Raw genomic sequence first — 55657 nt, 5'->3', positions numbered from 1 at the left:
AATGGACTCAAGCCTGCTGTTTCCGCGAGGTCATTCAGCGTCGGTAACGTTTCAGACGACTCAATCTGCCGACAGGCTTGCGCCACCGTCTTCGCGTGTTGAGCGTTGACCTCCGTCTGATCTTTACCGGCGCGCTTACTCGGCCGATAACCCGCCGCTTCAGCCTCGGCAGCGCTGTCGAAAAACTCCACATTCTGTGGTTTTGGAAGGCGCGCCAGGCTACTCGGGCGGCAATAGATGCCGGTGGTTTTCACCGCGTAGACAAACTGCCCGTCCGCCCGTGGGTCGCGGGCAACGACGGCAGCCCAGCGTGGATCGGTTTCGATGTCGAGGTGGGGCGAAAGCGTTTTCATGAAGGTTAATCCGTTGGCCTGTTTGATTCAGGTTATCCAGCGCCGGCGAGGACAACACTCCGGGCCTTGCGGTCAAACTCTTAAGCTTATCCGGCTACGCGGAAGGTCAGGTTGATCCGCTGCTCACCGAGTTGTGGATGTCGACCCTGTTTGATCGGTAACACGCCATGAAAGCGCAGCCGATCGACGCCGCCCCAAATCACCATGTCGCCGTGCAGCAACGGAACACGTTGGGTCTTGTCGCTGCGGGCAAAACCGCCGAAAAGGAACATCGCCGGTAAACCCAGTGACAGAGAAACGATCGGCGCGGCGTAGGCATTTTCGTCTTTGTCCTGATGCAAAGACATTTTGGCGCCGGGGATATAGCGATTGATCAGGCAGGAATCTGCCACAAAATCAGGAAAACCGGCTTGGGTGGCGGCTGAATGGGCCAATTCAGCAAAGGCCTCTGGCATTGCTGGCCATGGCGCTCCACTAAGCGGGTCGATGCTGGAGTAACGGTAGCCACTGCGGTCGGTGATCCAGCCCAAAGCGCCACAACTGCTGGTACCGACGGACATACTGAATCCGCCCGGCGTCATCATGCTGCGCAATGGCGCCGCTTCAAGTACGTTTTCCAGTGCCGGTAGAAGTTGATCGACAACAGGCAGCGCGAAACCCCTCAGCACCCACGATTGTTCACCGATCTGGTCTGCGCGAGGCTGTTGTTGCGGTTCGTTGTCAGCGAACAGGTCGAAGTTGCTCGGTTGCATGGTGTTCACAATGCGTCGTGAAAGATGATGCCTAGGGTATGCCGATTTCCACTGTGCAGGCGACTGACGCCGTGACGCATGGTCACCCGATAGTCGCCGCGTACGCCTTTGACCGGTCGTTGGTTCACCGCGAAGATCAAGGCGTCGCCTTTTTTCAGATCCATGACGTGAACGCGTGATTGCATGCGTGGGCGCTGTTCGGTCAAAACAAACTCGCCGCCGGTGAAATCTTCGCCAGGCTCTGACAGAAGAATCGCCACTTGCAGCGGAAATAACCGTTCGCCGTACACGTCCTGATGCAGACAATTGTAGTCCTGCGGGCCATAGCGCAGTAACAGCGGAGTAGGGCGCGTCTGTTCGGCGGCGTGACATTGCTGAATAAATTCAGCGTGCGTCGTCGGAAAACGCTCGGGCAAATTCATGCGCGTATGCCAGCGATTCGCTAGCGGCGCGAGATACGGATACAACGCTGTGCGCAGCCGCTCTACGGCTGTGGGCAATGGATAGCGGAAGTATTTATATTCGCCGCGACCGAAGCCGTGGCGGGCCATGATGACCTGCGAACGGAACGGTTCGGTCTGCGGGTACAAGTCACTCAAACGATCACACGTCTGGCCAAGCAGCAGGGAACGGATGATGACAAAACCATCCTGATCCAGTTGCTGCTCCAGCGCTGACCAGTCGAGCGAATTCAGTCGGGCAGGGGACATTGGCATGCTGATTCCTGGACGCAAAGTCGAGGTGATCAGGCTAGACACATCCCTGCGGCAGAACACTCCGCCGCTTGCGGTCGAATTCGCAGCGGCGCCTTACAACGCTTTGCTGACGCTGATTTCGCTGATCACATCTTCGTTGTCATGCAGGGCATCGAGTGCAGCCTTGGCTTCTTCGGCGGTACCGTTTTCCAACTGCGCGAACTCAAAGCGGCGTTCGCCATTGAGTTTGTACTTGATAACGTATTTGGTCGTTTGGGCCACGTTCATGCTTACCTGTGTGCGTTGGCGGGATCGGCTCAGCTCAGTTTGGTGCTGGAGCGGCGAATGATCTTGATCGAGTGCGTCAGGGTCGGCTTGCGGGTCACGCTGATCGGCCGACGGTTGACGGTGTCGATGGTGATGTTCCAGAAACCGGTGCTCGGTGCGGTGATGCGGGCCGGAAACGTGTCGAAAGCGCCGCCGTGGTAGGTGTGACGACCGCCGTTCTTGAAGCTGCGGAAGTTGGCGTCGTTCATCAGACGGATGTTGCAGGTTTGCGAGCACTGGATGACGACGATGTCGTCTTCGTTGAGGTGCTCGCGCTGGTGAATAAATTTCATGGGCGCCTCCAGAAGGGCTTTTTCTACAAAATCAAAACGATAGCTTGTCGATTGGGCGCAGTTTATCAGCCCGCACGGGTTATTATCTGGCCGTCGGGCGTTGGTTTGACAATTTTGAACAGATATTCGCGATTGGATGCAGGTTAAATGCAGAAGACCTCGGAGAAAAACGGCATTTGTGCTGTCGGACGGTCTTTAAAGGAGGATTTGTATGAAGTGGGGTGTGGTGTGTCTGCCGTTGGTTTTGGCTTTGGGTGGTTGCGCGAATGTTGCCGAAATCAATGAAACGTTGCCGACCATGGTCGTGATCTCTGGCAAGAAGCCCCATGAGTATGCGCAGTGCCTGGCAGAAAAACTGGCTGACAGCCGTGGTGCATTGCAGGTTCAACCGAAGAAGGACGGTGTCGAAGTGATCGTCCCCGGCAAACTTTCCACTGGCGCGGCGGCGGTGTTCGACATCGAAGACCGCTCCGGCGGCAGCAGCATCAAGCTGCACGAGCGCATGTCCAATGTGCCGGTACGCCCTCGCGATGTGCGTAACGCGGCCAACGCTTGCATCTCTGGCTGATAGACTAACCGTCATCAGCATCAATGCCGCCACAGTCATGCTGTGGCGGCATTTTCATTTCTGGAGTCGCGATGAAGCGAGAGCAAGTGCGGGAGCGCCATGCAGAGGGCCTTATCTCTGCCACCCATGTCATCCAGAACCCGGCGAACTCGGGCGAATGGATTGTCTTTTTCAAGAAAAGCGCCGGTCGCAGCTATTTTCTGGTCGACGATAACGACGAAGTCGAATCGTTCAGCAAACTCGATGACTTGATCGAAGTCGTGCGTGGCCTCGGGATCAAGTTCGCCGAAATTCACATGTAGCGATTATTTGCAGACCACCACGACGCTGCGGGTTTTGTAGTTGCCGACGTCAACGCCCAGCGTTTTGTCGCTCTCTTTTGGCTGAGGTGTGCCGTCGGTGCCAACGATGCGGTAGCCGGTGCCTGCGCAGGAGGCGTCAGCCTTTTCATAGCAAGTGGCCCAGGAATTGGCTTCGCCAGAGCAATCGATGGTCAAGCCCTGTTCACCGGTTTTCAGGTACGTCGGCTCAGAGGTGGCGCAGCCGGCCAATGCCAGTACTGCAATCAGTGGCAAAAAATTGTTTATGTTCATAGATGTCGTCTTCAGCGAGTAGGGGGACTAGACGCTCTGACAGCGCCGGCGTGAAAAGGTTATAGCGATTGGCCACTTGTTTGCACGTGGACACAAAAAAGCCCTGCGTATTGGCAGGGCTTATGGCGTAACGCGGTCAATCAGTCTTGATTTTTGCCGCGACGCTTAGGCGCAGGAGGGGTGTAGTCGAGCACCGAGGCGACCTCAATCGCCATTGCTTCGGTAGGTAGCGGCCCGGAAACATCCTCGCCATTGGTGGCAGTAATGTGCCATTGGCCATCTTTGCCCTTGCCGACGGTGTACCCGTTGATGATTTTTGGTTCGGCCATCTATCTGTCTCGTTCGCTGTTTCAAAGTCGCCATGATACCGGCAAATGCTGGCGCTGGGTGATGATGCGCGTATGGTGGTAGATTCTTTGAGCTACGCTGATTTCGCTGCTCGATGATGCCAGCGGAACTATCCGCCAGAATATTTCTCTATGATGGCATCGGTTAGCCAGCGCGGGGCATTGTAAGGTGCACGCCGTCTGATTAGACTGCGCCGAAACTCGTACACACAGCCTTTTCAAGGACTTATATGATCAAGAAATGCTTGTTCCCAGCAGCCGGTTACGGTACTCGCTTCCTGCCAGCGACTAAAGCCATGCCTAAAGAAATGCTGCCGGTGGTAAACAAGCCACTGATCCAGTACGGCGTTGAAGAAGCTCTGGACGCTGGTCTGACGGAAATCTCCATCGTCACCGGTCGTGGCAAACGCGCTCTGGAAGACCACTTCGACATTAGCTACGAGCTGGAAAACCAGATCAAAGGCACCGACAAAGAGAAATACCTGGTCGGTATCCGCAAGCTGCTCGACGAGTGCTCGTTCTCCTACACCCGTCAAACCGAAATGAAAGGTCTGGGCCACGCGATCCTGACTGGCCGTCCGCTGATCGGTGACGAACCGTTCGCCGTGGTACTGGCGGACGACCTGTGCGTCAACCTTGATGGCGACGGCGTCCTGACCCAGATGGTCAAACTGTACAAGCAGTTCCGCTGCTCGATCATCGCCATCCAGGAAGTCGATCCGCAGGAAACCAGCAAATACGGCGTAATCGCTGGCGAGATGATCCGCGATGACATTTACCGCGTTCACAGCATGGTCGAGAAGCCAAAGCCGGAAGACGCTCCGTCGAACCTGGCGATCATTGGTCGTTACATCCTGACCCCGGACATCTTCGACCTGATCGAACAAACCGAGCCAGGCAAAGGCGGCGAGATCCAGATCACCGACGCCCTGATGAAACAAGCCCAGAACGGCTGCGTCATGGCCTACAAGTTCAAAGGCAAGCGTTTCGACTGCGGTGGTGCTGAAGGCTACATCGAAGCGACCAACTTCTGCTTCGAGAACTTCTACAAGACTGGCAAGGCTTACTAAGAGCGCTTGATCCGTTTGTAGCACCTTCGCACGATGTCATTTGTGTGCAGGCCAAAAAACGCCCCGACCGGTTCGGGGCGTTTTTTTTGTGCCGAAAAAAGACACGGTCTCTGACCTTGTCCTTGGGATGCAAACCGAAACAAATGAGCGTTTGTCAGAAGGTGTATTCACTGCTGAACTGACGGGCTCTTGCCAAGAATGAGTGCAGGAGAAGCGTTTCACGGCATTGCCGTGGAACCATTTTTGGCAATAAGGAGAATTGCCCGTGGTGTTGATAGCAAAGCCTGCAAGTAAAACGCGCTGGATGAGTCTTGCCGTTCTGATGCTGCCAGTGTTGCTGGTGACCGTTGACAACACGGTGTTGGGATTCGCACTGCCAAAAATCGCAGAAGCGTTGCACCCAACCGCTAGTCAGCAACTGTGGATGATCGATGCCTACTCGTTGGTGCTGGCAGGTTTGCTGGTGTCGATGGGCAGCTTGGGTGACCGGATCGGGCATCGAAAATTACTGCTCGCGGGATCCTTTGGTTTTGCTGTCGTTTCTGTTTTGACTGCCTATTCCGAAACAGCCATGCAACTGATCATCGGGCGTGCCTGTATGGGTATTTTCGGCGCAATGCTGATGCCCTCGACTTTAGCGTTGATACGCTGGGTGTTTGAAGATTGCGACGAGCGCCGATTGGCCGTGGCGATCTGGGCGACAACGTTGACGGTGGGTTCGGCGTTAGGGCCTTTGGTCGGCGGGGTGCTGCTGGAGTTCTTTGATTGGGGCGCCATTTTTCTATTGGCGGTGCCTGTGCTGATACCGTTATTGGTTTTGGGGCCGCTGTTTCTGCCTGAGTCGGAGCGGGATGCGTCAGGGCCGCTGGATCCAGTGAGCATTGTGCAATCGATGGTCGCGTTGGGAGCTATTGTTTACAGCGTCAAGCGTGGCGCCAGTGACGGTATCGACGAGGTCGTGTTGATCACGTTTCTGATTGGACTGTTAGCAGGCTGGATGTTCGTGCGGCGTCAGTCGCGCCTTGCTGAGCCGTTGATGGACTTGAGCCTGTTTCGCAATGGCGCTTTCAGCAGCTCAATTCTGATCAATCTGATGAGCCTCGCCTTTCTTGTAGGTTTTGTTTTCTTCACCACTCAGTTCTTGCAGATCGTACTGCAGATGTCGCCGCTAAGTGCGAGTCTGGCGCTCGTGCCCGGGCAAATCATGGCGATCATCGTCGGGATGGCTGTCGTGCCGATTGCGAAACGTATGCCCGTGCATGTCCTGCTTCCGATTCTGACTGGATTCGTCGGCGCGGCGTTTCTGCTGGTGGCGAGCATGGGCGGCAGTCTGGCGGTATGGGTGGCAGCGTTCGCCTTGCTAAATATCGGGGTGGGCGCGATTACGACAGTGACCAACGATGTGATTTTGTCTGCCTCGCCGCCGGAGAAGGCGGGCGCAGCCTCTGCAATCAGTGAGACCGCGTATGAAGTGGGCGTGGTGCTGGGCACTACTCTGCTTGGTGGTCTGGTCACGGCCTACTATCGCGGCGCTCTGCAATTGCCGGCCTTCTTGAACGACATTCAGTTTATGTTGGCGAGCGAGACGCTCTCCGGCGCACTTTCTGTCGCCGCCGGGTTATCTGCTGAGCAAGCGCAGACGCTGATGTCGCAAGCGGCGTTGGCGTTTGAGGGTGGTGTGGGGCTGGTGTCATGGGCCGCTTTCGGCCTGGCGCTCGTTGCGATGCTGATCACCTGGCGCACCTTGCGGGTACCTGAAGCTAAGGCAGTGGAGGAGTCTTGGCGTTGCTAATGCACGGCAAATCCGTTGGAGACTTGCTCAATGAGCGTCGGCAGGTATGCTGGTCGCCTGCCGAGGAGATAGAAATGGCCTACGATTTTGACCTTTATGTGATTGGTGCCGGTTCCGGCGGTGTGCGCGCTGCGCGTTTTGCAGCCGGTTTCGGCGCGAAAGTAGCGGTGGCCGAGAGCCGTTATCTGGGCGGTACCTGCGTCAACGTCGGCTGTGTGCCGAAAAAGCTGTTGGTGTACGGCGCGCATTTCGCTGAAGACTTTGAGCAAGCATCCGGTTTTGGCTGGAGCCTTGGCGAAGCGAACTTCGATTGGGCGACGCTGATCGCCAACAAGGATCGCGAGATCAATCGCCTCAATGGCATTTATCGTAACTTGCTGGTCAACAGCGGTGTGACCTTGCATGAGGCGCACGCCAAGATCGTTGGGCCTCATGAAGTCGAGGTCAATGGTGAACGCTTTACCGCGAAAAACATTCTGATCGCCACCGGCGGCTGGCCGCAGATCCCGCAAATTCCGGGGCACGAACACGCGATTGGTTCCAACGAGGCGTTCTTTCTCAAAGAGCTGCCTAAGCGTGTACTAGTGGTGGGTGGTGGTTACATCGCAGTTGAGTTCGCCGGGATTTTCCACGGCCTCGGCGCGAACACCACGCTGCTGTATCGCGGTGATCTGTTCCTGCGCGGTTTCGATGGTTCGGTGCGCAAACATTTGCAGGAAGAACTGACCAAGCGCGGTCTGGATCTGCAATTCAATGCCGACATCGCGCGCATCGATAAACAGGCCGATGGCAGCCTCAAAGCCACTCTCAAGGATGGTCGCGAGCTGGAGGCGGATTGCATTTTCTACGCGACCGGTCGCCGTCCGATGCTCGACAATCTCGGACTGGAAAACACCGATGTGCAGCTCACCGACAAAGGCTTCATCAAGGTCGATGATCAGTACCAGACTACTGAGCTGTCCATTCTGGCGCTGGGCGACGTTATTGGTCGAGTGCAGCTGACGCCAGTGGCATTGGCGGAAGGCATGGCCGTAGCGCGTCGTTTGTTCAAGCCTGAGCAATATCGTCCGGTGGATTACAAGATGATCCCGACGGCGGTGTTCAGCCTGCCGAACATTGGCACGGTCGGGTTGACCGAAGAGGAAGCGCGCGAGGCTGGCCACGATGTTGTGGTGTTCGAGAGCCGCTTCCGCCCGATGAAGCTGACCTTGACTGAATGTCAGGAGAAAACGCTGATGAAGCTGGTGGTGGACGGCAAAACCGACAAAGTTCTCGGCTGCCACATGGTCGGCCCGGACGCTGGCGAAATCGTCCAAGGCCTGGCGATTGCGCTGAAGGCAGGCGCGACCAAGCGCGACTTCGACGACACGATCGGGGTACATCCGACGGCCGCCGAAGAGTTTGTCACCATGCGTACACCGGTCGGCGCTTAAGCGTCCTTCGGTTTGGCCGAGTCTGGCGCTGCCGCAACGGTAGCCGCCAGACGCTGGCTTTCTTCCAGGCTCGCCTGCGTTTTGCTTAATTGCTTTTCCAGTGACTGATTGAGGAGCGCCTGCTCTTCGACGTTCTGTTTGAGTGTCTGACTTTCCAGTGTGGCCACGCGTAAACGTTCCTGGAGGAGGGTGCGTTCGCTGTCCACCCGCGTCGCTTGCTCCAGCAATTGATCCTGACGCTGATTGCTTTGCTTGAGCTGATCCTGCGTCAGGCTCAATTCGCGCTGGGTGCCACGGTTTTCCGTGAGTAAGCGCTCGTTATCGCGATGCAGTTGCGTGATCTCGTCCTGACGCACCAGTGCGCTTTGCTGTGCCTGACGCAGTTCTGCCTGAATCTGCTGCACCTGGCTTTCATGGCGGCTCTGTTCCTGCTCGCGCTGCTCTTTGGTGGCGTTGCGGTAATGCTCAAGTGCGTCGCGAGCATGCAGGTGCTTTTCTTCCAGCGAGCGAATCTGCTCGTCCTTGTCCTGCAGGCGCAATTCAAAGTCGGCCAAGGCCTGATTCAAACCGGCATTACGGGTTTGTTCGGTCTGCAGCATCGAGCGCGTGTTGTTCAGCGCTTCGGATTCGCGCGCGAGCGCTGCGCCTTGGATATCGTGCTCATGCTCGATTTTTTCCAGCGCCTGACGAACCTGCTTCAGCTCCGACTCCAGTGCCTCACGCTGTTCCTCGAACTGCTCGCGAGCTTGTTCGATGGGTTCTTGCGCCTGTTCTTTCAGGCGCTGAGCGAGGCGGGAGACGAGGGCGGTCAGCTCATCGTCGATGGGTTCTGCTGATGCTTCAGTCGGCTGAGCGCCATCATCCAGCTCTTTCAAATAGCGATGGATCGTGGTTTTCGAGCCGGTGTTGCCCATTTCAATGCGTACTGCATCGATGCTCGGGTGTTCTCCGCGAGCCAGAATCGCTGTGCGCGCGATCTGCACCAGTGCTTTGGTAATGCCGCCACGGGCCATGTGAACTCCTACGGTTTCATACTGTGGTACATGCCACCTAAGTACGCAGTGTACCATGCTGAAAATAAAGTTAAATCATTGATATTAAAGACGCGGGATATACTGGTATTACCCAGTGTCAGGCGGCAAAATGAACATCTGCATCCTTGAATCAGTACGCCAGCGAGAAAACAGCCCATGAGCGATCTGGATCGCTATCTCCAAGCCGCCACCCGTGACAACACGCGCCGTAGCTATCGCGCGGCCATTGAACATTTCGAAGTGAAGTGGGGCGGGTTCCTGCCAGCTACGGCTGATAGCGTCGCGCGGTATCTGGTGGCGCATGCTGGGGAGTTATCGATCAATACGCTGAAGCTGCGTCTGTCAGCGTTGGCGCAGTGGCATAACAGTCAGGGCTTTGCTGATCCGACCAAAGCGCCGGTGGTGCGCAAGGTGTTCAAAGGCATTCGCGCCCTGCACCCCGCACAGGAGAAGCAGGCCGAGCCGTTGCAGTTGCAGGATTTGCAGCGCGTCATCGATTGGCTGGAGCACGAAGTGCAAACCGCTAAAGAACAGCAGGATCGCCCGGCGCTGCTCAAGGCTTACCGCGACCGCGCCCTGATTCTTCTGGGATTCTGGCGGGGCTTCCGCAGTGATGAGCTATGCCGCTTGCAGATTGAACATGTGCAAGCGCACGCCGGCAAAGGCATCACCTTGTATCTGCCGCGCAGTAAGGGCGATCGGGAAAACCTCGGGCAGACTTATCAAGCGCCGGCGCTGTTAAAGCTGTGCCCGGTTCAGGCCTACATCGACTGGATCACCGAAGCAGCGCTGGTGCGCGGCCCGGTTTTTCGCAGCATTGACCGCTGGGGCAATCTGAACGAGGAGGGCCTGCATGCCAACAGCATCATCCCTTTACTGCGCCAGGCCTTGCAGCGTGCCGGGATCGCTGCCGAAAACTACACCAGCCATTCCCTGCGGCGCGGCTTCGCCACCTGGGCGCATCAAAGTGGTTGGGATTTGAAATCGTTAATGAGCTACGTCGGTTGGAAGGACATGAAGTCTGCGATGCGTTATGTCGAGGTCAGCCCGTTTCAAGGAATGGCGCGGATTACCGACGTGCCCGCCTAGATATCCATTTCTTCTATTAATACAGTTGCCTAATAGCCAAAACATATCAGCAGCATCAGGTTTGCCAATGAGCCATCCGTCGAGCGAGTGGTTAGGATTCTCCCATCGAATTCACAACCCTGACGGAGAGTCATCAATGCCTATCATCAACAGCCAAGTAAAACCGTTCAAAGCTACCGCGTTCAAAAACGGCGACTTCGTTCAAGTCTCGGACGCTGACCTGAAAGGCAAGTGGTCGGTCGTGTTCTTCTACCCAGCCGACTTCACCTTCGTTTGCCCAACCGAGCTGGAAGACCTGGCGGACAACTACGCTGCCTTCCAGAAACTCGGCGTAGAAATCTACAGCGTTTCCACTGACACCCACTTTGCCCACGCTGCCTGGCACAACACTTCGCCAGCCATCGGCAAAATCGAATACACCATGATCGGCGACCCGACCCACGCCATCTCCCGCAACTTCGACGTGCTGATCGAAGAAGTTGGCCTGGCTGACCGTGGCACCTTCGTGATCAACCCTGAAGGCCAGATCAAAATCGTTGAACTGAACGATGGCGGCGTTGGCCGTGACGCTTCCGAGCTGCTGCGCAAAATCAAGGCTGCTCAGTACGTTGCTGCTCACCCAGGCGAAGTTTGCCCAGCCAAGTGGAAAGAAGGCGAGGCCACTCTGGCTCCGTCCCTGGACCTGGTCGGCAAGATCTAAGTCTGTGACACGCAACTCAGGGCGGTACGCCGCACCCTCTTAAGTACGCTGCACCGCCCCAAAAAATGCCCGGGCGAGATTCGCTCGGGCTTTTTTTCGCCTCAAATAAAGGAAATCGCCCGTATGTTGGACGCCAATCTTAAAGCCCAGTTGAAATCGTACCTGGAACGGGTCACCCAGCCGATCGAGATCGTTGCTTCCCTCGACGACGGTGCGAAATCCCGTGAAATGCTGGAACTGCTGAAAGACGTTGCCAGTCTTTCGAGCCAAATTACTTTGATCGACAGCGGTGACGATGCACGCAAGCCATCGTTCTCGATCAACCGCCCGGGCGCCGACATCAGTCTGCGTTTCGCCGGCATCCCGATGGGCCACGAGTTTACTTCGCTGGTGCTGGCCCTGCTGCAAGTCGGCGGCCATCCATCGAAGGCCAGCGTTGAAGTGATCGAGCAGATTCGCTCGCTTAAAGGCGAGTTCAGCTTCGAGACTTACTTCTCGCTGTCCTGCCAGAACTGCCCGGATGTTGTTCAGGCGTTGAACCTGATGGCCGTGCTCAACCCGAACATCCGCCACGTCGCCATTGACGGCGCGTTGTTCCAGGATGAAGTCAACGATCGCAAGATCATGGCCGTGCCGAGCATCTACTTGAACGGCGAAAACTTCGGCCAGGGCCGCATGGGTCTGGAGGAGATTCTCGCCAAACTCGACACCGGCGCCATTGAGCGTCAGGCCGAAAAAATCAGCGCTAAAGAAGCTTTTGATGTGTTGGTCGTCGGCGGTGGCCCGGCCGGTGCTTCGGCAGCGATTTATGCCGCTCGTAAAGGCATCCGCACCGGCGTCGCCGCTGAGCGCTTCGGCGGTCAGGTGCTCGACACCATGGCCATCGAGAACTTCATTTCCGTACAGGAAACCGAAGGGCCGAAACTGGCCACGGCGCTGGAAGAACACGTCAAACAATACGACGTCGACATCATGAACCTGCAGCGTGCCGACAAGCTGATCCCTGGCAAAAAGGGCGAGCTGCATGAAGTCCACTTCGCCAGCGGCGCGACCCTCAAAGCCAAGAGCGTGATTCTGGCGACCGGTGCGCGGTGGCGTGAAATGAACGTGCCCGGTGAGCAGGATTACCGCAACAAAGGCGTGGCGTACTGCCCGCACTGCGACGGCCCGCTGTTCAAAGGCAAGCGTGTCGCGGTGATTGGCGGCGGTAACTCCGGTGTTGAAGCGGCGATCGACCTGGCCGGTATCGTTGCTCACGTCACGCTGCTGGAGTTCGACGTCCAGTTGCGCGCCGATGCGGTATTGCAGCGCAAATTGCACAGCCTGAAGAACGTCACCGTGATCACCAGTGCGCAAACCACTGAAGTGACGGGCGACGGGCAGAAGGTCAATGGCCTGCGCTACAAGGATCGCAACAGTGATGAACTGCGCACGGTCGAGCTGGAAGGGATCTTTGTGCAGATCGGATTGTTGCCGAACACTGATTGGCTCAAAGGCACCATCGAGTTGTCGCCGCGTGGCGAGATCATTGTCGATAACCGTGGTGAGACTTCGATTCCGGGAATCTTTGCAGCGGGTGACGTGACGACTGTGCCGTACAAGCAGATCGTTATTGCGGTGGGCGAGGGCGCGAAGGCTTCGCTGAGCGCTTTTGATCACCTGATCCGGACTTCGGCGCCGGCGTAATCTTTCAGCGCTGATAATAAAAAACCCGTGAGCGATCACGGGTTTTTTGTGCCTGACACAAATTCAATTGTAGGAGTGAGCCTGCTCGCGATAGCGGTGGTGCATTCAGTATTCTATTGACTGATACATCGCTATCGCGAGCAGGCTCACTCCTACAGAGGTTTTGTGCTGTCAGTTACATCGGCGCAGGCTGAATGATCTCAACCCAGTAGCCATCCGGATCCTTGATAAACGCCAGGCTCTTCATGCGGCCATCGGTCAAACGTTTCTGGAAATCACAACCCAGCTCTTCAAACCGTGCACAAGCAGCGACGATATCCGGCACCGAAATGCAGATGTGGCCAAAGCCACGCGGATCGGTGTTGCCGTTGTGGTAAGCGAAGTCGGCATCGTTTTCAGTGCCATGGTTGTGCGTCAGCTCCAGAATGCCCGGAATCGACTTCATCCACTCGGTGCGAGCAGCTGCGTCGGCCGGGATCTGGGCTTTATCGACCAGTGCGAGGAAGTACAGGCTGAACTCGGCTTCCGGGAAATCGCGCTTTTCAACCAGCGAGAAACCCAGCACGCGGGTGTAAAAGTCCAAAGACTTGGTGATGTCTTTCACACGCAGCATGGTGTGGTTGAAAACGAAATTTTGGGTTGCGCTGTCTGGCGTGGCGGTGACGCCGGGGAAAGTGTTCAGTTCGTGCAGGCTCATGGGCCCTCCAATAACAATGGGCGAGTGAATGGGCGCAATGATACGCATGCCAAACGGCATCGCCAAACCCAAAGCGCGGGCTTGCCCTGTGTGCGGGCGGGCCTCAGACTTTGTGGTTCAACCTTTGAGTGCCTTTGGTAATGATCCGACCGTACAAATCCCTGTTGGTTTTCTTCGGCGTAGCCTTGATCAGCGCTGCAGCATTGGCCGATGCGCCGAGCATCACCTGGCCTGCGGGCTGGGAGGTGCAAACGCTGACGGACGCCGCGCCGCAGGTTTCACGTCAGCGCGCAGTCAAAAATGACGCCGACGGCAATCAGGTGATGGTGATGGAGCTGACCATGACGCCAGTCGAGACCGGTCATCAGGTCAACCTGCAAGGCGTGTTGCTGGAAATGCGCAAGTCGATACAGAAGGACTTTTTTCAGAGCGGCTATCAAAGTGTTTGCAACCGCGTGCATCCAGCGAATCTAGGCTCGTTGAGTGCACTTGAAACGACTTGTACGGTGACTGAAAACGGTCGTCATGTGCTGTCGCAAACTTTGGTCGCTGCGGTCGATGCGGACAAGGCTTATGTTCTTTCTTACGCGGGGCAGGCTGAGGTTTATAAGGCAAGCGCTGAGGAAATAGCGGCGGCTCGAAACAGCCTGAAACTTTAATTCGCCGTTCTGTGGTAGATACCCAAAGGCATTAAGCCGAAAGTTAATTTCGGCAGCGTTCGCAACATTCAGCCAAGAAACAATAGATGCAATTGACTCGTGCGCGTTACACGTCAATCGCAACTTGCTTGGCGACATTCGTTGCATTTGTTAGATATCGTCCAAAAAAAAGCCCTGCTTCTGCAGGGCTTTTGTGTTGGCGTGAGATTAACCGCGCAACCAGGAATCAACGGTGGCTGCACCGTATTGTTCTTTCCAGGCTTTCAGGCCGCGGTGGTTGCCGCCCTTGGTCTCGATCAGTTCGCCGGTGTGCGGGTTCTGATAAACCTTGACCACGCGTGCACGGCGGGTCTTAGGGGCTGCGGATGTTTGCAGGCCGGATTTTGACGGGTTCGGATCGAGAATGGAGATGATGTCCTTCAGGCCTTTGCCGTAGGTTTTCATCAGCCCCTGGAGCTTTTCTTCGAATTCGATTTCTTTCTTGAGCCCGGCATCGTTCTTCAGCGATTCCAGCTGCTTGAGCTGTTCCTGAAGGGCCTTTTCAGCTGCACGAAATTCAGCGAGTCTGGACAATATCTTTACTCCAATAATGTATTTGGCTGATACCAACCGCAAACAAAGCTATAAGCCAAGAGCCTTGTAGCGACTCGGTGATAATGGCTCACCTGCCAATTCTGCACAGGCAACAAAAATTGTAGTTGTTAATGCGTCAAGAGTAAATCCTGTTGTTGTCTTCATGTAACAACAGCGATCTTTTGTATCAATTTGGTGCGCGCGGTCGGCGCACCCGGCTTAAGCCCATTTAGTTAATGATGAGTTAATGCACTAATGAAGTCGGCAGCTGGCATGGGTTTGCCGTACAGATAACCCTGCTGGAAGTTAACGTTATGTGCGGTCAGGTAATCGGCCTGCGCTTGCGTTTCGACGCCTTCGGCAACAATACCCAGATCGAGCTTGGCAGAGAGTTCGATGATGAAATCGAGAATATGCCGCGACAGCGCATCAATACCGATCATGGCGACGAAGCTCTGATCGATCTTCAGGTAGTCGACATTGAATTTGCGCAGATAACCGAGGCTTGAGTGTCCGGTACCGAAGTCATCAATGGCGATCTTTACCCCCAAAGTGTGCAATTGCTCGAACAGCTGACGAGTGATATCGGTGGGCTCGATCAGTTCGCGCTCGGTCAACTCCAGCACGAGCGTGATGCTGCCCGCGCTGAATGCCGAAAGAAACTCGCGGCAATCCTCGACCAGTTCCAGATCCTGGCAATGATTGGCGGTGATGTTGATGCCAATGTGAAATGGCGCGACAAACGTCGACGACAAAGGGCCGAGGAGGGCGGCAGTCTGCTGCATTAGCGCGCGGGTCATCGGCACGATCAGTCCGGAATGCTCGGCGAACGGAATGAACAGATCAGGCCGCACCAGCCCCTCTTTGGGATGGTTCCAGCGCATGAGCACCTCAGTGCCGGTCCATTTTTTACTGTCGCCATACACCACCGGTTGAAAGTACGGAATGAACTCACCGGCCTCCAGCGCACGTAACATTTCGTGGCTCGGCGAGGTCGAGCGCTTCTGCACGATGTGGCCAATCGCGCCAGACACCACGCCGAAAAAGATCAGCAGACTGAACAACGGTGGATATTCATCGCTCATGTACCGCCAGGTTTCACCTTCGGGGAATCCGGCACTGACGCTGAACGCATAATGCGATGAGTCACGCATGCTTTGTGCGACCGGCAATTCCGGCAGTGCGCCCTGATGGGTTTTGCCGTCGGCGGACAGCCAGTTATCGCCGACTTGCAGCAACAACAACGTGTCCCGACCAATGAGGCGCAGCACATTGCTCAAGTGGTAACCATCGAGGGTGGTCAAAGCACCACCGCGCCCCTCACTGAGGCGATAAATCAGCAGGGCGGTGTTGGGCGTCACCGGGTTGCCATTCATCAACCACAATTTGCCCTGCGCATAATCGCCCGCGTTGACGGGTTCACTGAACTCACCGAACAGCGAACTGCAATAAAGATTGTCGTCCCACACCAGATTGGTTGAGCGCACGAAAGGCCGGCGGGTGACTTGCTCGCGCAACGCCAGCGTCACCGACTTGCACGGTTGCCCGGCCAATGGCAGCAGCTGCCGCGCCGCTTGCGCAGTGTTATCAAGCATCAGGTCAAACTGACGCAACGCTTCTTCGGCCGTGTGCGCCGTGCTCTGCTGCAACGTGCGTTCGGCCTGCATGTAAAGAATCACGCTGCCCAGAATCACGGGAAGCAAACCGCTGAGCAGCGTCACAATAAGGCGCGTGCTGCGTTTGCGGCGGGGTCTGACGGTTAACGGCATGGGCGCTTCCTGTCGCGTAAAAGTGGAGCTCTTGAATGTAGGCCGGGCAACCGTGCGCCGCCGAAAAAGAGATCAGGCAGAAGGGATGATAGATGGCGGATTGCGCTTGCGCCGCTCATCGGTGATGCATGAAGACCACGCCAGCGACGAGCAAACGCTTCGGTGAGCATCAAGGGGCAGCAATGATACGGCATCTGCGGCTCTTTTCCGTCGACCCGACACGGCGAATCAACAGGGCCGGCGCTGTTCGGCCCCGGTGCCGCGCAAGGGTTGAGCCTGATCAACCTGTGCAACAAACCCCTTGCGCCGGGCGCAAAAAAGCGGATTTTATAGGGAGGGCAGACAAGCCCATTTACGCTGTGTAGAATCGGGTTACGCATACAATAATAATCGTCTTCTGGCAGCAGAAGCCTCGCCCGCAAGAGCCTTGGGTCGACAATGAAGATATTCGGGTTTCAACTGATCTACGGTGACTTCCTCGCCCGCAGTGTGCGCGGCATCTCCTGTGCGCCACCCACCGACCTCGCATGACTGACAAATAACTCTGGTTAATTGATAAGAAATGATGAGGCGTCACCATGGCAGATTTATACGAAAACCCAATGGGCCTGATGGGCTTTGAATTCATCGAGCTCGCATCGCCGGTGCCGGGCACGCTGGAGCCGATCTTCGAGATCATGGGCTTCACCAAAGTCGCCACCCACCGTTCGAAAAACGTGCACCTGTATCGTCAGGGCGCGATCAACCTGATCCTCAACAACGAACCCAACAGCGTTGCTTCGTACTTCGCGGCCGAGCACGGCCCGTCCGTTTGCGGCATGGCGTTCCGCGTTAAAGACTCGCAAAAAGCCTACAACCGCGCACTGGAACTCGGCGCTCAGCCGATCCACATCGAAACCGGCCCGATGGAGCTGAACCTGCCGGCGATCAAAGGCATTGGCGGCGCGCCGCTGTACCTGATCGATCGTTTTGGCGAAGGCAGCTCGATCTATGACATCGACTTCGTGTTTATCGAAGGCGTTGATCGCAACCCGGTGGGCGCCGGCCTGAAGATCATCGACCACCTGACGCACAACGTGTATCGCGGTCGCATGGCTTACTGGGCGAATTTCTACGAGAAGCTGTTCAACTTCCGTGAGATCCGTTATTTCGACATCAAGGGCGAATACACCGGCCTGACCTCGAAAGCGATGACCGCGCCGGACGGCATGATCCGCATCCCGCTGAACGAAGAATCGTCCAAGGGCGCCGGCCAGATCGAAGAGTTCCTGATGCAGTTCAACGGCGAGGGCATTCAGCACGTGGCGTTCCTCAGCGATAACCTCGTGGAAACCTGGGATCGCCTGAAGAAAATCGGCATGCGTTTCATGACTGCGCCGCCGGAAACCTATTACGAAATGCTCGAAGGCCGCCTGCCGAACCACGGCGAGCCAGTCGATGAACTGCAATCGCGCGGCATCCTGCTGGACGGTTCGTCCGAGTCGGGCGACAAGCGTCTGCTGCTGCAGATCTTCTCGGAAACCCTGATGGGCCCGGTGTTCTTCGAATTCATTCAGCGTAAAGGCGATGATGGTTTCGGCGAAGGTAACTTCAAGGCGCTGTTCGAATCGATCGAGCGTGACCAGGTGCGTCGTGGCGTGCTTGCGACTGAGTAATCCGCTGACGAAATGAAAAATCCCGGCCTGCAGAGATGCAGGGCCGGGATTTTTTTCAGATCAAAAGATCGTCCGATCGCGTCCCGAGCCTTCGGCAGCTCCTACATTTGGAATGCATTTTCCCTGTAGGAGCTGCCGAAGGCTGCGATCTTTTGCTTTTAAGGACGGCGTTGACGCATCAGGTGTTTGAAGCCTTCGAACACCAGCACAATCACCGCCAACCAGATCGGAATGTACGTCAGCCATTCCCCCGACTTGATGCTCTCACCCAGCAACAACGCCACGCCGAGCAACAACACCGGCTCAACGTAACTCAACAATCCAAACAGACTGAACGGCAGCAAACGGCTGGCAATGATGTACACCACCAGCGCCGACGCACTGATCAAACCGAGCAGCGGAATCAGCCACATCAGCCCCGGGTATTGATCGAACACGCCGAAACCTTGCTCGCCACCCTGCACAAACCAGTAGGCAATTGGCAGCATGAGCGTCATGTCGACCCACAAACCACCGAGGTGATCGGTCTTCAGGTATTTGCGCAGCACGAAGTACAGCGGATAGCCGATCACGACCACCAGCGTCGCCCAGGAAAATCCGCCGACCTGATACAACTCGTTCAACACGCCGAGACTGGCGAAGAACACCGCAATCTTTTGCAGGTAAGACAGACTTTCGCCGTAGGCAATTCGCCCGGTCAGCACCATCGCCAGCGGCAGCAGGAAGTAGCCCAGCGAGACATCAAGGCTGTAGCCGTTGAGCGGCGCCCACATGAACAGCCACAGTTGCACGCCGAGCAGGGCGGCCGAGACGATCAGGCCGGCGATCAACTTTGGCTTCGCGGCCATCAGCCGAACCAGCTCCACCACCCGCCGCCATTCACCGGACACCAGCATGAACACGGTCATGCACGGCACAGTGAGCAGCATCCGCCAGCCAAAGATTTCCACGCCACTCAACGGGGTGAGCAGCGAGGTGTAGTAATACATGACGGCAAACAGCACCGAGGCCGAAACCGATAAAGCGATACCTTTAGACAAACTGTCCTCGCGGGTGGGTGATCAAACGGGGCGCGAAGGATACGTGGTTTTTGTGCTGAATATTGGCCGGATGGTCATTATTTTCAACACATAGAGATGAGTAATTGTAGGAGCTGCCGCAGGCTGCGATCTTTTGATTTTGCTTTTTAAAGATCAAAAGATCGCAGCCTGCGGCAGCTCCTACACGGGGACGTCAGGCTGTGTGGGGTTTACGGCCAGACACAAAATGGCTCACATCGTTGAAGCCCGGCGTCGACGCATGTCCCGGTGTCACCAGCGAATCGATAAATGCTTCATCCTCGGCCGTAATCTTCACCGCCTGCGCCTTGGTGTACGCATCCCATTGCTCTTCAGTCCGAGGCCCGACAATCGCCGAGGTCACTGCACTGTTGTTCAACACCCAGGCAATCGCAAACTCAACCATGCCGACACCACGCTGTTCTGTGTACTGCTGAATTTGTTGAGCAATACGCAACGACTCCACGCGCCATTCGGTTTCCAGAATGCGCTTGTCTTGACGTCCAGCGCGGCTGTTGGCGTCTGGCGTTACGTCCGGCGCGTACTTGCCGCTGAGCACGCCACGGGCGAGCGGGCTGTAAGGCACCACGCCGAGGCCGTAAGTTTGCGCGGCAGTGATCTGCTCGGTTTCGGCCTGGCGATTGACGATGTTGTACAGCGGTTGGCTGATCACCGGGCGATCGACGCCGAGTTGGTCAGCGATGCGGATCACCTCGGCAATCCGCCAGCCACGGTAGTTCGACAGGCCCCAGTAGCGAATCTTGCCCTGACGAATCAGATCGCCAATCGCTGACACGGTCACTTCCAGCGGCGTGTTGTGGTCTTCGCGGTGCAGGTAATAGATGTCGAGGTAGTCGGTGCCGAGCCGCGTCAGGCTCGCATCAATTCCATTGAAAATATGTTTGCGGCTCAAACCGCTGCGGTTCGGCACGCCGTCCACCGGGCCGAAACCGACCTTGGTCGCCAGCACCCAGTCATGGCGATGACGGGCAATCGCTTCACCGACGATTTCTTCGGAGCGGCCCTGGGTGTAAACGTCGGCGGTGTCGATGAAGTTGATGCCCTGATCCCAGGCCTTGTCGATGATGCGCAACGAATCTTCGGCGCTGGTTTGTTCGCCAAACATCATCGTGCCGAGGGTGAGGGTGGACACCTTTAACCCCGAGTGACCCAGTGTGCGATAGCTCATGCCGACATCCTTTTATCGGTGGGAAAGCGTTAATCAAATACCAGAAGCGTGGTGCGGGGCAAAGTGAATTGTTGTGCTCGTTAAACGCAAAAAGATCGCAGCCTGCGGCAGCTCCTATAGGAAACGTATTCCAAGGCAGGAGCTGCCGCAGGCTGCGATCTTTTGACCTTTGCTGCTATTTAAGCCCGCAACGTCCGCGTCATGCGCAGCGCCAACAAACTCCCGCCGACAATCACACCCGCCAGCAGATACAGCGCCGCATCGGTCGAACCGGTGCTGTCTTTAACCCAACCCACCAGGTACGGGCTGAGAAAACCAGCCATTTGCCCCATCGAGTTGATCAACGCCAGACCACCGGCAGCAGCACCTGCGCTCAGCATCGCTGTCGGCACCGGCCAGAACATCGGCAAACCGGTCAGCGCGCCCATGGTCGCAATGGTCAGACCAAGAATCGCAATCGCCGGGTTAGCCGCGAAATTCACCGCAATCACCAGACCGATCGCGCCCATCAGCATCGGCACCACCAAGTGCCAGCGACGTTCTTTGCGCAAGTCCGCCGAGCGGCCGATTACCAGCATAAATACCGCTGCCAGCAGATACGGGATCGCGCTCAACCAGCCGATCACTAGGTTATCGCTGAAGCCAAGGTTTTTGATGATCGACGGCAGCCAGAAGTTGATCGCGTATACGCCGCTCTGGATGCAGAAGTAGATCAGGCCAAACGCCCAGATCGCCGGATTCTTGAACACTGCGAGCAACGAGTCGGACGTGGTCTTCGGCTTGTTCGCCAAATCTTCAGCCTGATCCGCCTCAAGTACCGCGCGCTCATGTGGGGTCAGCCACTTGGCGTTGGCGAAGCTGTCGCTCAGCAGGAAATAGGCGAGGGCGCCGAGCACCACGGTTGGAATGCCTTGCAGCAGGAACATCCACTGCCAGCCGGCCAAACCACCTTGGCCGGCGGCGAAATGGTTGAGAATCCAGCCAGAAAACGGGCTGCCGAGCAAACCGGAAACCGGGATCGCCGACATGAACAGCGCCATGATCCGGCCGCGACGGAACGTCGGGAACCACTGCGAGAGATACAGCACGACGCCCGGGAAGAACCCGGCTTCGGCCGCACCGGTAAACAGGCGCAGGGTGTAGAACTCGGTGGGTGTGGTGACGAACAACAGGCAGGTCGAAAGCGTGCCCCAGGTGATCATCATCACCGCAATCCAGCGCCGCGGACCGAACTTGGTCAACGCCAGGTTGCTCGGCACGCCGCACAGCACGTAGCCGATGAAGAAAATACCGGCACCGAGGCCGTATACGGTTTCGCTGAATTTCAGTGCGTCGAGCATCTGCAGTTTGGCAAATCCAACGTTGACCCGGTCGAGGTAGTTGAACAAGTAGCAGATGAAGATGAAGGGGATTAAACGCAGGGTGATGCGTTTATAAACGGCATTTTTATCGTCGTCTTTGGTCTGGGTAGCTGCGGCGCTGTGCGACATAGCGGCTCTCTCTTTATTATGATTTTTTGCGATGCACAGGTTAACGTTGATCGCCCCGAGAGTCTCGGTCACCTGTGGCCGGATTGTCTTTGTGCCTGAGCACAGGGTTTGCCGCCAGACCCTGTGCGGCTGAACAACTGCCAGTGCCAGAAAATAAGGATTGCCGCCGTTATGTTCGAACTCGATCACGACCTTGCCCAGGACATCGTCGACCGGGCCATGGCCATTTTGCCCTACAACGTCAATGTCATGGACAGCCAGGGTCTGATTCTGGGCAGTGGCGAACCGGAGCGCATCAACACTCGTCACGAGGGCGCGCAACTGGTGTTGGCCAATGGTCGCGTGGTCGAAATCGATGCGCAGACGGCGGTGCATCTCAAGGGCGTGCAGCCGGGGATCAACCTGCCGCTGCTGCTCGATCAACGTTTGATCGGCGTGCTCGGCATCACCGGCGAGCCGGAATTGCTGCGCACTTACGCCGAGTTGGTGCGCATGACCGCGGAAATGCTCGTCGGCCAGCGCAATCAGCAGGCCGAGCAGCAATGGCGGCGTCAGCGCTGTGATGATCTGCTGGCGTTGCTGTTGAGTGAGGCGGGGGATTCGCCGCGCCTGGTCGATGAAGCGCAGCAACTGGGGCTCAAACCACAATTGACGCGGATACCGTATCTGTTCGAATTGGGTTTGGAGCATGGGCCGGGGCAGACGATCGAGGCGCTGAGCGCGTGGCTGACCTCGCGCTATCCGGACAGTTGGTGCGTGAGTTCGGCGAAGACTTCGTTGCTGTGGTGTCGGCCGGCGAGCCAGAACGTCGAGCACGATCGTTTGCTGGAGAAACTCGATGGCCTCGGCTGGAAGGTGTTGCGCATTGCGGTCGGCGGGCAGGCGGACGGCCTTGGCGGGTTGCGGCGTTGTTATCGTCGCGTGGCAGATTTGCTGGCTTATGGTCGCGAGGTGTTGCCGCACTCGCGTTTGCTGACGCTCAATCGTTATCGATTGCCCGTGATGCTGTGGCGGCACCGCAACGATGATGCGCTGGATGAGTTGCTCAAACCGCTGCGCAAGGTCATCGCCAAGGACGCTAACGGCCAGTTACTGACGACGCTGCGCAGTTGGTGCGAGCATGACGGGCAGAGTCAGGCGTGTGCAGATGCACTGGGGATTCATCGCAATAGTCTGCGATATCGAATGGAGCGGATTGCCGAGCTCAGTGGGGTTGATCCGCTGCGGCTGGATGGGATGTTGGCGCTTTATCTTGGGGTGCAGCTGCTTCCCCAAACTGACTCAAACCCTCTGTAGGAGCTGCCGCAGGCTGCGATCTTTTAAAAGCAAAATCAAAAGATCGCAGCCTGCGGCAGCTCCTACACGGGCGTATGCAACCTGCTTTTGTGAAAATGAACAATAAACGCCCGCGCCACTTGTGCAGCGGACAGGCGTCAATGCGCATGCCGACTGGCAGCATGAGGGGCATTGGAACTGGAGAATTCGCATGAAGATCGTCATCGCCCCCGATTCGTTCAAGGACAGCCTGAGTGCCCAAGGCGTTGCCGAAGCCATTGCCCTTGGCCTGGCGCAAGTCTGGCCGCAAGCTACTTTGGTCAAATGCCCGATGGCCGACGGTGGCGAAGGCACGGTCGAGTCGATTCTTGCGGCCTGCGAAGGCGAACTTCGCCGCACCCGCGTGCGTGGCCCGCTGGGCGCGCCGGTTGAGGCGGCGTGGGGCTGGTTGCCGCACAACCACACCGCGATTATCGAAATGGCCGAGGCCAGTGGTTTGCAATTGGTGCCGCCGGGGCAGCGCGATGCGTGCATCAGCAGCACGTTCGGCACCGGTGAATTGATTCGTGCCGCGCTGGATGCCGGCGCGCAACGGGTGATTCTGGCGATTGGCGGCAGTGCGACCAATGACGCGGGTGCTGGGGCGATGCAGGCGTTGGGCGTGAAATTGCTCAATTCGCAAGGACAAGCATTGGTGCCGGGCGGTTTGGCTTTGGCGCAACTGGCGCGACTGGATCTGAGTGACCTCGATCCGCGTCTGGCCGCTGTGCGTTTCGACATTGCCGCCGACGTGAACAATCCGCTGTGCGGCCCGCACGGTGCCTCGGCGATTTTCGGCCCGCAGAAAGGTGCTTCGCCGGCGCAGGTTCAGCAACTGGATCTGGCCCTCGGCCATTTCGCCGAATTGTGCTCGCAGGCATTGGGCAAAGACGTTCGTGATGAGCCGGGTAGCGGCGCAGCGGGTGGACTGGGTTTCGCCGCCAAGGCGTTTCTTGGTGCGCAGTTTCAGGCAGGCGTGGAGGTGGTGGCCGAACTGGTTGGTCTCGCCGAAGCAGTGAAAGGTGCTGATCTGGTGATCACCGGGGAAGGGCGTTTCGATGCGCAGACCTTGCGCGGCAAAACCCCGTTTGGCGTGGCGCGGATTGCCAAGCAGCACGACGTGCCGGTGATCGTCATCGCGGGAACCCTGGGCGAGGGCTATCAGGAACTCTACGGTCACGGCATCGATGCCGCATTTGCCGTGACCAGCGGCCCGATGACGCTGGAGCAAGCGTGCGCCGAAGCGCCGCGTTTGCTGCGTGAACGCGCGACCGATATCGCGCGCGTCTGGCAGATGGCTCACCGTAATTTCTAAACCGCAAAGAGAACCCCTGTGGCGAGGGGATTTATCCCCGTTCGGCTGCGCAGCAGTCGCAATACCTGTACGCGCGGTTTACCTGACAGATTGCTGGGGGCCGCTTCGCAGCCCAACGGGGATAAATCCCCTCGCCACAGGGGTTGCGTTGGTGTTTCATTGCTGTAACACCCTGAAAAATAATTGCGCTTTACACACAACCTTCCTAAAGCCTGGCCGATACAGCTATCAGGCGAGCACAAGCATTCTAAAACAGTGACGCCGGACTGAAGCCCACCCCACGGGCCAGTGATCAGGGCATGGACGCTCGTAGTTTCTATCATCCGAGAGTCCAACTATGTCCTTGCGCAACTTGAACATCGCCCCGCGTGCTTTCCTCGGTTTTGCTTTTATCGCTTTGTTGGTGATCGTGCTCGGCGTGTTCGCCGTCAATCGCATGACCACCATCCGCCAGGCCTCCATCGACATGGAAACCAACCAACTGCCCAGCGTCGGTTATCTCGGCGTCGTGACCGAGAACGTCCTGCGCCTGCGCATTCTGTCGTTTCGGGTGTTAGTCAATCGTGAGCCGGCGAGTTTGCAAGAAGCGCAAACGCGAATCGGCGTGCTCGTCGACAAGGTTCGCAGCGCTCAGGCCAGCTATGCCGCATTGCCGGCCGGCGGCGAAGAACTCGCGCAGTACAAGGCGTTCGCCGCGACGCTCGAGAATTACATGCAAGCGCAAAATCAGATGATGGAGCTTTCGCGTCAGGACAAGGTCGATGAGATGCGCACCCTGATCAACACGCGGATCAAGGACGGCACCGACCAGATGGGCGAACAGCTCAACAAGCTGATCGCGATCAACGCCGCCGACGCGAAAACCGCGTCCAGTCAGGCTGGTGAAAATTATGACAGCGCCATCACCGGCATCATTATCGTCGCGGTGGTTGCCTCCCTTGCCACAGTGTTGCTGGCGCTGTTGCTGACCCGCAGCATCGTCACTCCGCTGAATCGCGCCGTGCTTGCCGCGCAAACCATTGCCGACGGTAACCTGAGCAAAACCATCGAAGTCGATGGCAACGACGAACCGGCGCGTCTGCTTCAGGCCTTGGCGTCGATGCAAACCAACCTGCGCAAAACCATCGAACAGATCGCCGGTTCCGCCACGCAACTGGGCGCGGCCGCTGAAGAACTCAGCGCGGTCACCGAAGAAGCCTCCCGTGGCCTGCAGCAGCAAAACAACGAAATCGAACAAGCCGCCACCGCCGTCAACGAGATGACCGCCGCCGTCGAAGAAGTCGCGCGCAACGCCGTCTCGACCTCCGAAGCCTCGAACCAGTCGACGCAAGCCGCCCGCGAAGGTCGCGATCAAGTGGTGAAAACCGTCGACGCGATTCAGACCATGACCCACGACGTGCAGAACACCGCGCACATGATCGAAGGCCTGGCTACGCAAGGTCGCGACATCGGCAAAGTACTCGACGTGATCCGCGCCATCGCCGAACAGACCAACCTGCTCGCGCTCAACGCCGCCATCGAAGCCGCCCGTGCCGGTGAGGCCGGTCGTGGTTTTGCCGTGGTGGCCGATGAAGTCCGCGCTTTGGCCCATCGCACCGCGCAGTCGACCCAGGAAATTGAAAAAATGGTCGCTGGCATCCAGAACGGCACCGGTGAAGCGGTCTCGTCGATGCAGCAAAGCAACCAGCGTACCCAATCCACCCTGGAAATGGCCCGCGCCGCCGGTGTGGCGCTCGAGCAAATCACCCAGTCGATCCACCAGATCAACGAGCGCAATCTGGTCATCGCCAGCGCCTCGGAAGAACAGGCGCAAGTCTCTCGCGAAGTCGATCGCAACCTGGTCAACATCCGCGACCTCGCCACGCAATCGGCAGCCGGGGCCAACCAGACCAGCGCCGCGACGCATGAATTGTCGCGTCTGGCGGTGGATTTGAATGCGATGGTGGCGCGTTTTGTGATTTGAGATAGGGTGAAGGCTGGAATCCGCGCCATCAGGAGACGTACATGCGCTATTCAGCCTTGACCCAACGAATCGCCGGGGAAGGAGCCGCTGCCTGGCAGATTCACGACCGCGCGCTGGAGCTGCGCGCCGAGGGGGTCGATGTTTTGTTGTTGAGTGTGGGGGATCCGGATTTCGATACGCCGTTGCCGATCATTCACGGCGCCATCGACAGTTTGTTGGCCGGCGACACGCATTATTCCGAAGTACGTGGCCGTACGGAGTTGCGCAAGTTGATTGCCGAGCGGCATCGGCGGCGCAGTGGTCAGGCCGTCGATGCTGACAATGTGATCGTCATGCCCGGTGCGCAATGTGCGGTGTATTCGGTGGCGCAATGTCTGCTGGATCCCGGCGACGAGGTGATTATTGCTGAGCCGATGTACGTGACTTACGAAGGGGTGTTTGGTGCTTGCGGGGCGAAAGTCGTGCCGGTGCCGGTGCGGCCGGAGAACGGTTTTCGCGTGGATCCTGCCGATGTCGCTGCGCGCATCACGCCGAAAACCCGCGCTCTGTTGCTCAACAGTCCGAACAATCCCAGCGGCGCGAGCCTGTCATTGCTGATCTGGCAGGAACTGGCGGCGCTGTGTATTCGTCATGATCTGTGGCTGATCAGTGACGAGGTTTACAGCGATCTGCTCTATGAAGGCGAGCACGTCAGCCCGGCGAGCCTGCCGGGCATGGCCGAGCGCACGGCGACGATCAATAGTCTGTCGAAATCCCATGCGATGACCGGGTGGCGCATCGGTTGGACAATCGGGCCTAAGTCGTTGGCCGAGCATTTGGTCAATTTGTCGTTGAGCATGTTGTTCGGGCTGCCGGACTTTGTGCAGAAAGCCGCAGAAGTGGCGTTGGCGACGGATCTGCCGGAGGTGACGCAGATGCGCGAGGAATATCGTTTGCGCCGGGATCTGGTCTGCGATCGCTTGCGCGGATGCCCGGGTTTGCACCCGATCCGGCCGGATGGCGGGATGTTTGTGATGGTCGATGTGCGCCAGACCGGATTGGGTGCGCAGGCGTTTGCTTCGCAGTTGCTAGAAGGTTATGGGGTTTCGGTGTTGGCCGGTGAAGCGTTCGGGCCGAGTGCGGCGGGGCATATTCGCATTGGGTTGGTGGTCGATCGGGTGAAACTGGCGGATGCGTGCGCGCGGATTGCGCTGTGTGCGGCGCAGCTTTTACAGGTACGCAGTGCCTGATGGATTTGTGTTGCTTTCACCGGCCTCTTCGCGAGCAAGCTTTGCTCCTACAGGTGCAATGCTGATCTGCTTTTGTAGGAGCAGAGCTTGCTCGCGAAGGCGGCCTTGAAAACGCTACAAAACCTCAGCCCTGCCAGGCAGTTGGATTCACCAGATTCGCCGGTTTCTGCCCAGCCAATGCCGCGAGCAGATTCTCCACCGCACACCGCGCCATCGCTTCGCGCGTTTCATGCGTGGCCGAACCCATGTGCGGCGTCGCCACCACGTTGCTGAGCTGCAACAACGGCGAATCATGATTGAGCGGCTCTCGCTCAAACACATCCAGTCCCGCCGCACGAATACGGTTGTTACGCAGCGCATCAATCATCGCCGTCTCATCAACCACCTTGCCCCGCGAGATGTTGATGAAAATGCTCTCTGGCCGCATCAATGCAAATTGCTCAGCACCGATCAAACCTTCGGTCTGCGCCGTCAGCGGCAAGGTCAGGCAAATGAAATCGGCCTGCTGCAACAAGTCTTCAAGGCTTCGATACTGCGCAGCAAATCGCGCCTCAACCGCCGGTTTACGCGAATTGCTGTGATAGATCACCGGCATGCCAAAACCAAAATGCCCGCGCTGCGCCAACGCTTCACCGATGCGGCCCATGCCGATAATCCCCAGCGTCTTGCCGTGCACATCGGTGCCGAAATGCGCCGGGCCGATGTTGCGGCTCCATTGACCGCTGCGGACCATGTTCGCCAGTTCCACCACACGGCGAGCAGCGGCGAGGATCAGGGCGAAACCGGTGTCGGCGGTGGTTTCGGTGAGGACATCCGGGGTGTTGGTCAGCAGGATCTTTCGTTGGCTCAGGTAGTCGATGTCGTAGTTGTCGACGCCCACCGAAACACTGGCGATGGCCTCCAGTTGCGGCGCCAGATCAAGCAGCGCCGCATCCAGTTTCAGACTGGCGCCGAGCAAACCCTGGGCACGGGGCAGGGCGTCACGCAATTGCATGAGGCCGTCGGCATCGAGGCTGTCGATCAGCGTCACTTCGCACTGCTCATGCAGGCGCGCCATCAGCGCGGGCGACAGTTTTTTGTACAACACGACGTGTTTTTTCATGGCAGAAATCTCTTCAGGAGTGAGCCGGCACGGCGCGCGTGGCCACGGCTTTGGCGACGACGCGATCACTGGCGCCGGGCTTGAGGAAAATCGTCAGCACCACCGACAGCAGCAACGCGCCGCTCATCAACAAATACGAGGCGCCGGGCGAACCGGTGGAGCTGTTCAGGTAACCGACCAGGTACGAACCGCCGAACGAGCCGAGCGCGCCCATGCTGTTAATCAACGCCATCGCACCGCCCGCAACGTTGGCCGGCAGAATCTCCGGAACAATCGCAAAGAACGGCCCGTAAGGCGCGTACATGCAGGCGCCGGCGATCACCAGCAACGTGTACGACCACCAGAAATGTTCCGCGCCCAGCGCGTAGGAGCCGTAGAACGCAATGGAGGCAATCAGCAGCGGCGGCCAGACGAAGCGTTTGCGCTTTTGCAATTTGTCCGAGCCCCACGACACCACCAGCATGCCGATCACCGCGGCCAGATATGGCAGCGCCGACAGCCAGCCGGCCTCGATCATGTCCATTTCTGCGCCAGCCTTGAGGATCGACGGCAGCCACAACACAAAACCGTAGACGCCAATGCTCCAGCAGAAAAACTGCAGCGCGAGAATGATGACTTTTGGCGAACGGAACGCTTCGGCGTAGTTTTTCACCGCTTTGATGCCGACCTGTTCGGCGGCGAGGGCGCTTTCCAGATCGTGCTTTTCCTCGTCGCTGAGCCACTTGGCCTGGGACGGACGATCATCGGCCAGACGCCACCAGATAAACGCCCAAATTACCGCCGGCAGACCTTCAATGATGAACATCCAACGCCAGCTGAAATGCTGCACCAGATAGCCCGACACCACCGACATCCACAGCATGGTCACCGGGTTGCCGAGGATCAGAAAGGTGTTGGCGCGCGAGCGTTCGGCGCGGGTGAACCAGTGGCACAGGTAGACCAGCATCGCCGGCATGACGGCGGCTTCGACCACGCCGAGCATGAAGCGGATGACGATCAGCCAATAAGCGTTGGAGACCACACCGGTCAACGTGGCGAGGCCGCCCCAGAGGATCAGGCTGACGAAAATCAGCTTCTTCACGCTGTGTTTTTGCGCGTAGATCGCGCCCGGCACCTGGAAGAAAAAGTAGCCGAGGAAGAACAGTGCACCGAGCAGGGAGGACAGGCCCGGGGTGATCATCAAGTCAGCGGCCATGCCCGAAGCAGCGGCGAAACCGTAGTTGGCGCGATCGAGGTACGCCAGGCTGTAGGTGATGAACACGATGGGCATGATGTACCACCAGCGGCGGGCGGCGAGGGTTGCGGTTTTCATGGCGTTGCTCCTGAGCTTGTTGTTTTTGTCGCAGCAGGTAACGGATCAAAATGTGTGGTGAGTCAACCGACGCCTTCGCGAGCAAGCTCTGCTCCTACAAAGGCGAACGCACGCCTTACCCTTGTAGGAGCAAAGCTTGCTCGCGATTAGCGGTTTCAAATTCAACGGATAATTCAAGGCGAGTCGGCAAACCCTCCATATCCCCGCGACTCTGCACCGCTCGACTGCCAATCCAGTTCGCCCGCTGCACCGCCTCGGCAAAACTCTGATGCTCGAGCAAAGCGCTGATCATCCCGACCGCAAAACCGTCACCGGCGCCGACCGTATCGACCACCTGCGCCACCGGCACACCGTCGACAAAACCCTGAGTCTGCTGCGTGCGGTAATAGGCACCCTGCGGGCCGAGTTTGATCGCCACGGCTTCTGCACCCTGATCGAGATAGAACGCAGCAATGTCCGCCGGATCATCAAACCCGGTGAGCAAACGGCCTTCGCTCAACCCCGGCAGCACCCAGTGGGCGAGGGCGGCGAGGCGGTTGATCTCGCTGATCATCTCGCGCTCGCTGGCCCACAGGCTTGGGCGCAAATTGGGATCGAACGACACGCTGCGCCCGGCATTGCGCATGCGCGTCATCAGTTCGAAGGACATTTCCCGTGCCGTGGCGGACAGCGCTGGCGGAATGCCGGTGGCGTGCAGATGGCGGGCACTGAGCAGCGTTTCGTTGATCGAACGCGGCGATAAGTGACTGGCCGCCGAACCGCGACGGAAGTACTCGACCTGCGGATCGCTGCCATCGTCACTGCGCGACTTGAACTGAAACCCGGTCGGGTGGTGCGGATCGACCGCGACATGGCTGCAATCCAGACCCTCACTGGCCAGCGTCTGCACCACGAAGCGACCGAGCGAATCACTGCCGACACGGCTCAGCCACGCGACGTTGAAACCCAGCCGCGACAGGCCGATAGCGACGTTACTGTCGGCGCCGGCAATGCGCTTGTGAAACTGTTCGACGGTGGCCAGATCACCGCTCTGTTCAGCGACCAGCATCGCCATGGTTTCGCCGAACGAGAGAATATCGATCTCAGACATGAGCAGGCTCCAGACGGGATTGGCCGAGGCGGGCGAGGGCGGCGACGTGTTCAGTGGTCAGTTGCACCAGGTCTTCGCCTTGCAGCGGGTATTCAGCGGCGCGCATAACGCCTTGGGCCATGTGCCGCAGCAGTTGTTCCCACACGTGCAGGTCGGTGGCGGCGGGCGGCACGGCGACCAGCTTGCCGTCGGCGCGGCGGGCCACGGCTTTGCAATGCACGTAACCGACATGACGCCCGAGCAGCCGCGCGGCGCTGGCGGCGGACTGGTCTTGCCACTGCCAGTTGCCGATGTCGAAGGTCATCTTGATCGGCAGGTTGTGCTGTTCGACGGCGGTGAAAAAACGTTGAAACGGCTCGATGCGACCGCCGTGCAGGGTTTGATCGTTCTCGACCAGCAGTTGCACCGGACTCTGTTGCAGACGCTGGGCCAAGGCTTGCAGGTCGTTGGTGTCGGTGAAGTAGCCGAGGGAGACCTTCAGCCATTTCGAACCGAACGCTTCGGCGTGTTGCAGCGCGCTGATCAGCTCCGGGTTGGGCTGCGCGTGGCCGGCGAGCCACAGTTCGGTCGGCGAGGAATAGATGCTTTGCAGGCCTAGAACCTGAGTGGCTTCGGCGAGTTGCGCGGGGACTTCGCGGGTGAGCAATTCCTCGCGCCATTCGATGCGATCGGCACCGGCGGCGGCCAGAACGTCGATGAAAAAGTCTTGTCCGCGCTGGCGCACGAGTTCGGCACCGTAGCTGGACAGGCTGATGGAAACGGCGGGTTTATTCATTGTTATTGACCTCTGAAACCGGTTTCATTTTTGTTCAAAAAAAAATCAGGTGGTTTTGTGGTGTTTTATAGGGCCTCTTCGCGAGCAAGCTTTGTTCCTACGGGGGATACAGCCCGCTTTTGTAGGAGCCTAACTTGCTCGCGAAGGCGTCAGATCAAACAACACCGTTCCCACGGGTCGACCCACGCTCAACCAGCACCGGCGCAAAATCCAGCACCCGCGCCGCCGCATCATCCCCACGCAAGCGCTTGAGCAAACACTCAAACGCCCGCGCGCCAATCTCTTCAGTGGGCTGGGCCAGCGCAGTAATTCCGCTGCCCACCAATGGATACCAATCCAGATCATCCAGCGCGATCAGCCCGACATCCTCAAACAAGCGGCAGCCGATTTCCTTCAACGCGCGGGTGCTGGCCAACGCCGCCACGCCATTGGCGCAGAACAGCGCTTTAGGGCCGGCAGATGAAGTTTTCAAAAAGGTTTGCAGTTCGGCGGCAAGGTCATCGGAGGTTTCCAATACCGCGCCAGTCAGCTTCGAGCGCTGGGCAATCAGTTGCTGAAAACTGCTGACTCGTTCAATCCGCGAACTGGTGCCGTCGTAGGGCTCAGTCACCAGCAGCACCTCTTGATAGCCGCGTTGCTCAAGGTGGGTGAGGGCCATTTCCACGGCGTGCGGGTTGTTCAACCCGACCATGTCGCTGTCGAGCCCGTCGACTTTGCGATCCACCAGTACCATCGGCATTTCACGGTGCAGTTCGTGCAATTCGTCGCGATGATGACCCAGGGTGTTCACGATCAAGCCTTCGATGTTGTAAGAGCGCAGCAGCGCCAGGTGCTGGCGTTCCTGCTCGTCATCGCGGTCGGTGTTGCACACCACCAGGCTGTAGCCGTGGGCACGGCAGGCGGTTTCCACCCCGTGCATCACGGCAATTGAATAAGGGTTGCGGATATCGGCGACGAGCATGCCGATCAGGCGCGTGCGTCCACGTTTCAGGCCGCGTGCCATTTGATTCGGGCGATAGCCGAGTTCGGCGATTGCCTGTTCGATGCGCAGGGCAATGGCATCGGAGAGCAGGGCGCGATCTTCGCCAATGAAGCGCGAGACACTGGCCTTGGAAACGCCAGCGCGTTCGGCAACGTCAAGCATGGTCACGCGGCTGCGCTGGGCGGCGGAAAAGTCGTTCACGGTCTGAAACCTTGTTATTGGATTTATAGGTTCAGTCGCTGTGAGAGGCGCTGAAACCGGTTTCAGGAAACACCAGAATCAAATCGTCCGTCAAGTAAATGATCGCCGCGCGGTGTATGAGCACCGACGAGCGGCGCTTAAATCAACACGCTCAGCCATGCCGAGCAGAGCAGCAGAACCGCCATCAAACGGTTGAATCGTTGCAATGCGCGCGGTGAGCGCAACCATCGCGCAGAGCCAGCGCCGAGCAGCGCCCAGATGCCCAAACAAGGAAGTGAGATCAGGAAAAACACCAGTGACAGGATCACCACATGCGCCATTCGGGCTTCACCGTTGTCGGCAAAAACGCTGACCACGGCCAACGCCATCATCCAGGTCTTCGGATTGATCAATTGCAAACTGGCCGCTCCCGTCAGCCCTAATCGAGCCCCTGTTTTTTGTGTATTCAATTCGACGGCGGGCGCACGGAAAATCTGCCAGGCCAGGTAACTCAGCCAGGCCACGCCGATCCACTGCATGGCTTTCTGTACGCCGGGTAATTCAGTCAACGCCGAGCCGGCGCCACTGCCGACCACCAACACCAGCAACGCCGCCGCTGCACAGGCGCCGAAAATAATTGGCAATGCGGCAACGAGACCGTAACGGGCGCTGTTGCTCAGCACCAGAATATTGGTCGGGCCGGGGGTAATCGAGGCGACAAACGCGAACAGCAGAAACGGCAGTAACGTCGGGAAAGTAGAGAGCATCGCAGGCAAACTCCGTTGAAGATCGATAAGCCGATCTTCAGTGCTTGCCCGCTGCCATGTCTGGAAGATTTGAGCAGCGATTGCGATACATCGCCGGGGTCAGGCCGTAAGCGCGCACGAACCAGCGACCGAGATGGCTTTGATCAGAAAAACCCAGTTCCACCGCCACCGCAGCCGGTTGTTCGCCGCTGGCTAGCAGGCGCCGCGCCTTGGCCAGACGCAATTGCACCAGATAGGCGTGGGGCGCCAGTCCATACGCAGCCTTGAAGGCGCGGGTCAGGCGAAAGCGGTCAACGCCGGTCGCGGCGGCAACTTGCTCCAGGCCAATGTCCTGATGCGCGTGGGCATGCAGATAATCGCGAGCCTTTTGCGCCACCAGCGGCAAGCGCGGGTCAGCGCCGTAACGCGTGCGCCAGTGCAAATGGCGGGTGAGTTGGCCGAGCAGATTGTCCAGCGCAGTCTGGCGGACAATTTTCAGTTCGCCACCGTGCAGCGTCTGAAAGGCCATTTGCGTGGCCTGCATCAGCTGCGGATCGGTGATCAGGGTGTTGGCGAAACTCAGTTGGCTATTGAGCGGAGCATCTTCGAACAGGGCGCCAAGTTCGCGTTCGATCCACACCGGATCGAGATACAGCATGCGATAGGTGAAGCCGCCCTCGGTAGGCGCGTCGCCGTCATGGATATCGCCCGGCTCCAGCAGAAACACCTTGCCCGGCGTGCTCTGGTGCTTCGTGCGCCGACAGTTGAATTGCTGTACGCCTTGTTCGGTGATGCCGACCAGATAGCTGTCGTGCCAATGCGGATCGTAGGCATGGCCCTTGAAATGCGCGCGCAGGGTCTCGATGCCGGTGTCGGCATCCTGGGCCAGATCGATCCAGTTTTGAGAGTCCATGCCGCACCTGTCGGGCAAAGTTTCGGGCAATTTAGCCCTGCTGTTGGCGAGGCGCCTAGAAGATTTGTGCAGCGCTCAACCGAACAGGCCGGCAGCAATGTTGATCGAGAAACCCAGAATCGCTGTGTTGAACACGAAACCGAGTAACGATTGCAACAGCACGATCTTGCGCAGTTGCCGGGTCGCCACGCCCACGTCAGAGGTTTGCACTGCGACGCCGATGGTGAAGGAAAAGTACAAAAAATCCCAATAATTGGGCGTGGTCAGCCCTTCGGCGAAGCGCAGCGCCGGCTCCTTGTCTTTGCAGGTGTAATACAGGCGCGCGTAATGCACACAGAAAATCACCCCGATCAGCAGCCACGAACCGATCACCGTTAGCGCGGTGAAGGCGTAGTGAATCAATTTACGATTGGTTTCCAGATCCTTGCTGCCTGCCAGTTCGAAGGTGATGGTGGCAAGGCTGGCCATGGCGGCGATGCAGACAACGAACAACACCAGTGCGGCGTTCTCGTCTTCGACTTCGGCGATGCGCTGGACGTCAGGCGCTTTCGCACGGATTGTCAGCCAAAGCATCAGAACCAGATACGTCCAGACGCCGGCGTTCCAACCGATAAGGATTTTACTGACGATGGAATCGGCGGGGGCCAGAAGTCCGGTAGCGAGACCGACCAGTGCGGCGGCGGACAGGCGAGGGTGGGTGCGGGCAAGAAAGCGCATGAGGACTCACGTTAGCGAACTGTCCCAGCACCATAGCGCACGCCAGAGGGCTTTTGTAGGAGCTGCCGCAGGCTGCGAACTTTTGACTTTGGTTCTAAAGATCAAAATATCGCAGCCTGCGGCAGCTCCTGCATTAATCACGCGCCAATCGATACATCGCCTTTGTCGACGGTGGCTTTCTTACCTTCGGGATTAACACCCTCGAATTCGAAAACTGCTTTCAAAGTGCTCGCGGTTGGATCCTCCTTGATATCGATCTCGCCACTGACGGCTTTATAAGGGCCCAAGCTATTTTCAGACGACGTTGCGAAAGACATGTAAATGCCTGATTTGCCATTCAGCAGATACTTACCGGCTTTGGTCGTCTCGGGGAACGAAATATTGACCTGGACAAGATCGCTCGGATCCCAGAAGAAGTGAAAGGCCTGGTAGTAATACGTGCCTCCACTCTGATTGGTGGTGACATCTTGGGAGTTGAATGCGTATGACCGGCTTGAGGTCTTGATTTCAGCCTTAAGTTTCCCCGTCACTTTTTTATCGTTTTTCCCGTTGCTCATGGCAGCTTCCCTTTGCAGAACACTGAATGGTTGGTCGAATCCTCTTCAGATTCTCCCGCCAGAGCAGGCAAATCTACTGTCAGACTTGACAGTAGATTTGCCTTTGAATCGGTTATAACCTCGCGGGCGGAAACTTATTTTTTGCTGGCGTGAGGTCGTTTGACCAACTTCATTACCACAACAAAAAACACCGGCACGAAAATCACCGCCAACGTCGCGGTGATCATCCCGCCAATCACACCCGTACCAATCGCCTGCTGACTCGCCGAACTCGCGCCGGTCGCTATCGCCAACGGCACAACACCAAGAATGAACGCCAGTGAAGTCATTACAATCGGCCGCAGACGCAGTCGTGCCGCTTGCAACGTCGCGTCGATCAGGTCATGCCCCTCGTCATACAGGCTCTTGGCGAACTCGATGATCAGGATCGCGTTCTTCGCCGACAGACCAATAATGGTGATCAGCCCGACCTTGAAGAACACATCGTTGGGCATGCCCCGTAAGGTCACCGCCAGTACCGCGCCGAGTACACCAAGCGGCACGACGAGCAGCACCGAGGTCGGAATCGACCAGCTCTCGTAAAGCGCCGCCAGACACAGGAACACAATCAGCAGCGACAACCCGAGCAGTATCGGCGCCTGACTGCCAGACAAGCGTTCCTGCAACGACAGCCCCGTCCACTCCTGCCCCAAGCCTTTCGGGCCTTGCGCGACCAAGCGCTCAATCTCAGCCATGGCCTCACCGGTGCTGTGCCCCGGTGTCGGCTCACCGGAAATCGCAATCGCCGGATAACCGTTGTAACGCGTCAACTGCGCCGGGCCCTGAATCCATTTGGCCTGGACGAATGCCGACAACGGCACCATTTTTCCGGCGTTGTTGCGCACGTGCATTTTCAGCAAATCATCGACCTGACTGCGTTGATCACCTTCGGCCTGTACCACCACACGCTGCATACGACCCTGGTTGGGGAAATCGTTGATGTACGAGGAACCGACAGCCGTGGACAGCACGTTGCCGATATCCGCGAACGACACACCCAAGGCATTCGCCTGTTTACGGTCGACTTCAAGCTGTACTTGCGGCGCTTCAGCCAATGCGCTTTCGCGTACGTTCATCAACACCGGGCTTTTTTCCGCTGCGGCGAGCAACTCTGTGCGCGCCTGCATCAGTGTCGCGTGGCCGAGGCCGCCGCGATCCTGCAGGCGGAATTCGAAACCGCTGGAGGTGCCCAGGCCATCGATTGGCGGCGGCAACACGGCAAACGCCATCGCATCCTTGATCTGGCTAAGGGCGGCGTTGGCACGGTCGGCAATCGAACTGGCCGAGTCATCGCTGCCACGTTCAGACCAGTCCTTCAGCGTGCTGAACGCCAACGCGGCGTTCTGCCCGCTGCCGGAGAAGCTGAAACCGAGAATCACCACGCTGTCACTGATCCCGGGCTCGCCGGCGTTGTGCGCCTCGAACTGCTCGGCCACTTGCACCGTACGGTTCTTGGTAGCACCGGGCGGCAATTGGATGTCAGTAATGGTGTAACCCTGATCCTCAACCGGCAGGAACGAGGAGGGCAGGCGCATAAAGCACAGGCCCAGACCGACCAGCAGCACCACGTAAATCAGCAGATAACGCCCGGTACGCTTGAGCGCATAGCCGACCCAGCCCTGATAACGCTCGGTCAGTTGCTCGAAGCGGCGGTTGAACCAGCCGAAGAATCCGCTTTTCTCGTGATGCTCGCCCTTGGCAATCGGCTTGAGCAAGGTCGCGCACAGCGCCGGGGTCAGGGTCAGGGCAAGAAACGCCGAGAACAGAATCGAGGTCGCCATCGACAGCGAGAACTGCTGGTAAATCACCCCGACCGAGCCCTGCATAAAGGCCATCGGAATAAACACAGCGACCAGCACCAGCGTAATGCCGATGATCGCGCCGGTGATCTGCGTCATCGCTTTGCGTGTGGCTTCCTTGGGCGATAAACCCTCGGTGGCCATGATCCGCTCGACGTTCTCCACCACCACAATGGCGTCGTCGACCAGAATGCCGATGGCCAGCACCATGCCGAACATGGTCAGTACGTTGATCGAAAAGCCTAGCGCCAACATGGTCGCGAAGGTGCCCATCAGAGCGACCGGCACCACCAGCGTCGGGATCAGCGTGTAGCGGATGTTTTGCAGAAACAGGAACATCACCGCAAACACCAGCAGCATCGCCTCGCCCAAGGTGTAAACCACTTTGGTGATCGAGACTTTCACGAATGGCGACGTGTCGTACGGGATCTTGTATTCGACGCCGGCCGGGAAGTATCGCGACAGCTCATCCATTTTCGCCCGCACCAGTGTCGCAGTGGCGAGTGCATTGGCGCCCGGCGACAACTGCACGCCGACAGCGGTGGACGGTTTGCCATTGAGGCGCGTGCCGAACTGGTATTCCTGACTGCCGATCTCGACCCGCGCCACATCGCCGATACGCACGGTCGAACCGTCCGGATTAGCCTTGAGCACGATGTCGGCGAATTCTTCCGGGGTCGACAACTGGCCTTTGACCAGAATCGTCGCGGTGATTTCCTGGCTCGACGGGTTCGGCAAATCACCAATGCTGCCAGCGGAGACCTGAGCGTTTTGCGCGGTGATCGCGGCGTTGACGTCCGCCGGGGTCAGGTTGAAGCCGATCAGTTTCTGCGGATCGACCCAGATGCGCATCGCGCGTTCGGCGCCATACAACTGCGCCTTGCCGACGCCGTCGAGACGCTTGATCTCGTTCATCACGTTGCGCGCGAGGTAATCGCTGAGCGCTACGTCATCGAGCTTGCCGTCGCTGGACGTCAGGGTGATCAACAGCAGGAAGCCTGAGGAAACCTTCTCCACCTGCAAGCCTTGCTGATTCACCGCTTGCGGCAAGCGCGACTCAACCACTTTCAGACGGTTTTGCACATCAACCTGTGCCAGCTCGGGATTAGTCCCCGGCTGGAACGTGGCTTTGATCGTCGCGCTGCCGAGGCTGCTTTGCGATTCGAAGTACAACAGGTGATCGGCACCGTTGAGTTCTTCTTCGATCAGGCTGACCACGCTTTCATCGACGGTCTGCGCCGAGGCGCCGGGGTACACGGCATAGATTTCGATCTGTGGCGGTGCGACGTCGGGGTACTGCGCCACCGGTAATTGCGGGATGGCCAGCGCGCCGGCCAAGAGGATGAACAACGCGACCACCCAGGCAAACACCGGGCGGTCGATAAAGAACTGCGGCATATAAAAGCGTCCTGCTTACTGACCAGAGGTCTGGGCAAGTGGAAGAGGGGTGTCGTCGATCTGCACTTTCTCGCCGGGACGGGCGTGTTGCAGGCCTTCGATGACAATGCGGTCGCCGGGCTTGAGGCCGCCGGTGACGATCCAGCGATCGTTCTGCACTGCGCCCAGTTGTACCGGTTGCAGGGCGACGCGCATTTGCTCATCGACCGTCAGCACCTGAGCGATACCGGCGCTGTCACGTTGCACGGCGCGTTGCGGCACGGTCAGGCCATTGGCAATGGTTGCCTGCTCCAGACGCACGCGGACAAAACTGCCCGGCAGCAAATCGAGATCCGGGTTAGGGAATTCGCTGCGCAGGATGATCTGGCCAGTGCCCGGGTCGACGGTGATGTCGGCAAACAGCAATTTGCCCGGCAGCGGATAAAGACTGCCGTCGTCCTGAATCAGCGTGGCTTTGACCTGATCCTGACCGACCTGCTGCAATTGCCCGGAGCGAAACGCACGGCGCAGTTCATTGAGTTCACGGGTCGACTGAGTGACGTCGGCGTGAATCGGGTTGAGCTGCTGAATCAGCGCCAATGGCGTGGTTTCGTTCTGCCCGACCAGTGCGCCTTCCGTCACCAGCGCCCGGCCAATACGACCGGAGATCGGCGCAGTGACGGTGGCGTAACCCAGACTCAGCTTCGCTCGTTCCACGGCAGCCTTGTTGGCCGCGACGTCCGCGGCGGTTTGGCGAGCGGTGGCGCGGGCGTTGTCGTAATCCTGAGCACTGATGGCCTTGTCGCCGATCAGCTGCGCATAACGCTGTTCCTGCAACTTGGCCTGAAACGCATTGGCCTCGGCCTTGCGCAGCGCGGCTTCGGCGCTGTCGAGGTCAGCCTTGAACGGCGCCGGGTCGATGCGGAACAGCACCTGACCTTTTTTCACGTCGCTGCCTTCGCGGAAGGTGCGCTCCAGCACCACTCCAGCCACCCGTGCACGCACCTCGGCGATACGCGGCGCGGCGATGCGGCCACTGAGTTCGCTGCTCAGCGTCAACGGGCGGGCTTCAAGGGTTTCGATGCGCACCGTGGCCGGCGGCGCCTGTTCTTCGGCGTTCGAAGATGAATCACACGCGCTCAGCGTCAGCGCCAATGCGATCAGGCCGAGCCCGGCCAGCAGTTTGTTCGACATGTACTACCCCCAATATTGATGCCCGCATCCTACGGACAGTCGCCGAGAGTAGCGGTGAAGCTTTGTAGGCGCTGTGTGAAATTGTGTAAGGGTTTTACTCAGGGACGGGCGAGGGCGTATATCCTTTAGCCCTTGAAATTTATTGCGACAGATGAACCGCCATCGCGAGCAGGCTCACTCCTACACTGTTCTGTGTTGACCACAAATCACTTGTAGGAGTGAGCCTGCTCGCGATTGGGATTTATCAGTCGCCACAGCACTTTTCTGGAACACCCATGCCCAACATCCTCCTGGTCGAAGACGACACCGCCCTCGCCGAACTGATTTCCAGCTACCTCGAACGCAATGGCTATAGCGTCAGCGTCATTGGCCGTGGCGATCACGTGCGTGAACGGGCGCGGATCAATCCGCCGGATCTGGTGATTCTCGACCTGATGCTGCCGGGGCTTGATGGCTTACAGGTCTGTCGCCTGCTGCGCGCCGACTCGGCAACGCTGCCGATCCTGATGCTCACCGCGCGCGATGACAGTCACGATCAAGTGCTCGGCCTGGAAATGGGCGCCGACGATTACGTCACCAAACCCTGCGAGCCGCGCGTCTTGCTCGCCCGCGTCCGTACGTTGTTACGGCGCAGCAGCCTCGGCGAACCGGTGACCGCCAACGACCGTATCTTGATGGGCAATCTATGCATCGATCTGTCCGAGCGCACCGTGACCTGGCGCGATCAACCGGTGGAGCTGTCCAGCGGCGAATACAACCTGTTGGTGGTGTTGGCCCGGCATGCCGGCGAAGTGCTCAGCCGTGATCAGATCCTGCAACGCCTGCGCGGCATCGAATTCAACGGCACCGATCGCTCGGTGGACGTGGCGATTTCCAAGTTGCGTCGCAAGTTCGATGACCACGCCGGCGAGGCGCGCAAGATCAAAACCGTGTGGGGCAAGGGTTACCTGTTCAGCCGTTCGGAATGGGAATGTTGAGCTGATGTTTCGCATCCTGTTTCGCCTGTATCTGGTGACGATCATCTCGTACAGCGCGGCGATTTATCTGGTGCCGGATCTGGTGGTGATGGCGTTCCGAGAACGCTTTGTCACCTACAACCTCGATTATTCCCGTGGCCTGCAATCGCTGATCACCAAGCAGTTCCGCGCCGTACCGCAAGATCAGTGGCCGGCGCTGGCGCAGTCGATGGACAAAGACTTTCAGCCGCTGCACATCGTCCTCGCCCGTATTGATAGCGCCGACTTCACCGCCATCGAGCAGGAGCGCCTGCGCCGTGGCGAAAACGTCGTGCGCATCGGTGATTGGGGCTGGCGCACGCTGGCGGTGGCGCCGCTCAATGACGACGTTGCGGTGCAGATGGTGGTGCCGCCGGATCCGATGGACGTCAACTTGTTGTACTGGAGCATCAACGTGCTGATCGGTGCGTCGTTGCTCGCGTGTCTGTTGCTGTGGTTGCGCCCGCACTGGCGCGATCTCGAGCGCCTCAAAGGCACCGCCGAACGTTTCGGCAAGGGCCACTTGAGCGAGCGCACGAAGATCGCCCGCAGCTCGAACATCGGCAGTCTGGCCAATGTTTTCGACACCATGGCTGGCGACATAGAGAACCTGCTCAATCAGCAACGCGATCTGCTCAATGCGGTGTCCCACGAACTGCGCACACCGTTGACGCGTCTGGATTTCGGCCTTGCGTTGGCCTTGTCCGATGATCTGCCGGCCGCCAGCCGCGAACGTCTGCAAGGGCTGGTCGCGCACATTCGTGAACTCGATGAACTGGTGCTGGAGTTGCTCTCCTACAGCCGCTTGCAGAACCCGGCGCAGTTGCCGGAACAGGTCGAAGTCTCGCTGGATGAGTTTATCGACAGTATTTTGGGCAGTGTCGATGAGGAACTGGAATCGCCGGAAATCGTCATCGACGTGTTGTTGCACGGGCAGCTTGAGCGTTTTTCGCTGGATCCGCGCCTGACTGCCAGGGCGATCCAGAACCTGCTGCGCAACGCCATGCGTTATTGCGAGAAACGCATTCAGATTGGCGTACAGGTCAAGGATGAAGGTTGCGAAATCTGGGTCGACGATGACGGTATCGGGATTCCGGATGACGAGCGTGAGCGGATTTTCGAGCCGTTCTATCGCCTTGACCGCAGTCGTGATCGCGCTACGGGCGGATTTGGTCTCGGACTGGCAATCAGTCGCCGGGCACTGGAAGCGCAGGGCGGTTCTCTGACGGTAGAGGCTTCGCCGTTAGGTGGCGCTCGCTTTCGACTTTGGTTGCCGTCGCTGACGTGATTTTTTCCGGCGGTTGACCGCTGGGTTTTTAAACACCCCTGTCAGATCTGACAGTTGCGGCCTTTGGTGTTAGGGGATTTGATGAAAGGGACAGGTTACTGCCCTGATCAATCCCGTCTCCTCGCAAAGGACTGAAGCCGATGGCCGCGCCCACTCTCGACAAGCCTAGTGTTCCCGGTATGAAAGAACCGGTGACTGCACCGCAACCGGTCGATGGCGCGGTGCAACTGGCGCTGACTCAGCTCAATCCCGAAGGCGTGAAGGTATTCATTCAACCATCGTTGAGCACGGCGGCGGATGACTCGCTGCTGTTGCGCCTGAACGGCGCGGTGGCTGATAAAAAAATCATTACGGCAGGCGAGGAGAGTCAGCAGGCGACCCTGTTTGTGCCGGCAAAGCTCTGGAAGGACGGGGTCAATACGCTTGAATACGCCTTTGAGCGGGCCGGTGTGGAGCACGAAACTTCGCATCCATTGCTGCTTTGGTTTCACAGCAAGCGTCCAGGCGGTGTGGATTTCGATCCGGGTAACGAGGGGCACTCGGAGCTGACGCTGGAGATCGCGCAGTCCATCCGCGATGAAGGGGTGAACGCCGACCGAGCGCGCGATGGCGTCAACGTAAATGTTTTTTATCCGCTGATGAGGCCGTTCGATACGATCCTGCTCGATTGCAACGGGGTGGTTTTGAAACACGCAGTGAATCAGGCGGAGGCCGACAGCGGCCTGCCAGTGGCAATGACCATCGATGAAGCAACGTTCATTGCAGCGGGCGATCATCGGGATTTTCCGCTGAGTTACACCGTGTACGACTGTGCCGGGAACGGCCCGGACACCAACAATCCCGATTCAGCGGTGCAACATATCTATGTGAATCTCACGGGCAATTGGTACGACCCACCAATTGTCAGTGAAGATCCGAACGATGCCGAGGATGATCCGGACACAATTGATTTGAGCAAACTTGACGGCAATCCGGCCACTGCGCAGGTTTATGTGCCGCGCAGTTGGTTGAAGGACGATGCAATCCATCTGCGCTGCATCTTCCGTACCGCCGGTGGTGGCGAAGAAGCATTGACCCTGATCGAGACAATCAAAAACACGCCGTTCATGTATTCAATCCCGGTACCTCATGCGCATTTCGCCGCTGCTGCAGGCGGCAAAGCGATTTTTCACTACACACGGATGAGCGGCGGTGTCTCGCTGGACCGTTCAGAAGCGCTGACGGTCAGCATCACCGGCTCAGCGGCCTCCGACCTGAATCCGCCGACGCTGGTCGGCGCCGGCAGCGAAGTGGAACCGCTGGCATTCCCGAACGGGCTTACTGTGCGAGTGGACTACCCGGATGCACACGAAGGCGATCAGGCACGCTTGGTGGTCGAAGGTGTTTCCGGGCTGGGTTCGCCAGTGTTTGCGCCAATCAACTTCAACAAAGACAAGCAGGCAACCTTCTTGCTCAAGCCGGAGGGGATTGCTGCCAATCACGGTAAAACCATCAAGCTTTATTGGGAGTTGTTGCGTGCTGGAGGCCTTCAACCTTCAGGTGCCGTTGACGTCATCGTGCAGCCAATTGCACACGGCGACTGGCAGCTGCCAGTACCTCGTATCACCCAAGCGTTGGGTGACACGCTGGACATGGGGGCGTTTATCGGCCCGGCTGAGGCAACCTGTAAATCGTGGCCGGCGATGGCGGTCGGCCAATTGCGCTGGTTTCGCCTGATCGGGACGGATCACAGCGATAGGCCGCACGAGATTCTGATCGCCAACGGGGCCCCGGTGACGCCGGTTGAAGTGATTAGTGGTCTGGAGAATACGTTGCCCCGCGCTGAACTCGAAAAATTCAAACCGGGCAGTGCGGTCACGCTGGAGTTGAAGGTGTCTTTCGACGGAAGCAAGGACGAGAGTGCGGCCGTGACGTACAAGACGATCGACTACAAAGTCTTCGACTCTCCCGCCACGCTGCTGGAGGATTTCACCAGCGCCAGCCCGCAAGCGGTGAAAGAGGGAGGCGTCATGGAAACGTCCAACCTCAAATTCACTTTCCAGTCAGGCGACGGCGAATGCGCAATCATGCAGCGTTGCGACATCGGCGAATCATTCCTCGGCCAGATCGAAGGCCAAGTGCTGAGCATTGGTCGCGATGCGTTTGGTCCGAAACCGGTCGTCGTAGAACTGGAATTGAAAAAGGCCTGTTCAAAAATCGGCTTCTATCATGTGAGTGTCAACTTCGGTGACAGCTTTGCGGAATATTTCGCCGCTGACGGAGCGTTGCTCGGCAGCCAATTCCTCGGGGCTTCATACAGCACTCCGGTAGGGGTTGCGTTAGCCGCAGCGGGAATCAAGTTCATCAAGATTACCTGTCCGACCGGAGACTGGTTCAGCCTCGACAACATTAGAGTCGAGTATTGATCAGTGACTTGGCCATGCCCGCCAGTTCGGAGGACGGGTTGTAACCGATGAGCATCCAGGCGTGTTCGCGTTCGGTCCAATAAACGACGTTCATGTTGTGCCGGTGTTCCTGCGCGATTGGCCGACTGCCGCTGTTCGATCGCGTCACACACAGCGCCAGCGGCCCGTATTTGGCGTCAAGATAGACGATCTGCGCGATCGGCACGCCGTCGTATTCGAGCACTTGCGCACGCCTGAATTCGGCGCCGGGCAGCTTCAGTTTTGCCGTTGAAAGATTCAGCCCCAAGCGCTTGTCTACGGTCTGCAGTTGCGCCCGTTGCGCAGCGTCGTCGGTGGGCAGGTGCGCGAGCGTTTGCGGCACGTACAGCGCCATGTAGTCACTGACCAGTTCACGCCAGTTGTGCGATTGTTTCGCTTGCCAACCGAGCACCAGGCGGTCAGCCAGTACGCCTGCGCCGACAAGCGCTGCCGCCGCCGCGCCGATGAACCAGCGTCGACTTATTCCCGGACGTTCTGGCGACGCGATCGCATCAAGCCGCGCCTGCAAACGCTCCATCGGTGCTTGTTGTGCGAGTTCGTCGTAGGCGTTTTTGTACGGCAGGTTGCTGCGGGCGAGCCATTGCACGCGCAGATTTAGCAGCGAGTCTTCAGCAACGGCATCGTCGAGTTCACGCCGATAGTCCGCGTCGAGTTCATCGTCCAGATAGGCGACGAGTTGCTCATCCGAAGGCGTGTTCATGGGCGATCTCCTTCGGTGGCTTTCGGTACGGCTTGCAGCGGCGGATATTCGGCGAGTTTCAGCCGCGCGGTGGCGAGGCGGCTCATCACCGTGCCAATCGGCACTTGCAGGATCTCGGCGACTTCGCGGTAAGACAATCCTTCGACGTAGGCCAGATACACGGTTTCGCGCTGGGTTTCGGGCAACGCATCTACGCGGCGAATCACTTGCGCAGCCATCACATGCGTCTGCGCCGAGTACTCGCCATCAAACGCCAGTTGCCCGTCGGCATCGACCTGGCCGGCGCCGTTGCGCACCCGACGCGCGCGCACTTCATTGAGCCAGATCGAATGCAGAATGCTCAACAGCCAGCGATCCATGCGCGTGCCCGCCGCGTATTGAGCAGAACGCTCCAGTGCCCGCACACACGTCGCCTGCACCAGATCCTCGGCGACATGCCGATTGCGCGACAGCAGCAAACCGTAGCGCCACAATCGCGCCAGATGCTGTCCGAGTTCCGCTCTGAATGCCTGATCGCTGACGATGATGGCCTCCGCTGTGATAGGTCAGGTTTTTGATGAGTCGTTGATGGCTTGCGCCAGATCCTGATATTCCTCGCAGGACGTGCCGCAAATCGATTTGATCTGCTGCAACTGTTCTTGCGCCAGGTCGACGCGGCCTTTGATCACATAGGCTTCGCCGAGGTATTCGCGCACTTGCGCGTACTGCGGATCGAGTTTCACCGATTGCAGGTAATAGCCGATGCCTTCGTCGGTGCGCCCCAATTTGCGCGTGGCGTAACCGCGATAGTTGAGGGCTTTGGCGGTGTTCGGTTGTTGCAGTGTGTCGAGCAGTGCCAGCGCCTCTTCGTAGCGCCCGTCCTTGGCCAGTCGATAGGCGTAGTCGGTGCGATCGGCGTCCGGCAACAGGCTGCTGGTTTGCAGCACGCATTTTTGCGACTTGCTGTCCCAGACCTGGCCTTTCGGGCATTCGGGCTTCTTCACCGGCTCGTCTTCATCACCGTTGGCGAAGGCCAAATGGCTGGACATCGCGGCGACCAGCAGCAACGGGGCGGCGAACATAACGGAACGGATAGTCATGGGCAAGGCTCCACAGGAGGTTATGTTTCACTTTGAACACCACAGCGTGAAATTTTATTCATTGCTTTGTCAGTGACTGTTCAAGTGAGGCACAAATTCCGGCGCTATGCTCGTGAGCGTCTGCCGTTGATCCGAAGCTTTGCCATATAGGGGACTGCCATGAACGATCAGCTCCATCACGCCACTGGCGGCTACAAAACCGCTGCCGATACCTACGTCAAAGGACGCCCGGATTACCCGCCTCAAGTCAGCGACTGGCTGAGCGCAACGCTGGGGCTGGATAATCACCAAACCGTGATCGATCTGGGCGCCGGTACCGGCAAGTTCACTGGCCGGTTGCTAGCGACGGGCGCGCAGGTGATTGCCGTTGAACCGGTGGCGCAGATGCTGGAAAAACTCGCCGATGCCTGGCCGCAGGTGCTGGCTGTACACGGCACGGCGACGGACTTGCCCTTGCCGGATGCCTCGGTGGATGTGGTGGTCTGTGCGCAGGCGTTTCATTGGTTTGCCAGTGCAGAGGCGCTGACGGAAATCGCTCGGGTACTTAAGCCCGGCGGCAGGCTCGGGTTGATCTGGAACCTGCGTGATACGCGAGTCAGTTGGGTGCCGAAGCTGGACGCGATCGTCAATGCGCTGGAGGGCGATACGCCGCGTTACTACACCGGTGAATGGCGCAAGGCGTTTCCGCATCCGGCGTTTGGGCCGTTGCAGGTGCAACAGTTTCACAATGGGCATACCGGGTCGGCGGAGGATGTCTTGTTTAACCGCGTGCGTTCGACCAGTTTCATTGCCGCGTTGCCGCAGGCACAGCGTGCCAGGGTGGATGAGCAGATTCGCGCGTTGATCCAGTCTGAGCCGGAGCTGCGGGGCCGGGATGTGGTGACGGTTCCCTACGAAACCGCAGCCTTCGTGACGCGCAAGTCCCCGTAGGAGCTGCCGCAGGCTGCGATCTTTTGATTTTGTATTTTCATAAACAACAGCAAAAGATCGCAGCCTGCGGCAGCTCCTACGGGGTGGAGGGTTGCAGTACATCTCTTCAAGTCAGTCCCGCATTTGTCCGAACCGCCACCGTGATGCCTTGTTATAGTTCGGGCCTCATTTTCTGCCCGGTAAAGGATCACTGCCATGACTCAATACTCCGCCTTCAGCGTCGAACTGGCCGACAACATCGCCCATGTGCAGATCAATCGCCCGGAAAAGATCAATTCGATGAACGCGGCGTTCTGGAGCGAGATCGTCGAGATCTTCCAATGGATCGACGACACCGACGAAGTGCGCGTGGTGGTGCTCAGCGGCAACGGTAAACATTTCTCCTCGGGCATCGATTTGATGATGCTCGCCGGCGTCGCCAATGAACTGGGCAAGGACGTCGGCCGCAACGCGCGCCTGCTGCGCCGCAAAATCCTCACCCTGCAAGCCTCGTTCAACGCCGTCGACAACTGCCGAAAACCGGTGCTCGCGGCGATTCAGGGTTACTGCCTGGGTGGCGCGATCGACCTGATCGCTGCCTGCGACATGCGTTACGCCGCCGAAGACGCGCAATTCTCGATCAAGGAAATCGATATCGGCATGGCCGCCGATGTTGGCACTTTGCAACGGTTGCCACGGATCATCGGTGACGGCATGCTGCGTGAGCTGGCCTACACCGGTCGCACCTTCGGCGCTGACGAGGCGCGCAGCATTGGCCTGGTCAATCGCGTTTACAGCGATAAAGACGCGCTGCTCGAAGGCGTGCTCGACATCGCTCGCGAAATCGCCTCGAAGTCGCCGATTGCGGTCACCGGCACCAAGGAAATGATCAGCTACATGCGCGACCATCGCATCGACGACGGCCTCGAATACGTTGCCACCTGGAATGCCGCCATGCTGCAATCCACCGACTTGCGCGTGGCCATGGCCGCCCATATGAGCAAACAGAAACCCGAATTCCTGGACTGAGAAACCATGACAGCTCGCTGGACCACTGCAGTACTCGACACCGATCAACCGGGCGGCTGGGCCGTGGCGCGCAGCCCGGAAGGCTTTCTGTTCGATGACAACGGCGCGCTGTTCCCCCGGGAATGGCTCAAGCGTCAGGACTTGTCAGTCCTCACCGAGCACGGCATTGGCCATCTCGACGGCGAGCCGGTGTATCTGTTGGAGTTGCGCAGCGCCAGCGAGGTGCCGGGGTGCATCTGGAAAGGTCTGCGGGCGTTCATGCTTGAGGGCGATCACACGATCTACAAAGTGCTCGGTTACGCCGCGCAGATTGGCACTTGGGCGCGCGAGCATCGATTCTGCGGAAACTGCGGACAGGCGATGACGCAAGTGCCGCGCGAGCGGGCGATGTATTGCCAGCCATGCGATCTGCGCAGCTATCCGCGCATTTCGCCGAGCATGATCGTGCTGATCACTCGCGGCGACGAGATTCTGCTGGCGCGCTCACCGCGTTTCGTCACCGGGGTCTACAGCACGCTGGCCGGGTTTGCCGAGCCGGGCGAGTCGGCGGAAGAATGCCTGATTCGGGAAGTGCGCGAAGAAGTGCAGATCGAGGTGAAGAACATCGAGTATCTGGGCAGCCAGTGCTGGCCGTTCCCGCATTCGATGATGCTCGGCTTCCATGCCGAATACGCGGGGGGCGAGATTGTCTGTCAGGAAGACGAGATCGAGGACGCCCAATGGTTCAACGTGCACGACCTGCCGCCGTTGCCGGCGTCCAAGTCGATTGCCCGTTACCTGATCGACGTCTACGTGGCGCGGCGCTTAGGCCACGCTGAACCAGTGCTGCCAGGCTAGGCGCACGGTCAGACCCAGCACCACGGTGATGAACACCGGGCGAATGAATTTGGCGCCGCCGCTGATCGCGGTGCGCGCACCAAAGAACGCGCCGACCATCACCGACAGGCCCATGCTCAGGCCGATGATCCAGTCCACCTGCCCGGAAAACACGAACACCGACAGCGCCGCAATGTTGCTGACGAAGTTCATGCTGCGCGCCACGCCGCTGGCCTTGACCAGATCGATCGGGTACAGCAGCAGGCTGCTCACCGTCCAGAACGCGCCGGTACCGGGGCCGGCGACACCGTCGTAGAAACCGAGGCTGAAGCCTTGGGTCGATTGCCATTTCTTTTTGATCGGCGCGTCGCTGTCCAGCGGTGCTTTTGGCGTGCCGCCGAACAACAGGTACAGGCCGCAAGCGAAGACGATCACCGGGAGCATCTTGTTCAGCCATTCAGCCGGCAGGTAATGGGCGACGACGGCACCGGTCAATGCGCCGACCAGTGTGCCGACAATGGCGTGAACCCATTGCCGTGGATGGAACAACTTGCGGCGGTAGAAGGTGAAACTGGCGGTCGCCGAGCCGAATGTTGAACTGAGTTTGTTGGTGCCCAGCACCAAGTGTGGCGGCAGGCCAGCGGTCAGCAGCGCGGGTGTGGTCAACAGACCGCCACCGCCGGCGATGGCGTCGATGAAACCGGCAACGAAAGCGACAAGGGCGAGAATCGCCAGGGTGGTGAGGTCAACGCTGAGTTCGAAGGGCATGGAATCGGCTTATTCGGCAGGGCGCAGAACGGGAGCTGCGGGGAGGGCGGTTATGTTACCTGTATCCAACTGTTGCGGCGACCCATCGGACGCCTTCGCGAGCAGGCTCGCTCCCACAGTTTCTGGGTTGTTCGCAATATCGATATTCACTACAAATCCCCTGTGGGAGCGAGACTGCTCGCGAAGGCGGCTTTCCAGCCACTGCAAAATCTACTGTTGCCCACTCAACAGCCAGCCAACAAATTCCCCCTCTACAAAACATCTACTCCACGCTAAACATCAATAAAACCAGGCATTCCAACCCTGGCACACTTGCTGCTCTACCTCTCCCATCTCCCAAAACATCCCGAGGACACGCCAATGAGCCAGCAACCCGTCAAATTTGCCTACTGGGTGCCAAACGTCAGCGGTGGGCTGGTGGTCAGCAAGATCGAACAGCGCACCGATTGGGGCATCGACTACAACCGCAAACTGGCACAAATCGCCGAAGCCGCCGGGTTTGAATACGCGCTGACGCAAATCCGCTTCACCGCCGGTTACGGCGCCGAGTTCCAGCATGAGTCGGTTGCGTTCAGTCATGCACTGCTGGCCGCGACGACCAAGCTCAAAGTCATCGCCGCGCTCCTGCCCGGCCCGTGGCAACCGGCGCTCGCGGCGAAACAACTGGCGACCATCGATCAACTCACCAACGGCCGCATCGCGGTGAACATCGTCAGCGGCTGGTTCAAAGGCGAGTTTCAGGCGATTGGCGAGCACTGGCTGGAGCACGACGAACGTTATCGCCGTTCCGAAGAATTCATTCGCTGCCTGCGCGGTGTGTGGAGTCAGGACAACTTCACCTTTCGCGGCGACTTCTACCGTTTCGACCATTACAGCCTGAAACCGAAACCGCTGGGGCGGCCGGAAATCTTTCAGGGCGGCAGTTCCCGCGCCGCGCGAGACATGGCCGCGCGGGTGTCGGACTGGTATTTCACCAACGGCAACAGCGTCGAAGGAATCAAGGCGCAGGTTGACGATATTCGTGCCAAATCAGCGGCGAATAATCATTCGGTGAAGATTGGCGTCAATGCGTTCGTGATTGCCCGCGACACCGAAGAAGAAGCGCGAGCGGTGTTGGCGCAGATCATCGATCAGGCCGATCCGCAAGCGGTGAACGCGTTTGGCGATGCGGCGAAACAGGCGGGCAGAGCGTCGCCGGAGGGTGAAGGCAACTGGGCGAAATCAACGTTCGAGGATCTGGTGCAGTACAACGATGGCTTCAAGACCAATTTGATTGGTACGCCGTTACAGATCGCCGAGCGGATCGTAGCGTTGAAAGCGGTGGGTGTGGATCTGGTGCTGGCGGGGTTTCTGCACTTTCAGGAAGAAGTGGAATATTTCGGTGAGCGGGTGTTGCCGCTAGTGCGCGAACTCGAATCCGAAAAAACCGCCGCCGTTGCCTGAACACTGAAAAGCCAGTGTGGGAGCGAGCCTGCTCGCGAATACGGTGTGTCAGCAACAACTGTACTGACTGACTCGACGCCTTCGCGAGCAGGCTCGCTCCCACACTTTGATCTGCGTTCTGGCTTAGAGGCCCAGGTCGGACAGGCTTGGGTGATCATCCGGGCGGCGGCCCAGTGGCCAGCGGAATTTGCGTTCGCTCTCTTTAATCGGCAGGTCATTGATGCACGCATAGCGCTGGAACATCAGGCCTTGCTCATCAAACTCCCAGTTCTCGTTGCCGTAAGAACGGAACCAGTTGCCCGAATCGTCGTGCCATTCATAGGCGTAACGCACCGCGATGCGCGTGTCGGAGTAGGCCCAGAGTTCTTTGATCAAGCGGTAATCCAGCTCTTTCGCCCACTTGCGCGTCAGGAAGGCTTTGGCTGCTTCGCGGTTGTCGGCGAACTCGGCGCGGTTGCGCCATTTGGTGTCGAGGGTGTAGGCCAGCGAGACCTTTTCCGGATCGCGGGAATTCCAGCCATCTTCGGCCAGACGCACTTTCTCGATCGCCGACTCGCGGTTGAAGGGTGGCAATGGCGGACGTACTTGCGCTGCAGTAGACATATCAGACTCCCGATAGGGTTTGCGGTTTAACAACAAGTCCGGCTTATAAAGGCATTACAGATCCAACAACTTTCGCGCCATGTTTTGCGCGTTATCGGCGGCGCTGTGATCGCCCATCACCCGCGCTACGGTAATGGCGCCATCAATCAGGATCAGCAGCTGTCTCGCCAGTTGCTGCGGATCCGCGACACCCTGTTCGGTACATAGCTCAACCACGTAGTCGAGCAGCTTCTGTTTGTGTTCCTTGGCGATCAGACGCACCGGATTCTGTGGATCACCGGTTTCGCCGCTGGTGTTGATGAAGGCGCAACCACGGAAACCTTCCGAGGCGAACCACTCCTTGAGCACGGTAAACAGGTTGAGTAGGCGATCGGCCGGGGTTTCGGCTTGATCAACGGCGTTTCGGTACCAGTGCATCCAGCGAATGTCGCGGCGTTGCAGAGCGGCGGCGACCAGTTGGTCTTTGTCCGCAAAATAACGGTAGATGCTTTTTCTCGAGACGCCGGCGGTTTTCACCAGGAGATCCATGCTGGTGGCAGCGATGCCACTTTTGTAGATCAGTTTTTCGGTGACGTCGAGGATAATGTCGCGGGTTTCGGTATTGATTGGTTCGTTCATGTGGCTGACAGTAGAACGGGCGTTCTCCTTTTGCAATTGTTTTTTAAGTCAAAAGATCGCAGCCTTCGGCAGCTCCTACACGGGCCAATGTAGGAGCTGCCGAAGGCTGCGATCTTTTGATCTGTTTGAGGGCTCTAACAAGACCCGAAGGATGCGATGGTGTAAGCTCTCGGGTTCTTCGGATTCGACCCATTGCGAGCCCTATGCCGTTGCTTTTCAAACGTTCCTTGCTGCCCAAACTGCGCAGCTTTCCGCTGACCGCCGAGGCCGTGACCATTCTGTCCGGCGCCGCCGAGTTCCGTCGTTGCCTGCTGGAAAAAATCGCCACGGCGACCCAGCGCATCTACATCGTTGCGCTGTATCTGCAGCAAGACGAAGCCGGTCAGGAAATTCTCGATGCTCTCCACGCCGCCAAGCTCAAACGTCCTGAGCTGGAAATCGCCGTGGTCGTCGACTGGCTGCGCGCTCAGCGCGGGCTGATCGGTGCCGGCAAGCAGCCGGGCAACTCCGCGTGGTACCAGGAAATGACCCGCACGCACCAGAGCGAAGTGCCGGTGTACGGCGTGCCGGTGCAGACCCGCGAACTGTTCGGCGTCCTGCATTTGAAGGGCTTCGTGATCGACGATTGCGTGGTCTACAGCGGTGCGAGCCTGAACAACGTTTACCTGCACAAGTTCGACAAGTATCGTTTCGACCGTTACCACGTGCTGCAAAGCCATGAACTGGCTGACTCGATGCATCACTTGGTCAAACACGGTTTGATCGAATCAAAAGCTGTGCATCGCCTCGACCTGCCGAACCTGCCGACTACGCGCAGTTTGCGCAATGACATCGGAGATCTGCGCAGCCGCCTCAAATATGCAACGTACGACACGGCCACTGGCAGCACCGCCAGAGACGGTCTGTCGGTGACACCGTTGCTCGGCGTCGGCAAGAACAACCCGCTGAACCGGGCGATTCTCGAACTGATCGCCAGCGCGCAACAACAGCTGACCATCTGCACGCCATACTTCAACTTGCCGCTGGGCGTGATCCGCGAGATCAACCGCGCATTGGCGCGGGGCGTGAAGATCGACATCGTGGTCGGCGACAAGACCGCCAACGACTTCTACATCCCGCCGAGCGAGCCGTTCAAGGTGATTGCGGCGCTGCCGTATCTGTACGAGATCAGCCTGCGCCGCTTTGCCAAACGGCATCAGCGCAATATCGACAGCGGCCAATTGAACTTGCACTTGTGGCGTGATGGCGACAACACCTATCACCTCAAGGGTATGTGGGTTGATCAGCGTTATACGTTGTTGACCGGCAACAACCTTAATCCACGGGCGTTCCGTCTGGATCTGGAAAACGCGCTGCTGATTGAAGACCCGAAAGGCGAGTGGCTGGAACCACGGGCGAAGGAGCTGGAAGAGATTTTCCGCCATACCACGCGGATCGACAGCTTTCAGAATCTTGAGACGTTGCCGGAGTATCCGGGCGCGGTGGCGAAGTTTCTCAAGCGCGTGAGTCGGGTGCGGATTGAGCGGTTGCTGTACCGGATTTTGTAAGGTTTTACATTTGTCGTGGTCATGCAGCCGCTATCGCGAGCAGGCTCACTCCTACAGGGGAACGCATTCCAAATGTAGGAGTGAGCCTGCTCGCGATGGGGCCTTGCTAGCCGCTACAAAAAATCAATTCAGACCGAGCTTCCCACGCAACGTGGACAGGTCTTCAGCCAACGTATTCACCGGCCCGACCAGCGCTTTACGATCGTTATCCTTCACCTTGTCATACGTCTCGAACCCACCATCCTTGGTCTTGTACTTGGCCAGAATCTTGTCGACCGTGGCGAAGTTTTTGTCGACCTTCGCGATGAACGCCTTGTCCTGCTTCTCGATCTGCGGACGGAACAAATCGACGATTTTCTTCGCGCCGTCGATGTTGCCCTGGAAGTCATACAGATCAGTGTGGCTGTAGCGATCTTCCTCGCCGGAAATCTTGGTTGCAGCGACTTCTTCCAGCAACGCAGCAGCGCCACCCACGACTTTCTCAGGCGGGAAGGTCAGGCCGGCGACGCGGGTTTGCAGGTCTTTGACGTCGCTGTTGAGCTTGTCTGCCAGCTCGTTCAGGCCCTGGGTGCTTTTCTCCGAGAACAGCGTGTACTCGATGCGGTGAAAACCGGTGAAGTCATCAGCCTTCACGCCTTTCTCGTGGTCGTCGACGCGCGAATCGATGGACGCATCGAGGTCACTGAACAGCTCGGCAATCGGCTCGATCGACTCGTAGTAAACGCGGGTCGGGGCGTAGAGCTTTTGCGCGGTGGCCAGGTCGCCTTTCTTCACCGCATCGGTGAATTGTTGGGTGTGGCTGCCCAGCTCATCGAGTTGCTCGGTGACGTAAATCTTGTAGTCCGACACCGGCCCGACCAGATCCAGCGGCGCTGTCGCGGCGAACGCCGACAGCGGGGTGTTGAGCAAACCAAGGGTCAGCAATAACGCGAGTGGCGTCTTCTTCATGGGGGCGGCTCCAGTGTTGAATGTTGTTTTTAGGCAGCGGTTTT

General features: G+C 58.3%; 55 protein-coding genes (2 of these 55 only partly in view). 22 read left to right on the top strand and 33 right to left on the bottom strand.

Annotated features, from left to right (window positions below):
* The 5 genes from ada to ACIOMO_RS03560 form a co-directional block, all read right to left on the bottom strand.
* Nucleotides 1-353: the 5' portion of a bifunctional DNA-binding transcriptional regulator/O6-methylguanine-DNA methyltransferase Ada gene (gene ada / locus ACIOMO_RS03580; protein ID WP_401238151.1), read on the bottom strand. The gene continues 715 nt to the left of window position 1, outside the view; the window shows 353 of its 1068 coding nt (coding positions 1-353); it begins with the start codon at nucleotides 351-353; its stop codon lies off the left edge, out of view.
* Nucleotides 354-439: 86 nt separating this feature from the next.
* Nucleotides 440-1105 (bottom strand): DNA oxidative demethylase AlkB, encoded by a 666-nt coding sequence (alkB, locus tag ACIOMO_RS03575; RefSeq protein WP_212550775.1) that lies wholly within the window; start codon nucleotides 1103-1105, stop codon nucleotides 440-442.
* A gap of 5 nt (nucleotides 1106-1110) precedes the next feature.
* Nucleotides 1111-1821 (bottom strand): 2OG-Fe(II) oxygenase, encoded by a 711-nt coding sequence (locus tag ACIOMO_RS03570; RefSeq protein ID WP_212550765.1) that lies wholly within the window; start codon nucleotides 1819-1821, stop codon nucleotides 1111-1113.
* 93 nt (nucleotides 1822-1914) lie between these two features.
* A complete protein-coding gene (locus tag ACIOMO_RS03565) occupies nucleotides 1915-2088 on the bottom strand; it encodes a hypothetical protein (protein WP_282353989.1) in 174 nt (57 codons plus the stop codon).
* A gap of 29 nt (nucleotides 2089-2117) precedes the next feature.
* Entirely contained in the window at nucleotides 2118-2420 is a 303-nt protein-coding gene (locus ACIOMO_RS03560; RefSeq protein ID WP_007946189.1) for a DUF1883 domain-containing protein, read from the bottom strand.
* A gap of 211 nt (nucleotides 2421-2631) precedes the next feature.
* On the opposite strand from ACIOMO_RS03560, the gene ACIOMO_RS03555 reads away from it, so the two are divergent.
* Both ACIOMO_RS03555 and ACIOMO_RS03550 read left to right on the top strand, forming a co-directional pair.
* Nucleotides 2632-2988, top strand: a complete 357-nt coding sequence (locus tag ACIOMO_RS03555) for a hypothetical protein (protein WP_159812356.1) — start codon at nucleotides 2632-2634, stop codon at nucleotides 2986-2988.
* Between the two features lie 71 nt (nucleotides 2989-3059).
* A complete protein-coding gene (locus ACIOMO_RS03550) occupies nucleotides 3060-3290 on the top strand; it encodes a hypothetical protein (protein ID WP_053120375.1) in 231 nt (76 codons plus the stop codon).
* Between the two features lie 3 nt (nucleotides 3291-3293).
* On the opposite strand, the gene ACIOMO_RS03545 is transcribed toward ACIOMO_RS03550, so the two are convergent.
* Entirely contained in the window at nucleotides 3294-3581 is a 288-nt protein-coding gene (locus tag ACIOMO_RS03545; protein WP_053120373.1) for a hypothetical protein, read from the bottom strand.
* A 140-nt stretch (nucleotides 3582-3721) separates the two neighbouring features.
* Nucleotides 3722-3910: a hypothetical protein gene (locus tag ACIOMO_RS03540; protein WP_053120372.1), complete on the bottom strand. Its 189-nt coding sequence runs from the start codon at nucleotides 3908-3910 to the stop codon at nucleotides 3722-3724.
* A gap of 248 nt (nucleotides 3911-4158) precedes the next feature.
* Here ACIOMO_RS03540 and galU point away from each other — a divergent pair, with 248 nt between their 5' ends.
* The 3 genes from galU to gorA all read left to right on the top strand — a co-directional run bounded on the left by galU (nucleotide 4159) and on the right by gorA (nucleotide 8223).
* The gene (galU, locus tag ACIOMO_RS03535) at nucleotides 4159-4998 is read left to right on the top strand and encodes a UTP--glucose-1-phosphate uridylyltransferase GalU (RefSeq protein WP_053120371.1); all 840 of its coding nucleotides are present in this window, start codon (nucleotides 4159-4161) and stop codon (nucleotides 4996-4998) included.
* A gap of 265 nt (nucleotides 4999-5263) precedes the next feature.
* Nucleotides 5264-6790 (top strand): MFS transporter, encoded by a 1527-nt coding sequence (locus ACIOMO_RS03530; RefSeq protein WP_401238145.1) that lies wholly within the window; start codon nucleotides 5264-5266, stop codon nucleotides 6788-6790.
* Between the two features lie 74 nt (nucleotides 6791-6864).
* Nucleotides 6865-8223: a glutathione-disulfide reductase gene (gene gorA / locus ACIOMO_RS03525; protein WP_401238142.1), complete on the top strand. Its 1359-nt coding sequence runs from the start codon at nucleotides 6865-6867 to the stop codon at nucleotides 8221-8223.
* Here the strand turns inward: gorA and ACIOMO_RS03520 are convergent.
* Complete coding sequence (locus ACIOMO_RS03520) at nucleotides 8220-9236, bottom strand: DNA-binding protein (protein ID WP_053120366.1); 1017 nt, start codon at nucleotides 9234-9236, stop codon at nucleotides 8220-8222. The two genes, gorA and ACIOMO_RS03520, sit on opposite strands and share 4 nt — an antisense overlap.
* Nucleotides 9237-9413: 177 nt before the next feature.
* On the opposite strand from ACIOMO_RS03520, the gene ACIOMO_RS03515 reads away from it, so the two are divergent.
* The 3 genes from ACIOMO_RS03515 to ahpF all read left to right on the top strand — a co-directional run bounded on the left by ACIOMO_RS03515 (nucleotide 9414) and on the right by ahpF (nucleotide 12732).
* On the top strand, nucleotides 9414-10346 hold the full coding sequence (locus tag ACIOMO_RS03515) for a site-specific integrase (protein WP_401238139.1): 933 nt from the start codon (nucleotides 9414-9416) through the stop codon (nucleotides 10344-10346).
* Between the two features lie 136 nt (nucleotides 10347-10482).
* Complete coding sequence (gene ahpC / locus ACIOMO_RS03510; protein WP_007912224.1) at nucleotides 10483-11046, top strand: alkyl hydroperoxide reductase subunit C; 564 nt, start codon at nucleotides 10483-10485, stop codon at nucleotides 11044-11046.
* A 123-nt stretch (nucleotides 11047-11169) separates the two neighbouring features.
* On the top strand, nucleotides 11170-12732 hold the full coding sequence (ahpF, locus tag ACIOMO_RS03505; RefSeq protein WP_401238136.1) for an alkyl hydroperoxide reductase subunit F: 1563 nt from the start codon (nucleotides 11170-11172) through the stop codon (nucleotides 12730-12732).
* Nucleotides 12733-12907: 175 nt separating this feature from the next.
* Here the strand turns inward: ahpF and gloA are convergent, their stop codons facing one another.
* Nucleotides 12908-13429: a lactoylglutathione lyase gene (gene gloA, locus ACIOMO_RS03500; RefSeq protein ID WP_401238134.1), complete on the bottom strand. Its 522-nt coding sequence runs from the start codon at nucleotides 13427-13429 to the stop codon at nucleotides 12908-12910.
* 140 nt (nucleotides 13430-13569) lie between these two features.
* On the opposite strand from gloA, the gene ACIOMO_RS03495 reads away from it, so the two are divergent.
* Complete coding sequence (locus ACIOMO_RS03495) at nucleotides 13570-14088, top strand: DUF4946 domain-containing protein (protein WP_401238131.1); 519 nt, start codon at nucleotides 13570-13572, stop codon at nucleotides 14086-14088.
* A 207-nt stretch (nucleotides 14089-14295) separates the two neighbouring features.
* Here ACIOMO_RS03495 and ACIOMO_RS03490 read toward each other — a convergent pair whose 3' ends face one another.
* The gene (locus tag ACIOMO_RS03490; RefSeq protein ID WP_053120358.1) at nucleotides 14296-14661 is read right to left on the bottom strand and encodes a histone-like nucleoid-structuring protein, MvaT/MvaU family; all 366 of its coding nucleotides are present in this window, start codon (nucleotides 14659-14661) and stop codon (nucleotides 14296-14298) included.
* 233 nt (nucleotides 14662-14894) lie between these two features.
* On the bottom strand, nucleotides 14895-16430 hold the full coding sequence (locus ACIOMO_RS03485; protein ID WP_401238127.1) for an EAL domain-containing protein: 1536 nt from the start codon (nucleotides 16428-16430) through the stop codon (nucleotides 14895-14897).
* Between the two features lie 578 nt (nucleotides 16431-17008).
* Between ACIOMO_RS03485 and hppD the strand changes: the two genes are divergently transcribed.
* Nucleotides 17009-18085: a 4-hydroxyphenylpyruvate dioxygenase gene (hppD, locus tag ACIOMO_RS03480; RefSeq protein ID WP_401238124.1), complete on the top strand. Its 1077-nt coding sequence runs from the start codon at nucleotides 17009-17011 to the stop codon at nucleotides 18083-18085.
* Between the two features lie 158 nt (nucleotides 18086-18243).
* On the opposite strand, the gene rarD is transcribed toward hppD, so the two are convergent.
* From rarD to ACIOMO_RS03465, 3 genes are all read right to left on the bottom strand, one after another.
* A complete protein-coding gene (rarD, locus tag ACIOMO_RS03475) occupies nucleotides 18244-19125 on the bottom strand; it encodes an EamA family transporter RarD (RefSeq protein ID WP_400751490.1) in 882 nt (293 codons plus the stop codon).
* Nucleotides 19126-19318: 193 nt separating this feature from the next.
* Nucleotides 19319-20332 (bottom strand): aldo/keto reductase, encoded by a 1014-nt coding sequence (locus ACIOMO_RS03470; RefSeq protein ID WP_053120339.1) that lies wholly within the window; start codon nucleotides 20330-20332, stop codon nucleotides 19319-19321.
* Nucleotides 20333-20511: 179 nt separating this feature from the next.
* Nucleotides 20512-21822, bottom strand: coding sequence for an MFS transporter (locus tag ACIOMO_RS03465; protein ID WP_401238120.1), 1311 nt, complete (start codon nucleotides 21820-21822; stop codon nucleotides 20512-20514).
* A gap of 171 nt (nucleotides 21823-21993) precedes the next feature.
* On the opposite strand from ACIOMO_RS03465, the gene ACIOMO_RS03460 reads away from it, so the two are divergent.
* From ACIOMO_RS03460 to ACIOMO_RS03445, 4 genes are all read left to right on the top strand, one after another.
* Entirely contained in the window at nucleotides 21994-23118 is a 1125-nt protein-coding gene (locus ACIOMO_RS03460) for a sugar diacid recognition domain-containing protein (RefSeq protein ID WP_401238117.1), read from the top strand.
* 190 nt (nucleotides 23119-23308) lie between these two features.
* A complete protein-coding gene (locus ACIOMO_RS03455) occupies nucleotides 23309-24451 on the top strand; it encodes a glycerate kinase (RefSeq protein WP_401238114.1) in 1143 nt (380 codons plus the stop codon).
* A gap of 337 nt (nucleotides 24452-24788) precedes the next feature.
* The gene (locus ACIOMO_RS03450) at nucleotides 24789-26414 is read left to right on the top strand and encodes a methyl-accepting chemotaxis protein (RefSeq protein WP_401238111.1); all 1626 of its coding nucleotides are present in this window, start codon (nucleotides 24789-24791) and stop codon (nucleotides 26412-26414) included.
* 41 nt (nucleotides 26415-26455) lie between these two features.
* Nucleotides 26456-27643 (top strand): pyridoxal phosphate-dependent aminotransferase, encoded by a 1188-nt coding sequence (locus ACIOMO_RS03445; protein WP_401238108.1) that lies wholly within the window; start codon nucleotides 26456-26458, stop codon nucleotides 27641-27643.
* 124 nt (nucleotides 27644-27767) lie between these two features.
* On the opposite strand, the gene ACIOMO_RS03440 is transcribed toward ACIOMO_RS03445, so the two are convergent.
* The 11 genes from ACIOMO_RS03440 to ACIOMO_RS03390 all read right to left on the bottom strand — a co-directional run bounded on the left by ACIOMO_RS03440 (nucleotide 27768) and on the right by ACIOMO_RS03390 (nucleotide 40426).
* The gene (locus ACIOMO_RS03440) at nucleotides 27768-28745 is read right to left on the bottom strand and encodes a 2-hydroxyacid dehydrogenase (protein ID WP_401238105.1); all 978 of its coding nucleotides are present in this window, start codon (nucleotides 28743-28745) and stop codon (nucleotides 27768-27770) included.
* Between the two features lie 13 nt (nucleotides 28746-28758).
* Nucleotides 28759-30057 carry an MFS transporter gene (locus tag ACIOMO_RS03435; protein ID WP_401238102.1) on the bottom strand — a complete coding sequence of 433 codons (1299 nt, stop codon included), beginning with the start codon at nucleotides 30055-30057 and terminating at the stop codon, nucleotides 28759-28761.
* Nucleotides 30058-30172: 115 nt separating this feature from the next.
* Nucleotides 30173-31147, bottom strand: a complete 975-nt coding sequence (locus tag ACIOMO_RS03430; RefSeq protein ID WP_401238099.1) for a sugar kinase — start codon at nucleotides 31145-31147, stop codon at nucleotides 30173-30175.
* A complete protein-coding gene (locus tag ACIOMO_RS03425) occupies nucleotides 31140-31922 on the bottom strand; it encodes a sugar phosphate isomerase/epimerase family protein (protein WP_401238096.1) in 783 nt (260 codons plus the stop codon). Before ACIOMO_RS03425 ends, ACIOMO_RS03430 begins: the two co-directional genes overlap by 8 nt.
* A gap of 154 nt (nucleotides 31923-32076) precedes the next feature.
* On the bottom strand, nucleotides 32077-33105 hold the full coding sequence (locus ACIOMO_RS03420) for a LacI family DNA-binding transcriptional regulator (protein ID WP_401238093.1): 1029 nt from the start codon (nucleotides 33103-33105) through the stop codon (nucleotides 32077-32079).
* Nucleotides 33106-33242: 137 nt separating this feature from the next.
* Nucleotides 33243-33851: a LysE family translocator gene (locus ACIOMO_RS03415; RefSeq protein WP_401238090.1), complete on the bottom strand. Its 609-nt coding sequence runs from the start codon at nucleotides 33849-33851 to the stop codon at nucleotides 33243-33245.
* Nucleotides 33852-33888: 37 nt separating this feature from the next.
* Complete coding sequence (locus ACIOMO_RS03410) at nucleotides 33889-34743, bottom strand: AraC family transcriptional regulator (RefSeq protein ID WP_053120315.1); 855 nt, start codon at nucleotides 34741-34743, stop codon at nucleotides 33889-33891.
* Between the two features lie 75 nt (nucleotides 34744-34818).
* On the bottom strand, nucleotides 34819-35460 hold the full coding sequence (locus tag ACIOMO_RS03405) for a DUF1345 domain-containing protein (protein WP_053120314.1): 642 nt from the start codon (nucleotides 35458-35460) through the stop codon (nucleotides 34819-34821).
* 137 nt (nucleotides 35461-35597) lie between these two features.
* The gene (locus ACIOMO_RS03400) at nucleotides 35598-36017 is read right to left on the bottom strand and encodes a hypothetical protein (protein WP_401238086.1); all 420 of its coding nucleotides are present in this window, start codon (nucleotides 36015-36017) and stop codon (nucleotides 35598-35600) included.
* 134 nt (nucleotides 36018-36151) lie between these two features.
* Nucleotides 36152-39253 carry a multidrug efflux RND transporter permease subunit gene (locus ACIOMO_RS03395; RefSeq protein WP_401238082.1) on the bottom strand — a complete coding sequence of 1034 codons (3102 nt, stop codon included), beginning with the start codon at nucleotides 39251-39253 and terminating at the stop codon, nucleotides 36152-36154.
* 15 nt (nucleotides 39254-39268) lie between these two features.
* Nucleotides 39269-40426 carry an efflux RND transporter periplasmic adaptor subunit gene (locus ACIOMO_RS03390; RefSeq protein ID WP_282358404.1) on the bottom strand — a complete coding sequence of 386 codons (1158 nt, stop codon included), beginning with the start codon at nucleotides 40424-40426 and terminating at the stop codon, nucleotides 39269-39271.
* 275 nt (nucleotides 40427-40701) lie between these two features.
* Between ACIOMO_RS03390 and ACIOMO_RS03385 the strand changes: the two genes are divergently transcribed.
* From ACIOMO_RS03385 to ACIOMO_RS03375, 3 genes are all read left to right on the top strand, one after another.
* On the top strand, nucleotides 40702-41403 hold the full coding sequence (locus tag ACIOMO_RS03385; protein WP_053120306.1) for a response regulator transcription factor: 702 nt from the start codon (nucleotides 40702-40704) through the stop codon (nucleotides 41401-41403).
* Between the two features lie 4 nt (nucleotides 41404-41407).
* Nucleotides 41408-42709: an ATP-binding protein gene (locus ACIOMO_RS03380; protein ID WP_400644980.1), complete on the top strand. Its 1302-nt coding sequence runs from the start codon at nucleotides 41408-41410 to the stop codon at nucleotides 42707-42709.
* A gap of 140 nt (nucleotides 42710-42849) precedes the next feature.
* A complete protein-coding gene (locus ACIOMO_RS03375; RefSeq protein WP_401238077.1) occupies nucleotides 42850-45114 on the top strand; it encodes a hypothetical protein in 2265 nt (754 codons plus the stop codon).
* On the opposite strand, the gene ACIOMO_RS03370 is transcribed toward ACIOMO_RS03375, so the two are convergent.
* The 3 genes from ACIOMO_RS03370 to ACIOMO_RS03360 all read right to left on the bottom strand — a co-directional run bounded on the left by ACIOMO_RS03370 (nucleotide 45098) and on the right by ACIOMO_RS03360 (nucleotide 46932).
* Nucleotides 45098-45853 (bottom strand): transcriptional regulator, encoded by a 756-nt coding sequence (locus tag ACIOMO_RS03370; protein WP_401238075.1) that lies wholly within the window; start codon nucleotides 45851-45853, stop codon nucleotides 45098-45100. The genes ACIOMO_RS03375 and ACIOMO_RS03370 overlap by 17 nt on opposite strands.
* Nucleotides 45850-46335, bottom strand: coding sequence for an RNA polymerase sigma factor (locus ACIOMO_RS03365; protein WP_401239417.1), 486 nt, complete (start codon nucleotides 46333-46335; stop codon nucleotides 45850-45852). The genes ACIOMO_RS03370 and ACIOMO_RS03365 overlap by 4 nt, the downstream gene beginning before the upstream one ends.
* 63 nt (nucleotides 46336-46398) lie before the next feature.
* Nucleotides 46399-46932, bottom strand: a complete 534-nt coding sequence (locus tag ACIOMO_RS03360; protein ID WP_159815816.1) for a tetratricopeptide repeat protein — start codon at nucleotides 46930-46932, stop codon at nucleotides 46399-46401.
* A gap of 159 nt (nucleotides 46933-47091) precedes the next feature.
* On the opposite strand from ACIOMO_RS03360, the gene ACIOMO_RS03355 reads away from it, so the two are divergent.
* The 3 genes from ACIOMO_RS03355 (at nucleotide 47092) to nudC (ending at nucleotide 49707) form a co-directional block, all read left to right on the top strand.
* A complete protein-coding gene (locus ACIOMO_RS03355) occupies nucleotides 47092-47862 on the top strand; it encodes a class I SAM-dependent methyltransferase (RefSeq protein ID WP_401238072.1) in 771 nt (256 codons plus the stop codon).
* Nucleotides 47863-48057: 195 nt separating this feature from the next.
* Nucleotides 48058-48870 carry a crotonase/enoyl-CoA hydratase family protein gene (locus ACIOMO_RS03350; protein WP_077572777.1) on the top strand — a complete coding sequence of 271 codons (813 nt, stop codon included), beginning with the start codon at nucleotides 48058-48060 and terminating at the stop codon, nucleotides 48868-48870.
* A gap of 6 nt (nucleotides 48871-48876) precedes the next feature.
* Nucleotides 48877-49707 (top strand): NAD(+) diphosphatase, encoded by an 831-nt coding sequence (gene nudC, locus ACIOMO_RS03345; RefSeq protein WP_159815813.1) that lies wholly within the window; start codon nucleotides 48877-48879, stop codon nucleotides 49705-49707.
* Here the strand turns inward: nudC and ACIOMO_RS03340 are convergent.
* A complete protein-coding gene (locus ACIOMO_RS03340) occupies nucleotides 49675-50454 on the bottom strand; it encodes a TSUP family transporter (RefSeq protein WP_053120291.1) in 780 nt (259 codons plus the stop codon). The genes nudC and ACIOMO_RS03340 overlap by 33 nt on opposite strands.
* A 360-nt stretch (nucleotides 50455-50814) precedes the next feature.
* On the opposite strand from ACIOMO_RS03340, the gene sfnG reads away from it, so the two are divergent.
* Nucleotides 50815-51897 (top strand): dimethylsulfone monooxygenase SfnG, encoded by a 1083-nt coding sequence (sfnG, locus tag ACIOMO_RS03335; RefSeq protein ID WP_282359333.1) that lies wholly within the window; start codon nucleotides 50815-50817, stop codon nucleotides 51895-51897.
* A gap of 123 nt (nucleotides 51898-52020) precedes the next feature.
* Here the strand turns inward: sfnG and ACIOMO_RS03330 are convergent, their stop codons facing one another.
* Together ACIOMO_RS03330 and ACIOMO_RS03325 are read right to left on the bottom strand one after the other, a co-directional pair.
* Nucleotides 52021-52500: a DUF1348 family protein gene (locus tag ACIOMO_RS03330; protein WP_401238068.1), complete on the bottom strand. Its 480-nt coding sequence runs from the start codon at nucleotides 52498-52500 to the stop codon at nucleotides 52021-52023.
* 54 nt (nucleotides 52501-52554) lie between these two features.
* Nucleotides 52555-53118 (bottom strand): TetR/AcrR family transcriptional regulator, encoded by a 564-nt coding sequence (locus tag ACIOMO_RS03325; protein WP_053120283.1) that lies wholly within the window; start codon nucleotides 53116-53118, stop codon nucleotides 52555-52557.
* Nucleotides 53119-53321: 203 nt separating this feature from the next.
* Between ACIOMO_RS03325 and pssA the strand changes: the two genes are divergently transcribed.
* The gene (gene pssA / locus ACIOMO_RS03320; protein ID WP_401238065.1) at nucleotides 53322-54665 is read left to right on the top strand and encodes a CDP-diacylglycerol--serine O-phosphatidyltransferase; all 1344 of its coding nucleotides are present in this window, start codon (nucleotides 53322-53324) and stop codon (nucleotides 54663-54665) included.
* Nucleotides 54666-54788: 123 nt separating this feature from the next.
* Here the strand turns inward: pssA and efeO are convergent, their stop codons facing one another.
* Both efeO and efeB read right to left on the bottom strand, forming a co-directional pair.
* The gene (gene efeO, locus ACIOMO_RS03315) at nucleotides 54789-55613 is read right to left on the bottom strand and encodes an iron uptake system protein EfeO (protein WP_053120279.1); all 825 of its coding nucleotides are present in this window, start codon (nucleotides 55611-55613) and stop codon (nucleotides 54789-54791) included.
* 29 nt (nucleotides 55614-55642) lie between these two features.
* Nucleotides 55643-55657, bottom strand: the 3' end of a protein-coding gene (gene efeB, locus ACIOMO_RS03310; RefSeq protein WP_401238061.1) for an iron uptake transporter deferrochelatase/peroxidase subunit. It continues 1284 nt past the right edge of the window; the window shows 15 of its 1299 coding nt (coding positions 1285-1299); the start codon falls outside the window, past its right edge; the stop codon is at nucleotides 55643-55645.

Origin of the sequence: Pseudomonas sp. NPDC087804 (assembly GCF_044742965.1) — a bacterium.
In the GTDB taxonomy this organism is placed as follows: domain Bacteria; phylum Pseudomonadota; class Gammaproteobacteria; order Pseudomonadales; family Pseudomonadaceae; genus Aquipseudomonas; species Aquipseudomonas rustica.
Note: the sequence above shows the minus strand (reverse complement) of the source record. Positions and strands in the feature narration are given on the sequence as shown.

Coding starts and splice junctions, on each gene's coding strand:
- alkB (WP_212550775.1), bottom strand. CDS start 1,105: ATGCAACCGAGCAACTTCGACCTGTTCGCTGACAACGAACCGCAACAA.
- ACIOMO_RS03570 (WP_212550765.1), bottom strand. CDS start 1,821: ATGCCAATGTCCCCTGCCCGACTGAATTCGCTCGACTGGTCAGCGCTG.
- ACIOMO_RS03565 (WP_282353989.1), bottom strand. CDS start 2,088: ATGAACGTGGCCCAAACGACCAAATACGTTATCAAGTACAAACTCAAT.
- ACIOMO_RS03560 (WP_007946189.1), bottom strand. CDS start 2,420: ATGAAATTTATTCACCAGCGCGAGCACCTCAACGAAGACGACATCGTC.
- ACIOMO_RS03555 (WP_159812356.1), top strand. CDS start 2,632: ATGAAGTGGGGTGTGGTGTGTCTGCCGTTGGTTTTGGCTTTGGGTGGT.
- ACIOMO_RS03550 (WP_053120375.1), top strand. CDS start 3,060: ATGAAGCGAGAGCAAGTGCGGGAGCGCCATGCAGAGGGCCTTATCTCT.
- ACIOMO_RS03545 (WP_053120373.1), bottom strand. CDS start 3,581: ATGAACATAAACAATTTTTTGCCACTGATTGCAGTACTGGCATTGGCC.
- ACIOMO_RS03540 (WP_053120372.1), bottom strand. CDS start 3,910: ATGGCCGAACCAAAAATCATCAACGGGTACACCGTCGGCAAGGGCAAA.
- galU (WP_053120371.1), top strand. CDS start 4,159: ATGATCAAGAAATGCTTGTTCCCAGCAGCCGGTTACGGTACTCGCTTC.
- gorA (WP_401238142.1), top strand. CDS start 6,865: ATGGCCTACGATTTTGACCTTTATGTGATTGGTGCCGGTTCCGGCGGT.
- ACIOMO_RS03520 (WP_053120366.1), bottom strand. CDS start 9,236: ATGGCCCGTGGCGGCATTACCAAAGCACTGGTGCAGATCGCGCGCACA.
- ACIOMO_RS03515 (WP_401238139.1), top strand. CDS start 9,414: ATGAGCGATCTGGATCGCTATCTCCAAGCCGCCACCCGTGACAACACG.
- ahpC (WP_007912224.1), top strand. CDS start 10,483: ATGCCTATCATCAACAGCCAAGTAAAACCGTTCAAAGCTACCGCGTTC.
- ahpF (WP_401238136.1), top strand. CDS start 11,170: ATGTTGGACGCCAATCTTAAAGCCCAGTTGAAATCGTACCTGGAACGG.
- gloA (WP_401238134.1), bottom strand. CDS start 13,429: ATGAGCCTGCACGAACTGAACACTTTCCCCGGCGTCACCGCCACGCCA.
- ACIOMO_RS03495 (WP_401238131.1), top strand. CDS start 13,570: ATGATCCGACCGTACAAATCCCTGTTGGTTTTCTTCGGCGTAGCCTTG.
- ACIOMO_RS03485 (WP_401238127.1), bottom strand. CDS start 16,430: ATGCCGTTAACCGTCAGACCCCGCCGCAAACGCAGCACGCGCCTTATT.
- hppD (WP_401238124.1), top strand. CDS start 17,009: ATGGCAGATTTATACGAAAACCCAATGGGCCTGATGGGCTTTGAATTC.
- ACIOMO_RS03470 (WP_053120339.1), bottom strand. CDS start 20,332: ATGAGCTATCGCACACTGGGTCACTCGGGGTTAAAGGTGTCCACCCTC.
- ACIOMO_RS03465 (WP_401238120.1), bottom strand. CDS start 21,822: ATGTCGCACAGCGCCGCAGCTACCCAGACCAAAGACGACGATAAAAAT.
- ACIOMO_RS03460 (WP_401238117.1), top strand. CDS start 21,994: ATGTTCGAACTCGATCACGACCTTGCCCAGGACATCGTCGACCGGGCC.
- ACIOMO_RS03455 (WP_401238114.1), top strand. CDS start 23,309: ATGAAGATCGTCATCGCCCCCGATTCGTTCAAGGACAGCCTGAGTGCC.
- ACIOMO_RS03450 (WP_401238111.1), top strand. CDS start 24,789: ATGTCCTTGCGCAACTTGAACATCGCCCCGCGTGCTTTCCTCGGTTTT.
- ACIOMO_RS03445 (WP_401238108.1), top strand. CDS start 26,456: ATGCGCTATTCAGCCTTGACCCAACGAATCGCCGGGGAAGGAGCCGCT.
- ACIOMO_RS03440 (WP_401238105.1), bottom strand. CDS start 28,745: ATGAAAAAACACGTCGTGTTGTACAAAAAACTGTCGCCCGCGCTGATG.
- ACIOMO_RS03435 (WP_401238102.1), bottom strand. CDS start 30,057: ATGAAAACCGCAACCCTCGCCGCCCGCCGCTGGTGGTACATCATGCCC.
- ACIOMO_RS03430 (WP_401238099.1), bottom strand. CDS start 31,147: ATGTCTGAGATCGATATTCTCTCGTTCGGCGAAACCATGGCGATGCTG.
- ACIOMO_RS03425 (WP_401238096.1), bottom strand. CDS start 31,922: ATGAATAAACCCGCCGTTTCCATCAGCCTGTCCAGCTACGGTGCCGAA.
- ACIOMO_RS03415 (WP_401238090.1), bottom strand. CDS start 33,851: ATGCTCTCTACTTTCCCGACGTTACTGCCGTTTCTGCTGTTCGCGTTT.
- ACIOMO_RS03410 (WP_053120315.1), bottom strand. CDS start 34,743: ATGGACTCTCAAAACTGGATCGATCTGGCCCAGGATGCCGACACCGGC.
- ACIOMO_RS03405 (WP_053120314.1), bottom strand. CDS start 35,460: ATGCGCTTTCTTGCCCGCACCCACCCTCGCCTGTCCGCCGCCGCACTG.
- ACIOMO_RS03400 (WP_401238086.1), bottom strand. CDS start 36,017: ATGAGCAACGGGAAAAACGATAAAAAAGTGACGGGGAAACTTAAGGCT.
- ACIOMO_RS03395 (WP_401238082.1), bottom strand. CDS start 39,253: ATGCCGCAGTTCTTTATCGACCGCCCGGTGTTTGCCTGGGTGGTCGCG.
- ACIOMO_RS03390 (WP_282358404.1), bottom strand. CDS start 40,426: ATGTCGAACAAACTGCTGGCCGGGCTCGGCCTGATCGCATTGGCGCTG.
- ACIOMO_RS03385 (WP_053120306.1), top strand. CDS start 40,702: ATGCCCAACATCCTCCTGGTCGAAGACGACACCGCCCTCGCCGAACTG.
- ACIOMO_RS03380 (WP_400644980.1), top strand. CDS start 41,408: ATGTTTCGCATCCTGTTTCGCCTGTATCTGGTGACGATCATCTCGTAC.
- ACIOMO_RS03375 (WP_401238077.1), top strand. CDS start 42,850: ATGGCCGCGCCCACTCTCGACAAGCCTAGTGTTCCCGGTATGAAAGAA.
- ACIOMO_RS03370 (WP_401238075.1), bottom strand. CDS start 45,853: ATGAACACGCCTTCGGATGAGCAACTCGTCGCCTATCTGGACGATGAA.
- ACIOMO_RS03360 (WP_159815816.1), bottom strand. CDS start 46,932: ATGACTATCCGTTCCGTTATGTTCGCCGCCCCGTTGCTGCTGGTCGCC.
- ACIOMO_RS03355 (WP_401238072.1), top strand. CDS start 47,092: ATGAACGATCAGCTCCATCACGCCACTGGCGGCTACAAAACCGCTGCC.
- ACIOMO_RS03350 (WP_077572777.1), top strand. CDS start 48,058: ATGACTCAATACTCCGCCTTCAGCGTCGAACTGGCCGACAACATCGCC.
- nudC (WP_159815813.1), top strand. CDS start 48,877: ATGACAGCTCGCTGGACCACTGCAGTACTCGACACCGATCAACCGGGC.
- ACIOMO_RS03340 (WP_053120291.1), bottom strand. CDS start 50,454: ATGCCCTTCGAACTCAGCGTTGACCTCACCACCCTGGCGATTCTCGCC.
- sfnG (WP_282359333.1), top strand. CDS start 50,815: ATGAGCCAGCAACCCGTCAAATTTGCCTACTGGGTGCCAAACGTCAGC.
- ACIOMO_RS03330 (WP_401238068.1), bottom strand. CDS start 52,500: ATGTCTACTGCAGCGCAAGTACGTCCGCCATTGCCACCCTTCAACCGC.
- ACIOMO_RS03325 (WP_053120283.1), bottom strand. CDS start 53,118: ATGAACGAACCAATCAATACCGAAACCCGCGACATTATCCTCGACGTC.
- pssA (WP_401238065.1), top strand. CDS start 53,322: ATGCCGTTGCTTTTCAAACGTTCCTTGCTGCCCAAACTGCGCAGCTTT.
- efeO (WP_053120279.1), bottom strand. CDS start 55,613: ATGAAGAAGACGCCACTCGCGTTATTGCTGACCCTTGGTTTGCTCAAC.